This window comes from Streptomonospora wellingtoniae, assembly GCF_031845375.1.
Taxonomy (GTDB): Bacteria; Actinomycetota; Actinomycetes; order Streptosporangiales; family Streptosporangiaceae; genus Streptomonospora; species Streptomonospora wellingtoniae.
This window is the reverse complement of record NZ_JAVREK010000020.1, coordinates 1-56,973: the sequence shown is the minus strand read 5'-3', so window position 1 is coordinate 56,973 and position 56,973 is coordinate 1. Positions and strand designations below refer to the sequence as shown.

Genomic DNA, 56,973 nt, shown 5'->3' with positions numbered 1-56,973 from the left:
GTCCGGTGCTGGAGGCGTTCAGGCTGCGCAAGGTGACCTCGAACGTCGCCGCCAGAAGGCACACGCGCATCAGCTCGTGCAGCGCGTCGACCATGAAGTTGACGGGCGTGAGCCACGGCCACCACCAGCCGAGGAAGTCGTGCGGCCCGACCGCGACGAAGACGCCGCGCTCCAGCCAGGCGAAGGCGACCTCCATCAGCACGTAGTAGAGGCAGAAGCCCAGGTAGAACACCGGGCTCGCGCGCAGGATGAAGCGGAAGGCGTTGATGAAGGGCGTCCACCGGTCCTGCGCGCTGCGCCGCATGAGCCGGCCCACCTGGCGCAGGACGCTGTTGCTCGGCGAGGTCAGCGCGTCCTCGATCTTGGCTGCGCGGGTGCCCTTGCGGAACAGCGCATCGTGGCGGTCCATCTCGGCGCCGAAGATCACCGCTGCGATGGTCAGCCACAGCAGCGGCTCGAACAGGCCGTCGCGCAGGTGCAGCAGCAGCTGCCCGACCAGGTCCAACGCGGCCAGGTAACCCTGCTCGATCGGCAGCGACGTGGCGCCGCCGAGGCTGCGCATGAACTCCAGGATGCCGTTCTCGAACGCGTGCCAGGCCTGGCGCTGGGCGGCCCAGGTCTTGATGTTGTTGTAGACCTGCATGATCGAGAACAGGCCGAAGAACATCCAGTTGGCCTCGAACACCGCCGTGAACATGCCCAGGATCTTGCTGTCGGTGCGGGCGTAGAGCCGGTCGCACAGCACCCGCAGCAGGAAGGATGCCAGCGCGACGGCCAGCGGAAGGCCGAGCGCGTTGACGTCGTTGATCTCGACGAACCCGGTAAGGCCGCGCTGGTTGATCAGTTCCACGTTGTACTGGCGGAACTCCTCGGCGAAGCGGCCCCAAGCGTTGTAGAAGATGAGGAACGGCAGGATCGACCCCGCCACCGCGTCGACCCAGCGCCGCTCGCCTTCGGAGACCCCGCCGGAGCGGGGGGAGGTCCGGGTGAACAGCTCGCGGTCGACGGTGGGCAGGCCCGGCCGCAGCATGTGGAACATGACGATGGTGACGGTCAACTGCGTCAGCACGACGAGGGTCATGCCGATGAGGCCCACGTTCTGGTCGAAGGCCGACAGCCGGACGACGCCGCGCATCATCATGTCGTGCAGAAACGTGCCGATGACATAGACGCACAGCAGCGGCGCCCAGTACCGCCTCGCCAGGTCGAGGGTGTACAGGGGAAGCCGGGAAACCGAGGCCGTCGCCTTTGCCGTACTGCTCATCGCGCGCAAATCCTAGCGGGCAGGGGGTGCGCGGTGGGTATCCGCACTGGCCGGAGTCGGCCGCAGTGGGCAAGGTGGAGGGGTCGAGACCGCCCCGTCGATCGGGGCAGGAGAAGGAGGTGGGATGAGCGACGGCGACGGCTGGGTGACTCTTCCCGACGGTTCGCGCCGCTGGGGGCGCTTCGGCAGCGCAGGCCTGCTGCTCCGCGCGCCCGGGCAGCGCAGCGGCCCCTCCGGCCGGGTGCTGATGCAGCACCGCGCGGTGGGCAGCCACCAGGGCGGCACCTGGGGTGTGCCCGGAGGGGCGCGCAACAGCGACGAGAGCCCTCTGCAGGCCGCGCTCCGGGAGTTCGCCGAAGAGGTGTCCGGCGACCCCGGCGCGTTCGAGCTGATCGGACTGCACCGCCAGGAGCACGCGGTCTGGCGCTACGACACGGTGCTGGCGCGCACCGCGTCGGGCGGGCGACTCGAAGCAGCCAACTGGGAGAGCGACGAGGTGCGGTGGGTCGGAGTCGGCGAGGTGGCCGGGCTGCGGCTGCTGCCGGCCTTCGGCCGCACCTGGCCGCTCCTGCGCGAGGCGCTGGGCCGACGGCTCGCCCTGGACGTCGACGCCGCGACGGTGCTGCCCGATGAGAGCCCGGCGGCGCTGGAGCGGCTGCGCGACGACCTGTCGGAGCTGGCCGCCTCGGGCGTGGCCGCCGAGGCGCTGCCCGACGGGTTCGCCGAAGCCGGCCTGCACCTGTGGTTCCCGCGGATCAGTCTGCTGGTCGGGGCGGCGGCCCCGGTTCCCGCCCCCGCGCCCGGCGTCGAGGTGGTGCGTGCGCGCCCCGGCGCGGCGGTCGGCGCCCCAGGGCAGGACGCCGCGGACGGCGTGCGCACCGACACCCTCCTCGTCACCGGCGGCGACGGCACCGAGCGCGGCGGCGCCGCCACGGTTCCTCCGGCGTGGCTGGCGGAGGCGGGTGTGCTGTCGAACGCGGTCGAGGGGGTGCGCGGCGCGGCGGAGGGCTGAGGCTCGACGGTCTACTGGTGGTGAGCGGGCGGGGCACTTCCGCCGCGCGCCGCTCGTTCATCCGGCAGAAGCCGCCCACAGGGCTGTGGAAAAAGTCCGCGGCCTAGGGTCGACAGGTGCCAGAGTGCTCCGTCAGGGGTAAGTCAGGGATGTGCCCTGATGCACCTCCGCCGCCGGGCGGGCATCCTGGGTGGACAGGCTGGGCACAGGCTTCCAACCAGCCGGAACAAAGGAGCTGACATGACGCTGGAGCGCGGAAACTCGCTTATGCCCGTGCACGCGGCGACACTTATGTGGCCCACCGGTATCGCGACGGGTGCGGGCGTGGTGGCCGGAGGCCTGTCCTTCCTCACGGCTCTGCCCGCCATCACCATCGCCGGCCCGATCGGGACCGCGATCTTCTTCTTCGCGCTCGTCGGCGGGGGCGTCGCACTCCTCGGCAGCAAGGGCGACCGCCGGGCGCGCCGGTGGGCGGGCCAGTACCCCTGGCGGTTCGCCGCCGGACCGGCCGCGCTGGCCGGGTTGGGCGTCGCCGCAACCTCGCTGCTGAGCGCGGGCTTCTTCGGCGCGATCTTCGCAGGCCTTGGAGCGGCAGCGGTGATCTGGGTCATCCTCGGTATCGTCGGCATGGTGGCGGGGAACAAGTCGACCTGATCCACTTGTTGCACCGGTCTATGGCAGAACAACCCACGGGGAACGACCAAGCGCTCTATGTCGACTGAAGCTCGTCAGAAGATGATCGAGCGGGTCCGCGGGCTCCTCCGGATGGCGGAGGACCCTGCGGTCACCGATTCCGAGAGCCAGGCGTTCACCGCCAAAGCGGCCGAACTGATGACTCGGCACGCCATCGCGGAGGCCGAGGCGCGCGCCGAGCGGGGCGAGTCGCCGGAGTCCGTCACCCGGTTCGACTTCCCGGTCTCCGGCGTGGGAGGGCACGGCAAGGCGCGTGTCAAAGCGCTGGCCGGGATCGCCGCCGCCTACGGCTGCCAGTCGGCTGTGCGCGGCAACACCTCGGCCAACACCGAGCGCACGCTGATCATCGTCGGCACCGCGAGCGCCCTCGACGCGCTCCGGGTCCTGCTGCCCTCCATCACCATGCAGATGGAGGCCTCGGCCCGCTTCACGGCGCGCGAGCACATCGCCAACCTGCGCGAGCTGCGCAACTACGACCGCTCCACCCTCTCAACCGAGCGCAGCCGCTTCTACCGGTCGTTCGTGCGCGCCTACGGCTACGCAGTTGCCGAGCGGATCAAGGAGTTCCGCGCCCGGCTGCGCGAGGAGCGCGAGGAGGACGGCGCCGCCGCGTCGGGGTCGGGCGAGGCAGGCGAGCAGGAGGCCTCCTCCCGCGGGGCCGAAGTCGTGCTGCGCACGGACATCGACCGGGTGCGCGAGGATTTCCAGCGCCGCTTCCCGCAGCTCAAGCCCACTCGACCAGAGCGCACCCACCACCGGGCCGGCTACCGCGCCGGGTACGTGCGCGGACGCCGCGCCGAACTCGGCATCGGCTCTTCGGTTGGCCAAGGCGGAACCTCGGCTCTGTCCGAAAGGGAGTAAGCGGACGCCTGCGCCCTATCCACATGTCTTCCCCCATTGGCGGAGCCTTGTGGATAACCCTGTGGGTAACTCGTGGAAATCCGACGGGAGTCGCCGAGCGGTCAAAAATGCCTGTGGATAAACCACGGGAACCCACCTTCTTCGTTCTCCTCGGCGGTTGACCGGGAGATGACCCGCCTTGGCTTTCCGTTCACTTCCGGCCCACCTTCCTGTTCGCCGCCTTCTCTGCGCGGGTCCGTAATCGGCGTCCCGGTCGCGTCCCATTCGTCCAAGACCGGGCGCCCGTTGCGGGGCTAGCGTGGAAAGCATCCGTTCGGACCGACCCACTTCGGTGGGACGAAGGATGTGAGTGGCCATGACCGCAGAAGCGAACCCACTCGTCTGCTACCTGTGTGTGGACGGCGCCGATGCCGCGATCGACTTCTACCGCCGCGCGTTCGGCGCAGTCGAGGACCAGCGCTGGACGGGCGAGGACGGCCGCATCGGCCACGCCGAGCTCACCGTGGAAGGCGCGCCGGTCTATCTCGCCGACGAGCACCCGGAGCTCGGCCTTCGCGGACCGCTGGCCGCCGGCGACACTCCGGTGAGCCTGATGCTCACGGTCGCCGACGCCGACGCCGTGTTCGAAGCGGCGCTCGCCGCCGGGGCGACCGCCGAGAGCCCGGTGGAGGACCAGCCCTACGGCATGCGTATGGGGTGGCTGCGCGACCCGTTCGGCCACCGGTGGGGGATCGGCTCCTACGTGGCCGAGGTGTCCGCAGAGGAGCTGCGCGAGCGCGTCGGCGACTCCTACACCATCACCTGACCTCCCCGCTACCGGCTCCGCGGCGCCACGCACGGGCGCCGTGGAATTCGGCGTGACCGCCTCGGCTGCGGGGGTGACGTAGACCACGTTTTTGGGGAAGAGTGAAGTAGCACACGCCAGTGTCCGACGAGGGAGTTCACCGGGATGACCGCAGCCACGCTCCTGAGGCCGTTCCAGCGCTACAAGACGGCCCTGCTGCTCACCTACCACGACGACGGCGTCAGGCCGCAGAGCCAACAGGTCAGCGTCGCGGTCGAGGACGGCCGGGTCCTCTTCCGCACGTGGGAGGAGTCGGGTGGGGCGCAGCGGCTCGCCCGCAACGCCGGCGCCGACCTGCAGCCGGCGGCGTTCAACGGCAAGCCGCGCGGAGGCGCCGTGCGCGGCGAGGTACGCCCCCTGGACGGCGACGAGGCCAAGCGCGCCTCCCTGCTGCTGGCGCGCCGCCACCCGATGCTGCACGGCTGGGGGGTGCCGATGACCCGCAAGCTGCTGAAGTACCGCACCCGGCACTACGAGTTCGTGCCGCTGGACCTCAACCACGACATCGAGAACATGGAGGGCTGCCCCGACTGAGCCGTCGCTGCCGAGCTCCCGGGGCGCGGCCGGGCCAGGGGACCGGCCGGGCCAGGGCGAGGGCAGGGCCAGGGCGAGGGCAGGGCCCCTATGCCGCGTGCGCCGTCACGCCACCCGAAGCGGCATGACCAGGTAGCGGAACTCGGGGGGCCGAGCGTCGTCGGCGGGGACGTCGGAGAGGACGACGGGCTTGGTCGGCTGGGTGAAGTCGATGTGGACGGACTCGGAGTGCACCGCGCCCAAGCCGTCGAGGAGGTAGTCGGGCGTGAACGCCACGCGGATGGGATCGCCCCTCAGCTCGGCGTCGAGCCTTTCGGCGGCTTGGGCGTCGTCGCCCGATCCGGCCTCCAGCACGACCTCGCCCGCGCTGAAGGAGAGGCGCAGCGGGGTGTTGCGGTCGGCGACCAGGGCGACGCGCTTGACCGCCTCGATCAACGGCGCGGTGGCGAGCTTCGCGCGGGCGCCGGACTCCTGCGGGAACCGGGATTCGTACTTGACGAAGTCGCTGTCGATCAGGCGCGTGGTGGTGCGCCGTCCGTTGTTCTCGAAGCCGATCATCCCCTCGCCTGCGGCCCCGCCGGCGGCCGCCGACAGCGCGAGGTCGATGTTGGTGCCGCCGACCAGCGAGCGGGCGATCTCGTGCAGCGTTCGAGCGGGAACCAGAGCGGAGGTCTCCAACTCGGCGGCCTGCGGCTTCCACCACAGCTCGCGTACGGCGATGCGGTATCGGTCCGTTGCGACCAGGGTCAGCGATTCGCCGGAGAAGGCGATGTTCACGCCGGTGAGCATCGGCAGCGTGTCGTCGCGGCTGGCGGCCGGGCCGACCTGGCGGACAGCGGCGGCGAAGGAGTCGGCGCTGAGGGAACCGCTGACCTCAGGCATCGCCGGCAGCGCCGGATAGTCCTCGATCGGCAGCGTGAGCAGGGTGAAGCGCGCACTGCCGCAGGTGACGAGCACGCGAGCGCCGTCGGCGTGGAGCTCCACCGGGGCGTCGGGGAGGTTTCGGGCGATCTCGCCGAGCAGCCGGCCGGAGACGAGGACGGCGCCGGGGTCCTCGACGGAGACCTCGACCTCGGCCCGCGCGGAGACTTCGTAGTCGAAACTGGACAGCCGCAGCGCTGAGGAGCCGGCCGCGGTCTCCAGACGCATCCCCGCCAACACCGGCATGGACGGTCGTGTGGGCAGGGCGCGGGCGGTCCACGCCACCGCGTCGGCGAACGAGTCTCGGTCGGCTCGGAATCTCACACTGCCCCACCTCCGTGTAGACGGTCCGGAGGCGCCGAGACCGCTCCCGGACGGCGCCCGGACGTCGCCGACCTGGTGCCGGCTCGGCCACCGTATCCGTCGGCTGCGACATTCCCGGAGCACCAACGGTGCGAACACCCGGCCGTGCCGGCGCGGGCCGCACCGGGAGCGGGGTCAGCGCCGGATCGGCTTGAGAGTCCAGGTGACGGTCATGGCGCCGGTGGCCGTTCCGTCCGCGGTGCCCAGCCCGACCTCGACGGCGAACTCCGGCCGCCCGCCCGATTCGAGCTCCGCCTCGATCTCCTCGCGGGGCCGGTTCAGCCGCGCCTCAGCGATCACGTCGCCCATCGCGAGCTTGCGGTAGTGGATCTCCGCCTTGACCGCCAGCGGCACGGCGCGGTCGAGCAGGTGGCCGAACGCGCCGGTGATGATCGCCCCGGACGCCGACTCGCCCAGCGTGAACATCGCCCCGGCATGCGGCCCGCCGACATGGTTGTGGTGGATCTCGGTGTCGGGCAGCCGCATGGCGATGCGGTCGTAGTCGACCTCGAGGAACTCCACGCCCAGCGTGCGGGCGAAGGGCACCGCCGCCAGAAAGCCGGACTTCACGACCTCGGCGGCCTCTTCGTTCATGGTTGCCATGACCTACATATTACTCGCCGGTAACCCGAATGGGTGCGGAGAGACCGGGGTCTCCTTGCCCGTGCTCGCTCCGCGCCGGTCGGCCGCCTATTCTGGCCACGCCGGACCAGCCCCGTGAACAGCGCAGAATCGAGGTCCCGCATGCTCCTGGCCGCCGAGGAGACTCCGGAGTTCCTCTCGCCTGTGGTGCTGCTGGTGTGTGCGGCCGCCGTGATCGGCTACCTCAGCCTGCGCGTGCGCGTCGTCCCCATCGTCGGATTCCTGCTGGCCGGCGTGGCGATCGGCCCGCACCAGCTGGGGCTCGTACCCACCACGGAGACCGTCGAGGCCGCGGCCGAGATCGGTGTCATCCTGCTGCTGTTCACCATCGGCATCGAGTTCTCCCTCGCCCGGCTCGCCTCGATCAAGCGCCACGTGCTGGTGGGCGGCGGGTTGCAGGCCCTGCTGACGATCGCGGTGGTCGCGGGACTGGTCATCGCGTTCGGGGCCGGCTGGAGGGCCGGCGTGTTCACCGGCTTCCTCGTCGCACTCTCCTCCACCGCCATCGTGCTCAAGGTGCTGTCCGCGGCAGGGCGGACCACGGCGCCGCTCGGGCAGGCCTCGATCGCCACGCTGATCTTCCAGGACCTGGCCGTGGTGCTGATGGTGCTGCTCATCCCGCTGCTGAGCGGATCGGGCGAGAGCCCGCTGGAGATCGCCCGCGCCCTGGCCACCGCCGCGGCCGTGCTGGTCGTGGTGCTGGTCGTCGCCCGCAAGGTCATGCCGCCGGTGCTGGAACGCGTGGCGCGCGCCTGCTCGCCCGAGGTCTTCCTGCTCACCGTGGTCGCCATCGGCCTGGGCACCGCCTACCTGACCTCGCTGGCCGGGGTCAGCGTCGCGCTCGGCGCGTTCCTGGCCGGGCTGGTGGTCAGCGAGTCGCGGCACAGCGCGCACGCCCTGGGCGAGGTGCTGCCGCTGCAGATCCTCTTCAGCGCCACGTTCTTCGTCTCCATCGGCATGCTGCTGGATCTGAGCGTGCTGCTGGAGCTGTGGTGGATGGTGCTGCTGCTGGCGGTCGCCGTCGTCGCGATCAAGGCGGCCACCGGCGCGCTGGCGCTGTCGGTGCTGGGCGTTGGCGCTTCCACGGCCGTGGCGGGCGCACTGCTCCTCGCCCAGATCGGCGAGTTCTCCTTCGTCCTCCAGCGCTCGGGAGCGGAGGCGGGCCTGACACCGGCCGGGCTGGGCTCGGACGGCGAGCAGGTGCTCATCGCGGTCACGGTGCTGCTGATGACTTTGACACCGGCGCTGGCCGCGCTCGGCGACCGCCTCGGGCGCTGGGCGGGCGGACGCCTCCGGCCGCGTACCGCGGCGTCCGCCTCGCGTGCCGGCCGCGACGGGGACGACGGCGGCGGAACAGACGCGTCGCCCGAGGCGCCGGTGCTGGTCTCGGGCTGGGGCCCGGTGGCCGCCGAGCTCGCCGCCGCCGTGCGCGCCCGCGGCATCCCCGTGGCCGTCACGACACTGAGCCCCGACCTCGCGGCGGCAGCCGAGGCGGAGGAGTACACCGTGGTCCGCGGCGACCCGTTGCGCCAGAACGTCCTCGAAGCGGCGGGACTGCTCTCGGCCCGCGCTGTCGTCATCGCGGAGAACACCGCCGAGGAGAGCGCCCGGATCGCCGCCGTCGTCGGCCGGCTCGCACCGGACGCGCCGATCGTGGTGCGGCCGGTCGACGCCCCCGAGCCCGGCGTCCTCGCCCCCTCGGGGGCGCGCCGAATCGTCGACACCTCGCGCTCCGTCGGCGCCGACCTGGCCGGCACCCTGCTGGACGAGCTGGGCATCCCCACACCGCCTCCCGGCGACTACCCCGATCCCAGCATCCCGGTCGACTTCGCGGCCGATCCCCAGGCCTGCCCGCACACTTCGCGGATCAGCCCCGTGCTGCCCGGCACGGCCGGGTGCGTCGACTGCCTGCTCACGGGCGAGAACGACTGGGTGCACCTGCGCATCTGCCTCGGCTGCGGCCACGTGGGCTGCTGCGACTCCTCCCCCAACCGCCACGCGTCGGCGCACGCGACCGAGGCCGAGCACCCCCTCGCCGCCGCGGCCGAGGAGGGGGAGGACTGGGCGTGGTGCTACCTGGACAGCACCCTGATCCTCCGCACGGTGTAGTCCGGCCGCACGGCGGGGCAGCCGGTGGGCGGCGGGCACCTCCCCGAACCCCGCCGATCTTGTAGCTATCGTGATGTAAAACGATTTCCAGTGACGATAGCTACAAGATCAACGGTGGTTGGCGCGTGGCCGCTCGGTCGCCAGCGCCCAGATCGCGAGGAGGACGAGCACGCAGCCGCCGAGCTGCGTCGCGCTCGGCCGCTCGCCGAGGAAGACCGTCCCCAGCGCGACCGCCAGGACGGGCTGGATCACCAGCAGGGCCGCACCGGTTCCCGGTGCGAGCCTGGGCAGGGCGGAACCGATCAGCAGCCATGACAGCACCTGCCCGACCAGGGCGAGGGCCGCCAACCAGCCCCACGAGGCGAGCGGCAGTGCCAGATCGACGCCGGTCCATGCGCCGCCGAGGACGGCCGCCGCAGCGGCGGCGGACAGCGTCGAGACGAATACGGGCGCGGCGCTGTGGCCGGTCCCGCCCGCCGACCTGGTGAGGAACAGGTACCCGGCGTAGGCGACACCGGCGGCGGCGCCGCAGATCGCACCGGAGACGGGAGAGGCGCCCGGCGCGGCGTCGCCGACCGCCCCACTCGCGAAGGCCACTCCGGCGAGCATGACCGGCGCGGCCAGGGCGAAGCGGCCTGACGGACGCACCCCGCTGAAAGCCCACGCCAGCGCGGGGAAGACGACCACCTGCACGTTGATCAGCACGGTCGCGATGGAGGCGCCGACGTCGTCGATGCTGCGCGCCCAGAACACGTAGTCCACGCCGAGCAGGAGACCGGCCGCGGCGTCGGCGGCGACGAGCCGTGCCGGGCGGGACCCGCGCGTGCGGTGCTCCGCCGCCGCGAGCGCAGCAGGACGACCAGCGCCAGCGCGCAGCGCAGGAACGCCGTCGTGCCGGGTCCCGCACCCGCGAGCTTCGCGAACGCCGCCGAGGTCGAGTTTGCTGCCGCGCCGGACATCGCCGCGACCACCGGGTGGAGGCGGTCGAGCGGTCCGGCGGTCCGGCCAGCTCCCGGCGCGGCGGCGGACCCGGTTCCGGCGGTCCGGCCGGTCCGCGGAGGCGCCACCGCGGCCGCCTCCGGACGCGGACCCCGGGCCGTCGGATCGCCGTACCTGTCCATGCCGACCACTGTGCCGGGGGCGAGCGCGAAGCAAAAGCGATCATTTCTACCATAAACCCGGTAACATTACTTATGTGTTCAATCTGGAGCGGTTGCGGATCCTGAACGCGGTCGCCGTCCACGGCTCGGTCGCGCAGGGAGCCCAGGCCCTGCACATCACCCCGTCCGGCGTCTCGCAGCATCTCAACAAGCTGGAGCGCGAGACCGGGCACCGGCTGCTGGAGCCCGACGGGCGGGGCGTCCGCCTCACCCACGCGGGCCGCGTGCTGGCCGAGCACGCCGCCGGGGTGGTGGCCCAGACCGGTGCGGCGGAGAACGACCTCGCCGACCTTCGTGAAGAGACGCTCGGTCCGCTGCGCATCGGCAGCGTCGGCAGCGCCGTGCGTACCCTGCTTCCGCGCACGCTGGCCGAGCTGGCCCGCGCGCATCCGCGGCTCATCCCCTCGGTGCGCGACGGCGAGGTCATCGACATGATGCCGCTGCTGCTGCGCGGCGAGCTGGACCTGCTGCTGGTGGAGAGCTGGGCCAACCGCCCGGTCTTCCTCCCGCCCGGCCTGTCCGTGCGTCCCCTCGTCGACGAGGAGGTCAGCGCGGCCCTGTCGGACCGCCACCCGCTGGCCGGGCGCGAGCGGGTCGGCCTGGCCGAGCTGGAGGGCACCCCGTTCGCGAGCTGCTCGCCGGGCACCGAGCAGCACGAGGCGCTGGTGCAGGCGCTGAGAGGGCGGGGCGTGGAGCCGGATGTCCGCTACCTGCTCGACGAGGTGCCGACCCAGTTGGCGCTGGTGGCCGCGGACCTGGCCGCGGCGCTCGTCCCGGAGATGGCGCAGTGGCCGGCTCCCCCCGGCGTTCGCTTCGTGCCGCTGGACGCGCCGCTGCGGCGCGAGATCGCGGCGGTGTGGCGGGCCGAGTACGAGAGCCCGCCGATCCGCGCCTGCCTGGCCGCCCTGAGCGGCGGCTCGGAGGGCGGCGGGGAGCACGGCGGCGCCGGCTGACGCGCGAGCCTCCGCGGCACGGCGCGGCGCAGCAGGCCGCGGAGCTGCGGACCTCCGAACCGACTCGAGTATCTGCGCTATGCTGTGGGCGGCCTGCGTGGCCGCCGCTCATGGAGGGTTCGCATAGTGGCCGAGTGCAGTGCTCTTGAAAAGCACAAGATCCTTAGCGGGATCTCGTGGGTTCAAATCCCACACCCTCCGCGCCTCTGAAGCCCTCTCCCCGTCCGCCGCCCGCGGACCGGGGAGAGGGCTTCGCCCGTTCGCGCCCCGCCCGGCTCACGGCTGCTCTGTACCGGGACGCTACGGCCCGCGCCGGGCGATCCCGCGGGAGGCTCCGGAGCGCACCGGGTGCCGTGCGGGGCCGCTCCGGCGCGGCCCCGCACAGCGGTGTCACCGCGGCCAGGCGAAGGACTCGCCCACGGTGGCGGCCAACTGCAGGTAGGCGTCGCGCGTACTGGGCGCCAGGCGCTCCAGGTCGACCTCGGCGCCCTCCTCCAGGTGGGCGTCCCACGGCACGCGCGCCACAGCGCGGCACCGGCTCGCGAAGTGCTGCTCCAGCCGGTCCAGGTCCACGCTGCTCTTGCCGGTGCGCACCATCGACAGCACCACCACCGCGCCGCGCACCAGCGAGCCGTACTGGTGCGCCTCCAGCCAGTCCAGGGTCGCGCTTGCACTGCGCGCCCCGTCGACCGAGGCCGAACTGACCAGCACGATCTGGTCCGCCAGGCCGAGCACGCCGCGCATGGCCGAATGCAGCAGGCCGGTACCGCAGTCGGTCAGGCAGATCGAGTAGTAGTGCTCCAGCAGCCAGGAGACCTCGCGGTAGTCGTCCTCGCTGAAGGCCTCCGAGACCGCGGGGTCGCGGTCGGACGCGAGGATCTCCAGCCGGCTGTTGGCCTGGGAGGTGAAGGCGCGGATGTCGGCGTAACGGGAGATGGACTCGCGCTCGTTGAGCAGGTCGCGGATGGTGGCCGCGGTCTCCAGCCGCACCTTGTCCGACAGGGTGCCGCGGTCGGGGTTGGCGTCGACGGCCAGCACCCGGTCGCCGCGCAGCGACGCGAGCATCGAGCCCAGTGCCACAGTGGTGGTTGTCTTGCCGACTCCGCCCTTCAGGCTCAGCACCGCCACCCGGTGGTGGCCGCCGCCGACTTGCGTGCGCGCCCGCTCGGTGAGCTCGCGGCGGCGCTGCTCGGCCGCCGACTCCCCCACGTCGACCAGCCCGAAGGTGGCCGAGTGGAGCATCTTGCGCCACCCCTTGCTGGGCCCCGGCCGCTTGTCGCTGACCAGGTTCTCCGCGCGCAGGTCCTCGGCCGTCTCGGGGTGCCCGCTGTAGCCGGGGAACTGCTGGGCCTGCACGCCGTCCGCGAAGTGGGCGGAGTACTGGAAGCCCGTCTGCGGACCGGACGGCGGCCCGCCCGGAGCCCGGCCCTGCGCGGGCCGGTAGCCCTCCGGCGCCCCCGGCGGCGGAGGCGCGCCGTAGGGGTCGTAGCCGGGGTGGGCGTGCGGATTGCCGGGCTGCCGGAGGGGCCGGCTGTAGGCGTCGTAGGGCTGGTTGTAGTCGTCGGGGTGACCGCCGTCCGGCGTGCCGGGCGCGTACGGCGGCTGCGCCTGTCCCGGACCGGGAGGAGGCGGCGCGTTCCACGCCTGCGGACCCGACGGCGCCGGATCCGGCCGCCAGTCGCCGGGCGGGGGAGCAGGACGGCCGCCGGTGTCGGCGCCGCCTCCCGGCCCTCCGGGGTACTGCGACGGCTCCGGGGGAGGCGCGGGAGGCAGGCCGGCCCCCGGGCCGGTGCCCGGTCCGCCGTACGGGGGCCCCGCGTTCGGCGGTAGCGGCGGAAGCTGTTCTGGAGAGGGGACGTCCCCGCCCGGTGCGGCGCGCTCGTCGGCGGGCGCCGACCCGTCCGGCGGGCGCACTCGCGGCGGGGCGGCCGGACCGTCGCCGGCGAGCGGCGGCTCGCCGGGCGCGCCGTACGGTTCCTGTGCGTCTTCGACGGGGCGGACGGGCTCGGCCGAGGTCCACTGCGGTCCGTCGTCGGAGGGCGCCCACCCCCGGCCGGTGGGGCGCGGAGGCGTGGCGGGAGACTCGCCCCAGGCGGCGGGGTCGTAGGACCACGAGCCCGCCGCCGGCTCGCCCTCGTCGCGGAAGGGCGGGAAGACCTCGGTCGCCTCACCGGGGCGCGGACCGGCGCCGTTGGGGCGGGCCGGACCGCCGTCGGGCCGGGAGTCCGGCGCAGGGCTCGGCGCGCGCTCCGGGGGCGCCCACTGGGAGAAGCCGCTATGGCCGCCCGTCCACGGCGCGCCGCCCGCCCCGTTGCTCCACGGCGGCGGGGCCGGCGGTTCGGCGGGTGGCGGCGCCGCCTCCTCTGGACCGGGGGGGTCGAGCGCGGCGCCCCCGTCCTGCTGGGCGTCCCGGTCCGCGGTCCGCCCCTGCGACTCGGCGGCGCGACCGGGGACGCCGGCGCCGTCGGAGGCGCCGCCGTCGCGGTGTCCGGGCATGCGCGCCGCGTCGGGAGCGTCCGGCGCCGGGCGGTCGGACCCGGGCGCCGCGGGAATCGGCTGCCCGTTGTAAGCGGTCCGCGGCTGGTTCGGGTCCTGCGCCGGGCGGCCGGGAGCCGGGGGCTGCTGCGCGGGACCGGGCGGCGGTGCCGGGTACTGGCCCGACGGGTGCGCCTCGCCCGGCCGCGCGCCGGGAAACCCCGGCGGCTCGGCGGGTGGGGGCCCGGCCGGATCGCGGCGTGCGGGATCACCGTCCCAGGCGGCCGGGGGAGGCGGGACCGGGTTCGGCGCCTCCTGCCCGCCGCCGGGGAAGAGGCCCGGGTCGGAAGCGTCCCGGGGTACTCCGCGGGGGTCCTGCGGGGCGGGTGCGTGGTGGGGCCCGGCCCGGTACGGGCCGGAGGGGTAGGCGTCCGGCGCGGGCGCCTGGTTCCAGCCGTCGCCGTACTGCGGCTGCGGCCCGCCCGGCGCACCGGGAACCTGGTAGGGACCCGGCGCCAAAGGCTGCTGCGGAGCGGGCGGCGGTCCGTGGGAAGCGGCGGAGCCGGACGGGCCGTCCTGAATCGGCGCACCGCCGGGTCCGCCGGGTCCGGCGGGTCCGGCGGGTCCGGCGGGTCCGGGGGGTCCGGCGGGTCCGGGGGGTCCGGCCGGATCTTCCCGACCCCGCCGATCCGCCGGCGCCTGCGGGGCGGGCCGGTCCGGCTCGAACCCGGCCATTCCGCCCACGGCGTAGGGAGGCGGCGGGACGGCGCCCTCGTCGACGGCGTAGGGCGGGGGCGGCGGTGACGCGTCGCCGAACCACTGATCGGCCGGGGAGGGGGCCTGCCCGCGGTCGCCCGGAGCAGCCTCGTGCGCCGCGGCGTCCTGGTCGTACCCCCTGTCCCACGCACGCATACCGGCATGTTCGGAACCGTCGTGCTCTCGGTGTGCCAACGCGGTTCTCCTCAAGACGCTTGCTCGGGTGCGCGATGTCCGATCGCTGCCGCCTGGCCGCGCCATGGGGAACGTGGCAGACCAGACCCGGACTCACGGATATTCTCTCCTCCGCCAACAAAGATACGAACCGCAGCCAAAAGCGGACACCCCGCGCCCGCCCGTCCGCCCGCCGTCCACAAGCGGCCGAGCCGGTACGCACGGCCCGCACCGGCCTGGGTAGCGTTGCGGCATGCACGCGATCCTCATCACAGAACCCGGCCCGGCCGACGTCCTGGCCTGGACCGAGGTCCCCGACCCTGTCCCCGGCGAGGGCGAGGTCCTCGTCGACGTCGCCGCCACAGCCGCCAACCGGGCGGACGTCAACCAGCGCCAGGGCAACTACCCTCCGCCCCCGGGCGCCTCCGAGTATCCCGGCCTGGAGTGCTCCGGCCACGTCGCCGCCCTGGGTCCGGGCACCGAGGACTCCGGCTGGTCGGTGGGCGACCCCGTCTGCGCGCTGCTCAGCGGCGGCGGCTACGCCGAGCGCGTCGCCGTGCCCGTCGGCCAGTTGCTGCCGGTCCCCCGCGGCGTCGACCTCGTCACCGCGGCCGCCCTGCCCGAGGCCGCCTGCACGGTGTGGTCCAACGTGTTCATGACCGCCGGCCTGCGCGCCGGCGAGACCCTGCTCGTGCACGGCGGCGGCAGCGGCATCGGCACCCTCGCCATCCAGCTCGCGCACGCGCGCGGCGCGCGGGTCGTGGCCACCGCCGGCAGCGCCGAGAAGCTGGACAGGTGCCGCGAGCTCGGCGCCGACGCGGGCATCGACTACCACCGCGAGCGCTTCCCCGACCGGGTAAAGGAGGTGACCGGGGGCGCGGGCGCCGACGTGGTCCTCGACATCATGGGCGCCTCCTACCTGGCCGACAACGTGCGCTCGCTCAACGTGGGCGGCCGCCTGGTGATCATCGGACTGATGGGCGGGCGCTCCGCCGAGCTCGACCTCGGGCGAATGCTGGTCAAGCGCCTGTCTGTGCACGCCACGACGCTGCGTTCGCGGCCACTGGACGAGAAGGCCGCCATCGTGGCCGGGGTTGCCGAGCACGTCTGGCCACTGGTCGCCGACGGCTCGGTGCGGCCCATCGTGGATCGCACACTGCCGCTGGAGCGCGCCGCAGAAGCACACGGCATCATGGAGTCGAGCGCGCACGTCGGCAAGATCGTGCTCACCCGATGACGACGCGACACCGTTAGGTGAGGGAATCATGAGCGAGCGATTCGACGATGAAGAGCAGCCGCACGTGCTGGTCATGGGCTCCGGCGCGGAAACCGGCTCCGGTTCCGGCAGCGAGGGCGACGAGCAGGCCGGCCAGCGTCCCCTGAGCGAGATGGTCGAGCAGCCGGCCAAGGTGATGCGCATCGGCAGCATGATCCGCCAGCTGCTGGAGGAGGTGAAGGCCGCCCCGCTGGACGAGGCCAGCCGCGAGCGGCTGCGCGAGATCCACACCAACTCCATCAAGGAGCTGGAGGACGGCCTGGCTCCGGAGCTGATCGAGGAGCTGGAGCGCCTCACCCTGCCCTTCGCCGGAGACAGCACCCCCAGCGAAGCCGAGCTGCGGATCGCTCAGGCCCAGCTCGTCGGCTGGTTGGAGGGCCTGTTCCACGGGATCCAGACCACCCTGTTCGCCCAGCAGATGGCGGCCCGCGCGCAGCTGGAGAACATGCGCAAGGCGCTGCCCGCCGGCATGGCGCCGCCAGGCGAGCCCGAGCGGGGGGGATCCGGCCCCTACCTGTGACGGGGCGCCGCCCGCCCGGCACGGGCTCCGGGAACCGTCCGCGACGCCACCGCGAAGGGTGCCGCACCGGGCGGTTCCCGCGGGGCGGCCGCCGCCGGTCCTAGCGCTTGACCGGTTCGAGCACCTCACGGCCGCCGACGAAGGGCCGCAGCGCCTCGGGGACCGCCACCGAGCCGTCGGCCCGCTGATGGTTCTCCAGAATCGCCACGATCCAGCGGGTGGTGGCCAGCGTGCCGTTCAGCGTGGCGGCGTGGCGCGGCTTGTCGGAGCCGTCGCGGAAGCGGATGTTCAACCGCCGCGCCTGGAAGTCGGTGCAGTTGGAGGTCGAGGTCAGCTCCCGGTAGCGCCCCTGCGTGGGAAGCCACGCCTCGCAGTCGAACTTGCGGGCCGCGCTGGTGCCGAGGTCGCCTCCCGCGATGTCGACGACGCGGTAGGGCAGCTCCAGCTTGTCGAGCATCTCGCGCTCCCAGGCCAGCAGCCGCTCGTGCTCGGCGCCGGCGTCGTCGGGATGGGCGTAGACGAACATCTCGACCTTGTTGAACTGGTGCACCCGGATGATGCCGCGGGTGTCCTTGCCGTAGGAACCGGCTTCTCGTCGGAAGCACGACGACCAGCCGACGTAGCGGTTGGGCAGCGCGTCGGCGGCGAGGATCTCGTCGGCGTGGTAGCCCGCGAGCGGGACCTCCGAGGTGCCGACCAGGTAGAGGTCGTCGGCCTCCAGCCGGTAGATCTCGTCCGCGTGGGCGCCGAGGAACCCGGTGCCTTCCATGGTCTCGGGGCGCACCAGCACCGGCGGGATCATCGGGGTGAAGCCGTTGGCCACCGCCTGCTGCATGGCCATGTTCAGCAGGCCCAGCTCCAGCATCGCGCCGACGCCGGTGAGGAAGTAGAACCGCGCTCCCGAGACTTTGGCGCCCCTGTCGGTGTCGATGGCGCCGAGCAGCTCGCCCAGCTCCAGATGGTCGCGCGGGGTGAAGTCGAGCTCGGCGGGGGTGCCGACGTGCTCCAGCACCCGGAAGTCGTCGACGCCCCCTTCGGGGGTGGCCTCGTCGACGATGTTGGGGATGTCGTGCAGCATCGCGTCGACCTCGGCGCCGAGGTCGTTCGCCTCGGCTTCGGCCCGCTTGACGTCGGCCGCCAGCTCCTTGGCCTTCGCCAGCAGAGACTCCCGCTCCTCGGGGGCGGCGGAGGAGACCGCCTTGCCCGCGCTCTTCTGCTCGGCGCGCAGGCCTTCGAAGCGCGTCTGCGCGGCTCGGCGCCGGGAGTCCAGGTCCAGCAGGCGGTCGACGACGGTCTCGTCCTCGCCGCGGACCCGCTGCGAGGCGCGCAGGCGGTCGGGGGACTCTCTGAGGGCACGGAGGTCGATCACGACTGCAGGCTACCGGTGATCGGAGCGGGCGACACATCGCTCCCGCCCGTCACCACCCGCTCGCCACTCACAACCCCGCCGTGCGGACCGCGGTGGAGAACGGCCCCCGCGAAAGCGCGTCATAACCGTCCCCCGGCACCGTGTACCGGGTGCGGGCGCGCTGGAGGGGGCGCGCCGGCGTAGACGGAAGGAGCACGCAGCGATGGCACAGCCGTGGGCGATGAAGGCGCTGAGCGCCATGACGGCGGACGAAGTGCGGGCTGCGCTGGGCCAGCTGCCCTACCTCCGCCCGGAGGACGCGGCCCTGGAGAAGGCGCTTCGGGACCGGCTCACCCTGGCCCTGGAGGCGGAACTCCCGGCCGAGGCGGCGCTGTCGGCGGGGTGAGCCGCTTCGGGTGCGCCCGAAGCGGCCGGGTTCAGCCGACCTCACCCGCCCTGATGCGGGCCAGCCACTCCTGGGCCTCGTAGAAGTCGGCGCTGGTGGTGCCGCGCGAGGGCATGAAGGGGGTGAGTTCGGTGTCGGCGTCGGCCCGCGGGTAGCTGCCGAGGAACCGGACCTCCTTGCACAGCCTCCGCAGCCCCATCAGCGCCTCGCCTACGGCGGGATCGGCCACGTGCCCGTCGGCGTCCAGGCAGAAGCAGTACCGGCCGAGGCCGTCGCCGGTGGGCCGCGACTCCAGCCGGGTGAGGTTCACCCCCCGGACCGCGAACTGGTTGAGCAGTTCGACCAGCGCCCCGGGGTGGTCGTCGGACAGGAACGCGACGAGCGATGTGCGGTCCGACCCGGTCGGTTCGGGCAGCGCCTGCGGCCGCATGAGGTGGATGAAGCGGGTCGCCGCGTCGTCGCGGTCGCCGACGCCCTCGGCCAGCGCGTGCAACCCGTTGCGCTCGCCCGCGATACGCGCGCAGATGGCGGCGTCGTAAGGGCTGCCCGGCTCGGCGACGCTCTGGGCCGCCGCGGCGGTGGACGAGACGGTGAACACCTCCGCGTCGGGGAGGCGGCGGGCGAGCCACCCGCGGCACTGCGCCAGTGCGTGCGGGTGGGTGGCGATGCGCTTGACGTCGGCGACCGTCGCGCCGCCACGCGCGAACAGGGTGAACTCGACGGGTAGGGCGACCTCGGCCGCGATGAGCAGCGGCTCGCCGTTGATCAGCTCGGCGATGGTGGCGGTGACGCCGCCCTCGACGGAGTTCTCCAGCGGCACCGTGCCGCCGTCGGCGTCGCCGCGGCGGATCGCGGCGAACACCGCGTCGACGCCGGCGTAGGGGATGCGGGCCGACTCCGGCGCCTCGGGCTGGAGGGTCCGGAGTGCGGCCTCGGTGAACGTCCCCTCGGGGCCGAGATAGGCGTAACGCATATTCCGCAGGTTATACCCGTGCGGCGTGCGCTGCGCAGGTCCGGGCGGCGGCCGCCGCCCCCTCCGACCTGCGATCGCCCGTGCGGCGGGCGTCACCGGCCCGCGAATCGGCGGTCCGCGCGTGGGCTTCTTCCGCCCGCTCGGACGGAAGACGCCGGGAAGGGCGCCGCCCGCTGCGCCGCCGCGGTGAGCGGCCTGCGGACCCGGCCCGGGTCAGTCGGCCGGGGCGCCCCCCGTGCCGCTGGCCGGCGCCCCGGTCGGCGCGGTTCCCAGCGTGCGCACCGCCGACGCGTCGCTGCCGGCGGGCGCACCGTTGCCGTCCCCGTGGCCCGCCTGCGGGCGGTCCCCGGCGGCACCCTGCCCGCCGGCCGAGGCGCCGTCGCCGGCGGCCTGCTTGCGCTTGCTGCCGGACCCGCCCTTCCCGGAGTGCACAGCCGTGTCGTCGCCCTCGGGGACGCCCGGCCGGTGCCCGAGCCGGGCCGCGCGGATGGCGCGGTACTCCTCGGGCGACAGCGCTTCCTCGGCGCGGCCCTGCCCGATGGACTTGGCGTAGGTCCGCGACTCGGTCCGCCCGTTGATCGAGGTCATCACGACGCCGTCGCCGACGGCGTTGAGCAGCGCTAGTGAGAACGAGCGCGCCCCCGACATCTCCTCCAGGGCGTCGTAGCGAACCATCGCGACGTCGCGCACCGCCCGCATGTCCAGTCCGTTCCCGTCGGGCTGGAGCCGTTGGATCATCGTGCGGCAGTCACGCGCCGTCCTGCGGACGCGGATGAGCGCGTAGGCCCCGAGGGCCAGTCCGCCGACGCCCGCGATCGCCGCCAGAGCGGCCAGATAGGTAGTCAAGGTAGTCACCACAGTGCGAGAGTATCCGCCACTCTCTGTAATGCGAACGACACTCCGCGCGTTTCGCGTAGCCGGTCGCCGCTCATCGGCGGCGGCGTGCCGCCCGCCCGCGCCGCGTGGCGGCCCTGCGCGCCGCCACAACCGCGGCGCCGCGCAGGTCGTCCCGCAGCCGCCGCCCGCGGCGCGCCAGGGCCGGGCCCAGGTCCCGCTCGGCCAGCGCCCGCGCCACATCCGCCAACTGGCGGGCGCGGTGCAGCTGCGCGCCCACACCGGCGCCGATGGGCCGGTGCTCCAGCAAGACCTCGACCTCCACCACCGCGAGTCCCGCGCGCAGCAGGTCGACCGTCATCCCTGCCTCCGCACCGAAGCCCGCGGCGAGCGGCCGCGCGGCCTCGAACGCCGCCCGGGTCAGGCACCGCTGGCCGCTGAGGGGCTGCTCGGGCTCCCACCCGGTCGCGCGCCGGATTCCCTCGCGCGCCAGCGATACGACGGCGCCGCGTCCGCCGAGGCGCTGCCGTGTCGCCGGGAGCAGCGCGATCGTCATGTCGGCCGCCCCCGAGCGCACCGGCTCCGCCAGCGGCGCGGCCCGTGCAGCGCTGGAGCCGAGGTCGGCGTCGAGGAAGAGCAGGTGGCGCGGCGCCGCGCGGCGGTCGGCGCTCTCGGCGCGCCGAACCCCCTCGGCGCCGGTCTCCATGGCCGCGCCCTTGCCGCGGTTGGCGCCGTGGCGCAGCACTCGCGCCCCTGCGGCCTCGGCGACGGCGGCGGTGCGGTCGCGGGAACCGTCGTCGACCACCACGACCAGGTCGGCTCCGGGCAGGCCGGCGGCCGCGCGCACCGTGGCGCCGATCAGTGCCTCCTCGTCACGCGCGGCGATGACGACGGCGGTCGCAGGGCCCGCCCTGCCGGCTTGCGCGGGTTCGTTCACGGGCCCTCACCGAAGGGAGCGGGCCGCGCGCCGACGCGTCCGGCCGGCGGCGCGCCCGTGCAGGGCGCCGCCGCCGGGTCCGAGAGCGGACGGCGGGGCCTGCGGCGCCCGGGTCCGATGTGTGCGAGGCGCGCGCGCCCACGCAGCGAGCGATGGGCGGCCCGGCCGAGCTGCACGGAGCGCCGCCGCCGGCGCACTCGGCGGCCTCCGCCGCGGCCGGCGACCGGACTCGTCTCAGCGCCCCGCGGAGCGCGGCGACAGGCGGCGGGCCGTGCTTCGCCGACCGCCAGCAGGAGCCGCGCCGTTGGACAGCGGTCCACCGGGCACGGCCTACGCCGTGGGGCTGGACTCGGCCGTCAGGGGAAGGGCGTCGGTGGAGTCCTCGATGGCGAAGACGGCGTTCAGCCCGGTGACCTCCAGGATCTTGCGGACTGCGGGCTTGGGCGCGACGAGGACGAGGTCGCCCTCCTTCGCGCGTGCGCGCTTCATTCCCGACAGCAGGACGCTCATCCCGGTCGAGTCGCAGAACTCCACCCGCGACATGTCGACCAGGAGTCGCCGCGCACCGTCCTCCAGTGCGTTGACGAGCCCGCTCTGCAGCTGCGGTGCCGTATAGAGGTCAATCTCGCCACGCACGGTGACAACGGCGCTATCGCCTTGAGACTGACTCGAGATCTTCAACTCCACAGTCGAGACTGTAGCGCCCACGGGGAGTACAGGCCACATCGGCGACGGCGTTTCGGACATCGGGAACGTTCCGCGGGAAGTACGGCAGCCCCCGCGCGCGAGCCGGTCACGCTGCGAGAACGCCCGCCGGCGCGTCTAACCGGCCTGTTCGGCCCCGCGCGCCGTGCGCTGCTCAGGCACGGGCCGCCTGCTGCGGAGGCACCGCCGATATCCGCTCGCCCGCCCGGCCGGCGCTACGCGGAACCGTCGCGGTTCCGGGGGTTCCCGAAGCGCGCTCGTGCGGTGCGTCGGCGGCCGGTTCCGGCTGCTCCGGCGCCGCTTCGAGCACAGCCCAGACGGTGGTGATCCGGTCGTCGACCTCGGTGCCCCACTTGGCGGCGATGTGCTCCACGATGCCGAGGCCGCGCCCGCCGAGGCCCGACAGCGAAGGGCGGGCCAGCCGCGGAAGGGTCTGGGCGCCGCCGTCGCGCACCGAGACCTCCAGCCAGCCGCTGCGCGCGCCTCCGGTTGAGGCGTCGCCGAGCTCCCAGCTCACCTCCACGCATCCCGGAGGAAAAGGGTCGGGCAAGCAGCAGGCGTGGCGCAGGGCGTTGCTCAGCAGTTCGCTCAGGACGATGGCCGCGTCGTCGACCTTGGTGTTGTCGAGCCCGCAGTCGCGCAGATCAGAGCAGAGCCGCCGGCGCGCGCTCGTCACACTCGACGCCGCGTGCGGCAGCAGTACAACTCGTGACACGTCCTTCTCCCCGTTCCTCGACGCGCACACTCCCGCGCGTCCGGCGTAGCCCGGCAAGCGGCGGGAGCACGAGCCTGCCGCCCACGTCCCGACCTGGATCCAGCCCTTATTAACTTGGTCGGTTCGCGGCAAAGTCCCGGCCATGCGACTCTGCCAGGGCCGAAATGCCCCGTTCGCCCACATCGGAAACACGTCGTCGCCGCTCGTCTGCCGGGCGGCTCCTAGCGGCGGACGAACGGTCGCGGCCACCGGGCGCGCGAACCGGTCACGGATCCGGGATTCCGGACTCGCCGAGCCCGGCGACCTGCGCGGAACGTAATGTGAATCTCATCCGCGTCCCATGGCCGTCCAGGGCCTGAGCGGTGACTTCGCCACCCTGGGCACGGGCCAGCCGGCGGGCGATGTAGAGGCCCAGCCCGATCCCGCCGAACCTCCGGCGGTCGCCCGCCTCGCCCTGCACGAACCGCCCGAAGATGCGCTCCTCGTCGCCCGGTCGGACCCCGACTCCCTGGTCCTCGACGCACACTGCCACGGACGGGCCCTCCACGGCCGCGCGCAGCACGATGCGCCCGCCCTCCGGCGAGTACTTGAACGCGTTCTCCAGCAGTTGGCCGATGACGACGTCGGTGGCCGCGGCGTCGCCGAGGGCGAACGGCAGCAGATCGGGCAGCTCCAGATCCAGCGTGTGCCGGGCGGAGAAGGGCTGAAACGCGGTCGCGCAGTCGCGCAGCAGCCGCTCCAGGTCGAAGGGGTCGTTGCCGGTCTTCAGCTCGGCCTCGCGGGCGTCGGATCCCAGCAGCAGGTTCTCGACCAGCTGCGCGAGCGTGCCGGAGCGCTCCGCGATGGTGTCGACTGCGCTGCGGCGCGACTCGTCGTCGAGCTGGTCCCAGCGCCGCACCAGAGTGCTGGCGAACCCCTGCACCACGGTGATGGGCGTACGCAGCTCGTGCCCGGCGGTGGCCAGGAAGAGGTCCTTCTCCTCTTCCAGCGCCTTGGCCTCGGTGATGTCGCGGAAGTCGACCACGCGCTCGCCGGTCTCGGGGATGTCGGTGATGAGGATCTCCAGCCACCGGCCGTTGTCCAGGCGGTGCCGGATGTTCTCGCCTTGGCGGGCCGGCAGCGGGAACGGGGGGTGGCGGCCGACCGCGTCGGCCATGGCGTAGCCGGTCAGCTCCGCGGCCGAGCGGTTCCACTTGCGCACCAGGCCGCCGGCGCCCAGGACCGCGATGCCGTCGGCGCTGGAGTCGACGACGGCGTGCTCGTGGGCGCGCTGGCGCACGATCTCGCGGTAGGCCATGGCGTTTCCCAGCGCGACCCCGGCGTGCGCTGCGAGCAGCTCCAGCAGCTCCAGCTCGACGTGTCCCACCTTGCGCCTGCTGTAGAGCGCGTACAGCGCCCCGTAGGGCCTGCCCTGCACGTTGGAGACGCCGAGCGCGATCGTGTGCAGGCCGTCGAGGTCGGCCCAGATGAGGTCGTCCAGGCTGCGGGTGTCGTCGGTGGCGAGCAGGACGGTCTTGCCGCTGCGCAGCAGCTCGCCGAACAGGCTGGACTCCAGGGGAGCCTGGTATCCGCGCAGGTGGTCGGAGAGCTGGGTCAGGCTGACCAGCCGAAGCTGATCGTCCTCGATCAGCGCGAACCCGCCGGCGTCGGCGCCCGTGAGCTCGGTCAGGCTGTGGGCGATGCGGTCCAGCACCGCGTCCAGGTCGAGGTCGGCGTTGATGTCGGCGACCACGTCGGTCAGCCGCCGCACCAGGCGGGCCCGCTCGGTCATGTGGCTCTGGACCGCGCCGATCTCTTCGTAGGTGTGGAAGACGCTGATCCAGCCGGCGGGCGTGCCCTGGTCGTCCAGCAGGGAGCTGCTGTCGATGCGCACGTCGACGACGCTGCCGTCGCGGCGCAGGCGGCGGCTGACGATGGAGACGGGACCTCCGGCCCGCACCCGCTCCAGGATCGCGTGGTGCTCGGCGGTCAGCTCGTCGGGCACGATCGGCAGGGGGCGCCCGGCCACCTCGGCCGAGGTCCAGCCGAACATGCGCTCGGCGGCGGGGTTCCACAGCACGACCCGCAGCTCGGTGTCCACGGCCACGATCGCGTCGGCGGCGCACGCCAAGACGGCGTCGGCGCCGGGGGCGAAGTGATCGGGAGCCACCTCGACATAGTGCCACCCGAGGCCGCCCGCGCGGTTCGCCATTCCCCAAAAACCGGGGGGAGCGGGCGCCCATGCGCGGCGCGGTTGGCGCTCAGGCCCCGCACGTCCGGATCAGGCCACTCGCGGGGCCTCCCCGGTCTCGCTGACCATCGCCCGCCCGGACAGCGCCCAGGCCTGCATACCGCCGGCGACGTTGGCCGCCTGCCAGCCGGCCCGGTTCAGCGCCTCGACGGCCTGCGCCGAGCGCCCGCCGACCCGGCAGACCACATAGACCTGCCGGTCCTGCGGTACCTCGCCGGCCAGCTCGGCCAGCCTGCTCAGGGGGACGTGCACGGCGTCGGGCGCGTGGCCCGCCGCCCACTCGTCGTCCTCGCGGACGTCGAGCAGATAGCCGTCGGGCGGCACCGAACCGACCTCGACCACGGGGACACTCTCAGCGAACACCGGATACTCCTCGACTTTCCTCATGCGGCTGCGCGGGCGCGGTCCTCCTCCGGGCCCCGAACGGCCCCGGGGACTCCGGGGCGGGTGTGCGGGGGCTCCCATCGGAGACCGGAAAACAGCAAGGGCCCCGCGTCCGCGGCGCGGCGACAGTGCGTGGCGCGGGCGTGACCGAGGGAACCCGGCGGGGCCCCGCCACGTCGAACAGGGTATGCGCCCACCTGTTACAGCGGCCGCGCCGGCATCGGCCGCCCTGCTCGCCCTCGTCTTCGCGGCGGGCTGCGGTGCGTCCGAGGTCCGCACGCCCCCGGAGGCGACTCCGAGCGGCGCGGCGACCTCTCCGTCCGGCGAACAAGGCCCCGCGCCTGAGACCGAACTCACCATCGACATCTCCTCCGGCACGAGCGCCGAGCCCAGCGGCGCGGCCGGTCCCTCCCCTGTACCCAGCCCGTCGCCGGCGGAGCCGCGCGAGTGGCGGCTCGCCTGCGGTCCGGCCGGCGGAGACCACCCGGCCCCCGAGGAGGCCTGCGCCGATCTCGCCGAAGCGGGCGGCGCCGAGGCGTTCGAGGAGGTCCCCGAGAACACCCCGTGCACCTTCATCCACGGCGGGCCGCAGGTCGCCCGGATCACCGGTCACGTCGGCGACACCCGGATCGACACGGAGGTCACCCGGACCGACGGCTGCGAGATGGATCGCTACGACAACCTGGGCGCGGTACTCGCGCCCTGACCGGGCACCGGGCGCACCGGCGGCGTCCGGTGCGGCACGGCGGTCTGCCGCCGCGGTCCGTCAGTGCGCGCACCGGTGCCGGTGCACTCCTGTGGGCTCGCTCACGCACTCGCCGAACGCGGCGAGCGGGCGCGGGGCGGCGCCCCGATGGACAGAAAAAGCAACGGGCCCCGCCGCGTAGTGCGGCAGGGCCCGTCTGCTGGTGGGCGAGGAGGGATTTGAACCCTCACATCCTTTCGGACACACGGACCTGAACCGTGCGCGTCTACCGTTCCGCCACCCGCCCGAGTGACACATATATGATTGCACACATATACAGTGGGTTCGCCGGGGCCGATTCCGACCTGAGGGTCCGGATTCGCCTCCGCTCGGCGACGGACACAAGATTAGCACGGACGCCGGATGTTCGGTGCACGCTTTCCCTCCTCCCTCGCGGCACTCCACCCCGCGAAACGGCGGGACCTATGACCTACCGGATCGCCCTCCGGATGGCGCGCGTGAGTCCAAGGGTGCTGTTACCCGGTTACGATCGTCAGTACATCCGGAGTGGAGTAAGGGAGGTACCTCGTGGGAGTGCTCCAACGCTTCGAGCGCAGGCTTGGAGGCATGATCGAAGGCACCTTCGCTCGGGCCTTCAAGTCGAAGCTCGAACCGGTCGAGATCGCCAGCGCCGTTCAGCGCGAGATGGACGAGCGCGCCGCAATCGTCGCGCAGGGACGGACCCTGGTGCCGAACGACTTCGTCGTGGAGCTCTCCGGCGAGGACGCCGAGCAGATGGACGCCCTGGCCGACACCATCGGGCAGGAGCTGGCGAAACTCGCACGCGACTACGCGACCGAGCAGGGGTACTCTTTCGTCGGCCCCGTGCGTGTGCACTTCAAGGCCGAGGCGGACCTGCAGATCGGCCGCTTCCGCATCCGCTCCGGGGTGATCCGCGGCTCCACCGTCGAGAGCGGCGAGATCCGCCAGCCGGTCAGCGACCAGCCGCGCAGCTCCGCCGACGTCCAGGGCCATCCGCGCCTGCTGATCTCGCCGGGCGGCGCGACGGCCGAGGGCTCGGTGGAAAGCCACGGCATGCAGCAGTCCTTCGTGCTGAACACGCAGGTGACCCTGCTGGGCCGGGGTACCGACTGCCACCTGCGGCTGGTGGACAACGGGGTATCCCGCCACCACGCCGAGATCAGGGTGGAGGGCGACGAAGCGGTGCTCGTCGACCTCGGCTCGACCAACGGCACCTTCGTCAACGGCGAGCAGGTCAAGCGCGCCCGACTGGTCGACGGCAGCCGCGTCAGCCTGGGCCGCACCACCATGACCTTCCGCCGCGACTGACACACGACCGCCACTCCGACCTCCGTTCGGGGCCTGCCGGCCCGAACGCCCGCAACCAAACGGACTCTCACCGCGTCTCAGACGGTAGAGAGGCCTCCACCCGAACAGACGCCACCCGCTGGCGAGGCGGGGGGCGGCCGAACCACCGGCGACGGCCCCTAGGATCCCCTTCCATTGAGTTCGTTCGGCTTTTCCGCCACGATCTCCTAGGGTCCGACGCCGACTAGACGCGGTGGCGGCTCCGATGATCGCCACCTCGCCGGAGCACGACAGGGGCTGAAGAGCAGTTCAATGTCCGACTTGACCCTCATGCTGATCAGGATCACGTTCCTCTGCGTGCTGTGGCTGTTCGTGATCATGGCGGTCGGCGTCATCCGCACCGACCTCCTCGGCCCCGCCAAGAGCAAGTCCAAGCGCAGCAAACGCAGCGAGGAGGGCCGGTCGTCCGGTCCCGCTCGGCCGGCCCGCGCACCCAAGGGCCGCCGCAACGAGCCGCGCGCCCTGGTCGTGACCAAGGGACCGCTCGCCGGCACCTCGCTCAACCTCACGTCACAGCCGATCGTCATCGGCAGGGCCAACGACGCCACACTCGTCATCAACGACGACTACGCGTCCGGTCGCCACGCCCGCATCTTCTCCGACCAGGGCCGCTGGATCGTCGAGGACCTCGGGTCGACGAACGGCACCTACCTCGGTCAGCAGCGGCTGACCCGCCCTCAGCCCATTACGGTCGGACAACCCATCCGCATCGGCAAAACCGTCCTGGAACTGCGCAAATGACAATCGCTCTCCGATACGCGGCGTACTCCGACGTAGGATGCCTCCGCGAAGGCAACGAAGACTCCGCCTACGCCGGCCCGTACCTCCTCGCGGTCGCCGACGGAATGGGCGGTCATGCCGGCGGTGAGATCGCCAGCGCCATCGCCGTCTCGACTCTGCGGGCGCTGGACGAGGACGTGCCCACCACCGACGAGATGGTCGGCTCGCTCCAGCAGGCCGTCGAAAACGCCAACTCCACGCTCGCCCAGCGGGTGAAGGACGAACCCCGCCTGGAGAACATGGGCACAACCCTAACGGCCATGCTCTGGTCGGGGGCGCGTGTCGCCATGATCCACGTCGGCGACTCCCGCGCCTACCTGCTGCGCGGCGAGGAGTTCGGGCAGATCACGCACGACCACACCCTGGTGCAGACCCTCGTCGACGAAGGCAAGATCACCGAGGACGAGGTCGCCACCCACCCCCAGCGGTCTCTGCTGCTGCGCGCCCTCGACGGCCGCAGCCAGGTCGACCCCGACGTCTCCGTCAGCGAGGCCCGGGTCGGCGACCGCTACCTGCTGTGCTCCGACGGCCTCTCCGGTGTCGTCAGCACCGACACCATCCGCCAGACGCTGGAGTCGGAGCCGAACCCCGACGCCGTCGCGCGTCGGCTGATCGACCTGGCCAACCGGGGCGGAGGGCCCGACAACATCACCGCCGTGGTCGCCGACGTGATCGACACCGCCACCGACCCCGGCGGTCCCACGCAGGAGCCCTCGGTGGTCGGCGCCGCCGACCAGCGCCGCGAGCCGGTGATGACGCCCGACACCCCGGCCGGGCGCGCCCAGGGGCTGAACCGCTCCGCCGGCGACACCGCCGAGATGGACCGCATCCCGCCGGCCGAGGACGCGCGCGAGGCCCCCGCGCCAGAGCCCGACCGGCGCACACGCCGGTGGTGGCCGATGGTCGTCACCTTTCTGGTGATCGTCGTCGCGATCGCCGCGGCCGGCTTCTACTTCGGCTCGCAGTACCTGAGCAACCAGTACTTCATCGGCCCCTCGCAGGACGGGTCCAGCGTCGCCGTCTACCGGGGCCTCAACACCGACATCGCCGGCTACGAGCTGGCCGAGCAGATCCAGAAGACCGACATCCCCCTCGACGGGCTGCCCGAGAACCAGCGCAGCTCCGTCGACGCCACCATCCCCCTCGACCGCGGCGACGTCGACGGCCGCATCAGCGAACTGCGCGACCAGGCGGACGCCTGCTCCTCCGACCCCGAGTCCTGCGGACTCGAGTCCGGCGGCTCCGGACAGCAGGGCCAGGACGGCCAGAAGTCCCAGGAGTCCCAGGAGAACCGCGCCACCGCGCAGAACTCGCTGAGCGGCGAGGCCGTCGAGAACTCAACGGGAGGGGAGTGAGGTGGCGACCGAGGCCCCTACGCAGCTGCCACCGGTCAAGCGGCGCAACGCCGAACTGGTGATGACGCTGATCGCGGTCGGCACGATGCTGTTCGCGATGATCGAGGCCGGCCTCACCCGCAACGGGGAGATGCCGGCCAGCCTGTTCGTCTTCGGCGTGCTCTTCGGCGGCCTGGCGGTCCTCGCGCACTTCTTCATCCGCTTCTTCGCGCCGTGGTCGGACCCGCTGCTGCTGCCGCTGGCGACCCTGCTCAACGGCCTGGGCATCGCCATGCTCTGGCGCCTGTTCGAGGCCACGGGCGACACGAGCCAGGGCAGCGCGCGGGACCAGCTGATCCTCACAGCGGTCGGCATGGCCGTCTTCGCGGCGATCGTCTTCTTCCTCAAGGAACCCCGCACCCTGCAGCGCTATCCCTACATCATGGCGCTGGGCGCGGTGATCCTGCTTCTCATGCCGCTCATCCCGGGTATCGGCCAGACGGTCAACGGCGCCCGCCAGTGGGTCAACCTCGGGGTCACCACGCTGCAGCCCTCGGAGTTCGCCAAGATCGCCCTGGTCGTGTTCCTGTCCGGCTATATGGTCACCAAGCGCGACGTGCTCGCCCTGGCCTCGCGCCAGGTCAAGGTCGGCCCGCTGAAGGTGCTGGACCTCCCCCGCGCCCGCGACCTCGCGCCCATGGCGGTCATGTGGGGCTTCTGCATCATCGTCCTGGTCATCCTGATGAACGACCTGGGCACCTCGCTGATGCTGTTCGGCACGTTCCTGGCGATGATCTACGTCGCCACCCACCGCGGCAACTGGCTGGTGATCGGGCTCACCGCTTTCTTCGGCGCCTGCGCCCTGATCTACCCGTTCGTGTCGCACTTCCGGGTGCGCATGGTCACCTGGCTCGACGCGTTCCACCCCGACGTGTACTGCACCGACGAGGCGATGGCCAACCCCGACGCCTTCTGCAACGTCTCCGGCAACAGCCAGCAGCTCGTGCAGGGCCTGTTCGCGCTGGCTGAAGGCGGCATGACGGGGACCGGCCTGGGCGGCGGCAAGCCCGGCTACGTGTTCGAGGTGCAGAACGACTTCATCTTCGCGGCATTCGGCGAGGAGCTGGGACTGGCCGGCGTCATGGTGATGCTGCTGGCCCTCGCCCTGCTGGTCGAGCGCGGTATGCGCATCGCGCTCGCCTCCAAGGAGCTCTTCATCAAGATGTTCGCCTCGGGCATCTCGTTCCTGATCGCCTTCCAGACGTTCGTCGTCATCGGCGGCGTCACCCGGGTGATCCCGATGACGGGTGCGACCATTCCCTTCGTCGCCAAGGGCGGTTCCGCCCTACTGTCGAGCTGGATCATGCTGGCGCTGCTGATGCGGATGAGCAACAACGCACGCAAGCCGGCCCCGCAGGCCATCCAGGACGAAGGCGCGACACAGGTGATCTCACGATGAACAAGCCAATCCGCCGCCTCGCGATCTTCACCATGGCGCTCTTCGGCGTGCTGCTGCTCAACGTGTCCTGGATCCAGACGTTCCAGGCCGAGACCCTGCGCGAGCACCCCTACAACCGGCGCCAGTTCATCGAGAGCCTCACCCAGCACCGGGGCTCCATCCTCGTCGGCAGCCAGGAGGTCGCCTACTCCAAGCCGGTGGGCGGCGACAGCGAGCAGTACCAGCGCCACTACGAGAGCGGTGAGAAGTACGCACCCGTGGTGGGTGCGTTCCGCGCGGGCTCGGCCACCGGAATCGAGCGGGCCGAGAACTCGTTCCTGGACGGCTCGAACGAACTGCTGGCGGTGAACAACTTCCGCGACATGCTGACCGGCGAGGAGCCCGAGGGCGCCGACGTCTACCTCACCGTCGACGCAAAGGTGCAGCAGGCCGCCATGGACGGGCTGCAGTCGCTGGGCAAGAACGGGGCGGCGGTCGCGCTCGATCCCAAGACCGGGGCGGTGCTGGCCTCCTACTCCACGCCCACCTTCGACCCCAACAGCGTCGCCAGCGTCACCGAGACCGACCAGGCGGCCGAGAACTGGACCGACCTCGAGGCCAACGAGCAGCAGCCGCTGCTCAACCGCGCCTTCAACCAGGTCTATCCGCCCGGGTCGACCTTCAAGGTCGTCACGGCGGCCACCGCGCTGGAGAACGGCGCGACCCCGGAGTCGACCCAGGAGGCGCCGGCCAGCCTGGACCTGGGTGCTCCGCTGCCGAACGCCTGGGGCGGGCCGTGCAACGACGGCGCCCCCGACTCCCTGGCGCACTCGATCGAGATCTCCTGCAACACGTCGATGGCCAACTGGGCGATCGACCTCGGCGGGCAGAAGCTGAACGAGCAGGCGTCCGCGTTCGGCTTCAACCAGGGTCCGATGGAGATCCCGCTGGAAGTGACCGAGAGTGCGGCACCTGTGGAGACCGATCCCAATATCCTGGGGCGTGCCGGCATCGGCCAGGCCAACATCCAGACCACGCCGCTGCAGATGGCCATGGTCGCCGCCGGCGTCGCCAACGGGGGCGACGTCATGAAGCCCTACCTGGTCGAGTCCGTGCAGAACTCCAATCTGGAGGAGGTCAAGGCCGCCCAGCCCGAGGTCGCCTTCCCCGACGCCATCAGCTCCGGCACCGCCGATGATCTGACGGAGATGATGATCGGCGTCACCGAGGGCGACGAGGCCTCGGGGCCCGCCGGAGCGATCTCCGGAATCCACGTCGCCGGCAAGACCGGTACCGCCGAGACCGCAAGCGGTCCCACACACAACTGGTTCATCTCCTTCGCACCGGCCGAGGACCCCCAGGTCGCCATCGCGGTGGTCGTCGAGCACGGAGGAGCGAGCGGCGGAACGCTGGCCGCTCCGATCGCGCAGGACATGATGGAGGCTGTGATCAACGAGTGAGCGAGAACGACGCCGGCTCCCCCGGTCCGGGCTCCCTGGCGGGCACCGTGCTAAGCGGCCGCTACCGGCTCCAGGAGCAGATCGGCTCCGGCGGCATGGGCGCCGTCTGGCGCGCCGAGGACTCCCTGCTCAACCGCGAGGTCGCGGTGAAGCTGCTGCACCCCGCGCAGATGGCGGAGCCCACCTCGCGCGAGCGGTTCCGCACCGAGGGCCGCATCACCGCGGGCCTGTCGCACCCCGGCATCGCCCAGGTCTACGACTACGGCGAGCAGGACGGCCACGCCTACCTGATCATGGAACTCGTCCCGGGCGAGCCGCTGGCGTCGATCCTGCGCCGCAACGACGGCCTGGAGCCCAGCGTCACGCTGGACATCATCGGCCAGGCGGCGGCCGCGCTGGCGGCTGCGCACGCCCGCGGAGTGGTCCACCGCGACATCAAGCCCGGCAACCTGCTGGTCACCGAGAACGGCACCGTCAAGCTGACCGACTTCGGCATCGCCCGCGGCAACGAGTCGGTCACCCTCACCCAGACCGGCATGGTGATGGGCACCGCCCAGTACATCTCGCCGGAGCAGGCGTCCGGCCGCCCGGCCACCCACGCCTCCGACATCTACGCCCTCGGCGTGGTCGCCTACGAGTGCCTGGCCGGTCAGCCGCCGTTCACCGCCGACACGCCGCTGGCCCTGGCGCTGGCCCACACCCGCGAACCGCCGCCTCCGCTGCCGGCCGACGTGCCGCCCCAGGCCGCCGCGCTCGTCGAGCGCCTGCTGGAGAAGCCGCCGGAGGCCCGGCCCTCGTCGGCCGGCGATGTGGCCGCCGCGGCCCAGCGCCTGCGCAACGGCATGGACGCCGCCCTCGGCGGGTCCACCACGGCCATGGACCTGCCCGATCCCGCGCACACGATGGTCGCCGGCGTTTCCCCGACGACCTCGCCGGACGGGATCACCACCGCGGCCGGGGGTGCGCAGGGTGGCGGAACGGGGCCCGCGGCCGACCGGTACGGAGACGATAGTCTTGACCGGGCCTCTTCTCCGAGGCGCCGGGCGAGCCTTCCGCTGGTGCTGGCCGCCGTGGCGGCCGCGGCAGTCCTGGTGCTCGGCGTGGTCTGGGCAGGCCGCTACTTCGGAACGCCTGAGGCCGAGGGCAACAGCGTGGGCAACCAGCAGCCGAATGCGTCCGAGAGCGCTTCGGAGCCGCAGCCGTCGAACACGCAGGAGGAGACCTCGGACGGGGACTCCGGCGTTCAGGACTACCCCGCGCCCGACGACAACCAGACAGATGACGGGTCGGAGCCCACTCAAGCGCCCTCGACGGAGCCGGCGAGCCCGCCTACCGGCGGGGACGGGACGACCGACGAGCCCGCCGAGCCCACCGGCGACGACGACCCGCCCTCGACCGGCGACCCCGGGGAAGGCGACACCCCGCCCGGGAACGGCGGGTCCACACCTGACACTGGGGACGACGGAGACACCGGCGACTCCTCAGGGGGCGGCTCGGAGACAGATTGACCTGCAGGCACGCGACCGACACTCGCCAGGCGACGCAGGGCTGACGCCCGAAGCGCAGATTACGAGGAACAGTTCACGACATGTCACAGCCACGGCTACTCGGCGGCCGCTACGAGCTCGACCAAGTCATCGGTCGCGGCGGCATGGCCGAGGTCTACCGCGCCCGTGATCTGCGGCTGGACCGCATGGTGGCCGTCAAGACACTGCGCCACGATCTCGCTCGCGACCACACGTTCCAGACCCGGTTCCGGCGTGAGGCGCAGTCGGCTGCGTCCCTGAACCACCCCTCGATCATCGCCGTCTACGACACCGGCGAGGACATGGTCGACGGGCTGGCGATCCCGTTCATCATCATGGAGTACGTCGAGGGCCGCACGCTCAAGGAGCTGCTCGACGACGACCGCCGACTGCTGCCCGAGCGCTGCGCCGAGGTGACCGACGGCATTCTGCGCGCTCTGGAGTACAGCCACCAGAACGGCATCGTGCACCGCGACATCAAGCCGGCCAACGTCATGCTGACGCGCCAGGCCGAAGCCAAGGTCATGGACTTCGGCATCGCCCGTGCGATGAACGACAACCAGGCCACGATGACCCAGACGTCGCAGGTCATCGGCACCGCGCAGTACCTCTCGCCGGAGCAGGCGCGGGGCGAGCGTGTCGACCCTCGCAGCGACATCTACTCCACCGGCTGCGTCCTCTACGAGCTGCTCACCGGCCAGCCGCCCTTCACCGGCGACTCCCCCGTATCCATCGCCTACCAGCACGTACGCGAGGATCCGGTTCCGCCGTCACAGGTCGACCCGGAGATCCCGGCCTGGCTCGAAGAGGTCACGCTGCGCGCGATGACCAAGGACCGCGACCAGCGGTACCAGACCGCCGAAGAGATGCGCCAGGACATCCAGCGCGGACTGCAGGGGATGCCCACCGAGGCGAGCACCATGGCGATGGCCCCTGCGGGCGCCACGTCCGCGCTGCCTCCCGTGGACGACCGCAACCGGCGCGACGACTACGACGATGACGACTACTACGACCGCGACGAGGGCCGCGGGGGGCGCACCGCCCTGTGGATCCTGCTCGCCGTCGCCGTCGTGGCCGCCTTGGGATTCGCCGTCTGGCTATTCAGCCAGGCTCCCGCGGATCGCATGGAGATCCCCGATGTCTCGGGGATGTCGGAGTCGGCTGCGCAGCAGGAGCTGGAGCAGGCCGGCTTCACCAACGTCACCGTCGAAGAGCAGAACAGCGGGGACGTCGAGGAAGGCAACGCGATCGGCACCGATCCGCCCGCCCATGAGCAGAGCACCGCCGACAACGAGATCGAGCTGCAGATCTCCACCGGGCCGGGCTCCAAGGAGATTCCCGACGTGGTCGGGCAGGACCAGGCGTCGGCTGAGCAGACGCTCACGGACGCCGGGTTCGAGATCGGCGACACCAGCGAGGAGGCTTCGGCGTCCTACGCCGAGGGGCAGGTGGTCCGGACCAGTCCCCCCGGCGGCCAGTCCGCCGACCCCGGCAGCGCAATCGACCTCGTCATCTCCACAGGGCCGGAGCAGGTCGCCGTACCCGACGTTGCCAACATGACCCAGGAAGAGGCGCAGAGCGCCCTAGGGGACGCGGGGCTGACCCCCAGTTTCCAGGAGGAGGCGAGCGACTCCGTCGAGCCGGGTCGGGTGACCCGCCAGGACCCCGAGGCCGGCACCGAGGTCGACCCGGGCTCCTCGGTCACCGTGTGGCTGGCCACCGAGCCCGAGGCGCCGGAGCCTTCACCGACCGGCACGACCACACCGACCGGCGGGGGCACCGAGACGCCGGAGGGGTGGCCCAGCGGTCTTCCGTGGCCGCCCAACGGGGGCTGATTCGCCCGCGGGTGCGCGCGCCGCGCACGCGCCGGGTCGGGGCGCTTTGATGGGTTCCCGGCCCGGCTGGAAAGGTTCCCCGCAGGCCGCAGGCGTTGTGGCCGGTAGCGCGGCCGCTGCGGACGTCCCGTGAAGCCTCTGTTGGGCGTAGACTGGTATGAACCGAGATCCGTAGTTCCCGGCCGATTCGTATTTGGAGCAGCGACCGTGCCCAAGTCCCGCAGCGATCGCAAGAAGAAGGCCGTTTACACGCCGCCGCCGTCGGCCGCCAAGCCGAAGGTCAGTCCCCGCTGGGTGCTGCCGACGCTGGTCACGCTGATGGTGCTCGGCGTTCTGTGGATCGCGGTGTACTACATCGCCGGCTCGATGATTCCCTACATGAGCGACCTGGGGAACTGGAACCTGGCCATCGGCTTCGGCGGGATCATCCTCGCCCTCATCCTCGGCACCCGCTGGCACTGACCGGTACAGACGCACTGAGCGCCCGGGTGGCCGGTGTTCCTCGGGGCCCGCTGCCCGCCGCCGCCCACTCGTAGCGGCATTCCCGCGCAGAGCGCACCCTGTCCCGCGGCGCCAGCTGCGAGGACGGCGCGCCGTGCGCCGGACGTGTCCGCTCGCCGATCCCGGCGAAGAACGCATCACCGCGAGCCGTCCCTTGGCTCCGCATCCGGGGAGGGGTCACGCCGCGTATTCGGCGACAACCGGACAGTCAGCCGTCCACAGAGTTATCCACAAGCTGTGGGTAGCTGGGTTACGCATGCCCGTGTGTCTCCGGGCGCCCCGCCCGGAGACACACGGCGAAGCCGTCCTCGTCAGGCGGGAAGCAGGATGATCCCCGCGTTGAGCAGCGCCGCTCCGGCGCCCCCCGCCGCCGCCAGCAGCACCGCGACTCCCGCGGTGGCGATCCAGTGCGCGAGCGACTGCCGGCGATGCCGGTCGGCACCGGTGCTCTCGGGGCCCAGCGGCAGGTAGGCGTAGGCGGCGCCCAGCAGCAGGCCGATCGCCAGCCCGCCGATGTGCCCGGCCCAGGCGATGTTGGGCACGAGGAACGTGATGAGCAGGTTCACCACGAGCAGGCCGACGATGAACCGGATGTCCAGCCGCAGTCGGCGGCCGATCACGAACACGGCGCCGAACAGCCCGAAGATCGCGCCTGAGGCGCCGACCGACCAGGACTCCGGCACGAGCAGCAGGCTCAGTACCGAACCGCCCACGGCGCTGAGCACCCACAGAGCCGTGTAGCGTGCGTGGCCCAGCGCGGTCTCGACCTGCTGGCCCACGATGTACAGGGCCAGCCCGTTGAACAGCAGGTGCATCAGCCCGCCGTGCAGGAACGCCGATGTGACCAGCCGGTACCACTGCCCCCCGAACACGACGGCCTGGCCGTTCATGCCGAACTCGGCGACCAGCCACTGGCCGGGCGCGGCGAACTGGGCCAGGAACCCCGCCCCGATCAGGGCCAGCAGCACCCAGGTGACGACCGGCCGGGCGGCCACGCGGCCGCCGAAGACGGTGCGCGAGCTCCGGAGGCTCCGGTTTCCCTCGGAGACACACTGGGGGCAGTGCTGGCCGACCGGCGCTTCGCGGATGCAGTCGGGGCAGATCGGCCGGTCGCAGCGGGAGCACCGCAGATAGGTCTCGCGATCGCGGTGCCGGTAGCAGGTGGGAACTTCCGCAGCGCCCGGCCCCGGGCCGTCAGCGGGGGAGGTGTCCATGGGTGCAGCCGCCGCCTAGGACCGCTCGATCTCGACGGACTCGACGGTGACGTCCTCGAGCGGACGGTCCTGCGCGTTCGTGGCGACCTTGGAGATCTTGTCGATGATCTCGGTGCCCGAGACGACCTCGCCGAAGATGGTGTGCTTGCGGTTCAGCCAGTCGGGGGTGCCCACCGTGACGAAGAACTGCGAGCCGTTGGTGTTGGGGCCGGCGTTGGCCATCGCCAGCAGGTAGGGGCGGTCGAACTTCACCGACGGGTCGAACTCGTCCTTGAACTTGTAGCCGGGGCCGCCGCGGCCGTTGCCCAGCGGGTCGCCGCCCTGGATCATGAAGCCGTCGATGACCCGGTGGAAGATCGTGCCGTTGTACAGCGGCGCAGTGCTGGGCTTTCCGGTGGTGGGATCGATCCACTGCTTCGTCCCCTCCGCCAGTCCGACGAAGTTCTCGACCGTCTCGGGGGCCTGCTCCGCGAAGAGCTTGGCGACGATCGTCCCCTGGTTGGTGTTCAGCCGCGCTTTGACCTCGGACACCTGGGTACGCCTTTCCGTAGTTGTCGCTTGCCCGATCCACGTTACCCGCAGTGGCCCGACCGCGTTCCGGCCGCTGCGAACAGTGCCGCGACCACGCCGCCGCCCGGCACGGCGCCGCCGCACCGCCGCTCGCAGCGGGCGCCTGCTGCCAATTGCGGCCAGCTGCGCCAGCTCGCCGGGTAAGCGTGTCGAATACAGGGCCATCCGAGCGATCCGCAGTATGTTGGGATAACACGGGGATAACGCCGGAACCGGAACGCCGAGCACAGCGTCTTCCCTGGATACGGAGGCGATACCACGGCGGGCGGTCCGGACGGTGACCCACGTCGCCGACACCGCGCGCATAGGTCCCCTGCCATTGGGCAGGAGCACCCGGAGACGAACGGAAAGGGAGGTCACCGTGCCCAGAACGCTGAAGCGCCAGAAGGGCGGCTTCGAGACTGAGGCGGCAATGGCCCGGCTGCAGCAGCTCGCACGCGAACAGTCCGACCGGTTCGGCCCCTACGCCGACCAGGCCAGGCAGAACGCCGCCGAGCGCCTTTACCAGGCCCGCGGATGGACGGCACCCCGCTTGGAGACCGCGGCTCTCCGTGTCGAGGACACCGTCGCCCCTCGCGTGGCCGACCTCCTCAGCTACACGGCGGGCCGGGTCGAGCCCCGCAAGGCCAAGCGCGGCGGCATCCTGGCGCGCCGGGGCGGCCGCCGCATGCCGCGCCCCCTTGTCATCGCCGGCGCGGCCGTCGCCGGTGCAGCCGCCGTCTACGGCGTGGTTCGACTGCGCCAGGCTGCCCAGGACGCCCGCTGGCAGGAGAACCTCGACCAGGCGCGCGACCAGGTCCGCGAGACCCGCGACCAGCTCACCGCCAAGGCCAAGAGCGCCAAGGAGAAGGTGGCCGGCACCGGAGCCGAGCCCAAGGACGACGCCCAGGAGGCGAAGGACGCCACGGCGTCCGGAGCCAAGCAGGCCGCGAGCGACCTCAACGGACGCGTAACCCCGTGACTTCAGGGGTGACGCCCGAGTCGCATGGAAAGGGCCCCGCCGCGACCGCGGCGGGGCCTTCGTGTGTTCGGGAGGCCACAGCGGCGCTCGGCGCGTAGCCCCGCTGCTTCCTGCCCGCTACCGTCCGGTAGCGGCGGGCGCCCTGCGGTCCGGTGGCGGCGGGCGCGCCGCGCCCGCACGGGGCCGGCGCGGAGTCGCGGAGCGGCCATGGCGCGGTCCGGGAGTGTCAGGTGCCCTGTTCGGACCCGTCGCGCACCGGGCGCCAGGTGAAGAGGTAGCGCATCTCGCCGCCCATCAGCGCGGTGATGCCGGCGACGGCCGGCATGAACATCCAGCCCAGCATCATGAAGCCCCACAGCACCAGCGGCAGGATGAGGAATCCCAGCGCCATCGCCGCGATCGAGGCCACCGCGACGGTGATCTGGTAGTTGAGCGCCTCGGTGAGGTGCCTGCGGACGAACGGTGAGATGTCCCGACTGGTCGCCAGCAGCAGCAGGGGGCCGACGAAAGTGAAGTAACCGGAGAAGTGGCCCAGGGTGGCGTACATCCGGTCGGAGGCGGACCGCGGCCCCTCCTTCTCCTTGCCCGAAACGCTCGAGGCGACCTGGCCGGCCTTCTGCTGCTGCGACGGCACGAGGTCCGTGAGCAGGGGCTCCAGCTCGGAGGGGAACTTGGCGTTGATGGCGAGCCCGAGGCGCTCCTCGAACTCCTCCTCGTCCAACTGGCCGGCGGCGTAGCACTCCCGCAAGGTCTCGACCGCGGTGTCGCGGTCGGCGTGGGTCAGCCGCAGCTCCTGGCTCCCGCTGCGGCGGCGCTGCGGGACGGGGTCCCGGCTGCCGCCCGCGGGCGGTGGAGACGGAGGTTCGTACACAGCCACCCTCACTCCTCAACGCTCAGCCGCCGCCGGCGGCACCGCGGATACCTTTCCGTCTCCATCATGCGCCGCCGACCGCGCGCGGTGTATGGGGGAAGCCCCTGACCGTTCCCTGGTTCACCGGCTTCGGGGGCCCTTCGGGTTTCCAGACTATGCGGTGAACGGCGCATCCGACCGGGTGCGGGGCAGCCGTTGGACGACCGCGTCCGGCCGGACTGCGGGAGTGCGACCCGGCTGTGGGCGCCGGAACCCGCGAGCCGGGGTCGGGGAGCCGCTCGGTGCAGGCGCGGATGCCGCGCCAAACGGGCGAATCCGGCGCCGGCGCCTCGGCACCGGGTCTGTGACCAGGACCGCCGCCGCAGCACCGCCTAAGCATTCTCGGCGCACTCTGCCGTGTGCCTACGGGCGATCGGCCGCCTGAACAGGGAGAGTTTGTACGTAGTCCTGCGCAGATGCAGTCGCGGAGCCGCCGCGGCCGCAGGGCGCCGAGCGGTGGCGGTGGCGGTGAGCGGAACCGGGGGGAACCGATGACCGATGTACCAAGACACGAGGTACTTACCGAGCAACCCTACGTGGCGATACCGGCCAAGGTGACGACGCGCGAGTGGGGCAAGGCCGCCGCGCTCGTCACCGAGGTCCGGGACTGGCTGCGGGGCAGTGGGATACCTGCCGCGGGGCCGCCGTTCTTCCGCTACTGGGTGGTCGGCGGCGGCGAGCGCGAGCACATCCTGGAAGTGGGAACGCCGATCGGCGAGCCGGTCGCCGGGGACGGACGCGTGGTGCCGGGGGTGATCCCGGGGGGCGAGTACGCGCTGCTTTCCCACATAGGCGACCCCGAGCGCCTCGACGCCGCCCACGCCCGGCTGCGGGCATGGGCGGATGAGCACGGCCTGGCGTGGATGAAGCGCGGAGAGGGCGGCAGCGAGGTCTGGGGCGGCCGGTTCGAGTTCTACCTGACCAGCCCGGTGCGCAACCTGGGTGCGGCCTGCTCCGTCGAGATCGCCTACCTGGTCCACGACGCCGAAGGCTGAGCGGTCGCGGACGCCGCAGGACGGGTGCATGTGTTTTCCCCGTCCGGCGGCCTTCCGCTGCCCCGCCGGCCAGGCGGACGTCAGTACGCGAGCGTGGGGTGCCCGCCCGTGTGGGCGCCCTCCTCGATCTCCACCACCAGGAAATCGGCCAGGTCCGCGCGGGAGACCCGCGATCCGCCGTCGGGGAGGCGCCCCGATCCGAGCCGATAGCGCCCGGTGGCCGGGCGGTCGGTCAGGCCGGACGCTCGCACCAGAGTCCAGTCGAGGCCGCTCTCCTCGATCTCCCTCTCCATGATCCGCATGTCCCGGTACAGTGCCCGGTCGAACAGCACCGGCTTGAGGACGTGCCGGTAGAGCGCTGGGTGGGAGGGGTCTTCGTGGAGCACGCCTGCCGAGGAGACCGTGATGAGGCGGCGCACCCCGCGCGCCCGGAGCGCGTCCACCAGACGGCGGGCGCTTCGGGAGTAGAGGGTCGTGGAGCGGAGGATGTGCTTGTGCAGCGGCGGGGCGACGGTGGACAGTACGACGTCGGCCCCGTCCACGGCGGCCTCCAGCGCGGCCGGGTCGTCGACATCGCCGGGGCGCACGGTCAGCCGTCCGCGGCGGGATTGGGGAGTGTCGGAGCGCAGCCGGTCGAGGGCGGAGATGTCGCGTCCGGCGGCGACCACCTCGTGCCCGCGCTCCAGCGCCCGGGCGACCACCAGCCGGCCGGTGCGTCCGCCCGCTCCCAGAACCGCCGCCTTCACAGCACAGCCTCCTCGTGCTGCGCGCCGTCGGCGGCCACGGCCGGCGGGAGGTCCAGGAGCCGCTTCAGGACCGAGACCAGCTCCTCCTCCGGATCGCCCACGGCCTCGGTGCTGCGCCAGGCGATGAATCCGTCCGGACGCACCAGCGCGGCGCCGACCGGCCCGACGCGGTAGGTGGCGCTCCAGCGGCCGTCGACGTCGACGAGGTCGGCGAAGGGATGTCCGGACGGGGTGAGCCGCCGGCAGGTGAGCGCTACGCGCGTTCGCTCGGCGGCAGCGGTCGCCGCGCGCTGCCAGGCGGCCCCCTCGGCACCGGCCAGCAGCACGAAACCGCGGTCGAAAAGGTCGAGCGTGGACACGCGCTCGCCGTTGTCCTCGACCACCAGGTGGGGGGCTCGGGTCCCTGGGCGGCCGGAAGGGTCGAGCGCGTCCTCGACCGGCTCGCCGTCGTCGGTTGCGGGTTCTGCCGCTACCGCGCCGGAACGGTAGCGGTACCCGAGCATGATGTTGGCTTTCGGAGGCCGGTCGGGCGGCTGGCCGGAACCGCCTTCGGCGTCGCCGGCGAGGAACAGCCCGGCGCGGGCCGCCGACTCCTCCAGTAGGACCTGTGCGACCGGCCGCCGTTCGGCCTCGTAGCTGTCGAGCAGTCCGGGCCCGGCCCTGCCACTGAGCACCTCGGCCAGCTTCCACGCCAGGTTGTGCGCGTCGTGGATGCAGGAGTTTCCGCCGAACCCCCCGGTGGGCGGAAGGCAGTGGGCGGCGTCGCCGACGACGAACACCCGTCCGGAGGCGAAGCTGTCGGCCATGCGCACCTGCATCGGCCACGTGTCGACGTCGAGGACCTGCACGTCGATGTCCTGGCGGCCGACAGCGGCGTGGATCAGCTCCGTACAGCGCTCCCGGGTGAAGTCCTCCGGTGATTCGCCCTTGTCGGGGTAGTAGGGGACGCTCAGCGTCCACCGGCTGCGGTTGCGGCGGAGCAGGACGTGCAGATGGTCGTCTCCGCGCCCGCCGGCGATGTCGTCGAGCAGGCAGAGCAGGAAGTTGCGGTCGCGGACGGCCGCGCTGAGGTCGGCTCGGAAGAGGATTCCGGCCTGATGGGCGAGGATGCCGGGACCGCTGCGGCCGATACCCAGGCGCTCGCGGACGGGGCTGTGGATTCCGTCGCAGGCGAGGAGGTACGAGGCGTGAACGGTCTCCTCGGCTCCGCTGGCCCGGTCACGGATGACGGCGCGCACCCCGTCGGCGTGCTGCTCGAACTCGGCGAGCTCGGTGCCGAACCGGATGTCGGCGCCCGTTCCGGCCGCCGTCTCGCGCAGCACGGGCTCGAGCTGGTCCTGGTCGAACCAGATCTGCTCGGTGGGACTGATGCCTTCGACCTCCTCCGCGCCGCCCATCGAATAGCGCTCGATCTCGCGTCCGGACAGGGTGGCGGCGCGCATGATCACGCTCGCCGCTCCCTCGTCGAGGGAACGGATGCGGGGTTCCAGCCCGATGCCGCGGAACAGTTCCATGGATCGCGGCCCGGCCCCACTCATGCGGGGGTGTGTCGGGTGGTCGTGGTGCCGTTCGACGAGCAGGCTCGCCACTCCCTGGTGGCCCAGGAACGCGGCCGCGGAGAGTCCGCTGACCCCGCCGCCGACGATCAGCACCGGAATGGAGCGCATCACCGGTTCCTCCATCATTAAGAGACTCTATCGTCTCTTAAAGCTAACGTCGGCCAATAAGATACGCAATAGTCTCTTCACTCCGAACCGCTTATCCTGGACGGGAGGGGCCCGCGAGCGCCCGGAACCGGGCGCGGAGCGGCGGAAAGGAGGCCGGATGGCCGAGTCCACGACGGACGCGCGCCGTCGGCGGCGGGGCGACGAACTGGTCCGGGCCATCCACGACGCCGTTCTGGTCGAGCTCTCCGAGGTCGGCTACGGGCGCGCGACGATGGAACGCATCGCGGAGCGCGCCGGATGCGGCAAGATGCCGCTGTACCGCCGCTGGCGGTCCCGAGACGACCTGGTGCTGGACGCGGTTGAGCGCAACCTGCCGGTTCTGGCGCCCCCCGCCGACACAGGCGGTGTCCGCACCGACCTGCTCTCGGTCCTGGAGCACCTGTCCGAGCGCGTTCTGGCCGCCCCGGTGGGGGCGGCCATCACCAGTCTGGTCGGCGAAGGCCGCCGCCATCCGGCCATCACCGCCGCCATTCGCGAGCGGATCCTGGAACCCACGTCCCCTGTTCCCGCGGTGCTGCGCCGCGCCGCCGAACGCGGCGAGATCGCCGCGGAGGCGATCACCCCGCAGGTGTGCACGGTGGGACCGTCGATGCTGATGACGCACACTCTCCTGGAAGGCGCCCCTCCCGGCGCCGCCGAGCGCATCGCGATCGTCGACCGCGTACTAATGCCGGCGCTGACAGCGGGGGCGGCCACGGCACGCGCGACCGGCGGCTGAGCGAACGCGGGAACAGCCGCTGCCGCGCCCCCCGCCGCGAACGGGCGGGGCGCGGCAGCGGCGCCTCAGGCGCAGACCCCCATCAGCCCGCGTTCGGCTTCGGCTCCCCCGGGGCGGGCTCGGTGGACTCCGCGGGCTCGGCCGCCGGCGGACCGGCGCCCAGTCGGGTGCTCATCGCGCTAAGCGCGATCAGTGCGGCGACGGCCAGGATGCCCGCTCCCCACAGCGTCGCCGCGTTGTAGCCGGCGACCTGGCTCTGCAGCTCGGCCGCCCCGCTCGATCCGTTGGCCGCGATATAGGCGGTGGCGGTCCCGGCGGCGACGGTGCTGAGCAGCGCCGTACCCAGCGACGCCCCGACCTGCTGGGAGACCTGGAAGGTCGCGCTGGCCGCGCCGACGTCACGAGGCGCGACCTCCGAGGTCGCGGCGTTGAGCGCCGGCGGCACGGTCATGCCCATGCCCAGTCCGACCATGACGATGGGCGACAGGACCGCGAGCGCGTACGAGCTGTCGATCTCCAGTCGGGTGAGAAGCAGCATGCCGGCAGCGCCCATCAGCAGCCCGAACCCCATCACGAAGCGCGGGGCCACGTGCTTGATCACCTTGCCGACCAGGTTCGAGGCGAGGATGACACCGGCGGTCATGGGCAGGAACGCCAGCCCGGTGGCCAGGGCGGAGTAGCCCTGGACACTCTGCAAGAAGAAACTGACGAAGAGGTAGACGCCGAAGGGCCCGGTCATCATCAGAAGCACGACCATGTATGCCCCGCCGCGGTTGCGGTCGAACAGCACCGGCAGCGGCAGCAGCGGGTTGGCGGCCTTCGACTCCGCGAAGAGGAACGCCGCCACCAGCCCTGCTCCGGCCACAAGCAGCGCGAGCGTGGTGGGCGCCGCCCAACCGTCGTGCGTCGCGCGGTTCAACCCGTAGACGAGCGTGGCCAGTGCCGCGGTGGCGAGCACCGCGCCCGCGACATCGTAGCCCGCGCCGCCCTCGACCCGGGAGTCCTTCAGAAAGAGCAGCGCGCCGACGAATCCGGCCAGCGCGATCGGCGCGTTGACGTAGAAGACCCACTCCCAGCTGAGCGTGGTGGTCAGCGCGCCGCCCAGCATGAGCCCCAGTGGCGAGCCGGCGGCGACGGCCGAGCCGAACACGCCGAACGCGCGGCCGCGCTCCGCCGGGTCGGTGAAGCTGGTCGCCAGCAGTGCCAGGGCAGCGGGGGCCAGGAGCGCGCCGAAGGCCCCCTGGGCGGCCCGCGCTGCGAGCAGCATGGTCAGATCGCCGGCGGCCCCGGCCAGCGCCGAGGCCGCTGCGAATCCGACGAGTCCGATCAGCAGAGCCCGCCTGCGTCCGGTGAAGTCGGCGATGCGTCCGCCCAGAAGTAGCAGGCCCCCGAAGGACAGCGTGTAGGCGGTGATGACCCACTGCCTGTCGGCGGCGGCGATCCCGAGGTCGTCGTTGATCGAAGGCAGGGCCACGTTGACGATGGTCATGTCGACCACGATGAGCAACTGGGCGAGCGCGACCACCGCCAGCCCGTACCAGCGCCGACGGTCGCCCGCGGGCGGGCTCGCACCCTGTTCGGTGCTCTGCGACATCCGAATCGGTCCCTTCGTCACGGAGATGACGCGCCTGCCGTACCGGTCCCGGGGCGGGACCGCGAGCGTAGGTGTGAGCGAAGGCCGCACCGCGGCCACCCGCCCTGGGCGCACCGGCACCGACATTATAACAGTATTACTGATTATCAGCAGTAGGTTGAATAGGGGTGGAGGTCGGGGCCGCGCTCTCCGGGCCGGCCCTCAGTCCGCGGCCCTGCGCGCGAAGGTCGTGCTGATCAGGCCGTTGCTCTGCCCGTACACCCGGTCCGCGCCGAGCCGGTCGAACATCTCCGCGACCTCGCCGGGCCGGAACATTCGCCCCCCGGCGACCCCGCCGACAGCCGCGCCGATCCGTCCGACCGGCCCCGTTCCCCTGCACGGCACGACGACGGCCAGCCAGCCGCCGGGCCGCACAACGCGGAGCATCTCCGAAAGCGCGTGCATCGGGTCGGGTACAAGCATCACTACAGCCGTGGAGCACGCCGCATCGAAGACCGCGGAGCCGAACGGCAACCGCGACGCGTCCCCGCGAATCAGCCCCATGTTCACCGGCGCCTGCTGCAGCGCCCTGTCCAGCATGGGCTCCGACAGGTCGAGTCCCACGGCGATGCCGTCGCGTCCCACACTTCCGGCGAGACCGGCGGTGATGATGCCGGGACCGCAGCCCACGTCCAGCACTTTCGCGCCCGCACCCAAGCGCAGGGCGGGAGCCAAGGCCGCCGCGTCCGGAGGCGCGCCCAGGGTCCGCACGACCGGCTGGATCAGCTTCAGGTACACCTTGGGTCCGCGCCGGCTCATCCACAGCGACTGCGACCTGGTGTCGGCGGTCTCCACCGTTTCGGGGAGGACGTCCAGATACCCCTCCGGGCGCAACCGCGCCGTCACCTCCGGGTGCAGCAGTGCCCGGAGGGCTCCGGGGGAGGCGCCGCGCTCCGGAGGCGGTACCTCCCCGGCCGTCGGCGGAATGGCGCCGCCATCCCCGCACGCCGCGGCGGCGTCTGCGGCTTCGTCGCTCCTCTGATTCTCGGTCACGGTACTGAGCCCTTCCGTTCGGCGGTGATGGGGTCGGCGGGCGGGCGGGAGGCGAGGGCGGCGCCGTTCTCGCGGGCGCGGAAGACGTCGTCGACGACGGCCGTGCTGTAGCGGCCCGCCCGGAAGGCGGGGTGGCCGATCACCTCGCGTAGGAACGCCGAGTTGGTGCGCACCCCCGGTCCGCTGATGCGGAAGTCGGCCAGGCAGCGGTCCATGCGCCGCAGTGCGTCCTCGCGCGAGCACCCCCAGACCACGAGCTTGGCGAGAAGGGGATCGTAGGAGGAGGGCACCCGGTAGCCCGGGTAGCCGTGCGTGTCCACGCGGACGAACGGACCGCCGGGCACGTCGAACTCCGCCAGGGTCCCCGGCGTCGGCACGAACCCCCGCTCCGGATCCTCGGCGTTGATTCGGCATTCCACAGAGCAGCCCCGGGCCGCGAGGTCCTCTTGGTGCAGGCTCAGCGGCTGCCCGTCCGCGATCAGAAGCTGCTCGCGGACCAGGTCCACTCCGGTCGCCATTTCGGTGACGGGGTGCTCGACCTGCAGGCGGCAGTTCACCTCCAAGAAGGCGAACGTGCCGTCAGGAGCCAGGAGGAACTCGAAGGTGGCTGCGCCCCTGTAGCCGGCCGCGGTCGCGCCCAGCACCGCAGCCTCCTGCATGCCCGCCCGCACCTGCTCGGGGATCCCGGGAGCGGGGGTCTCCTCGATGAGCTTCTGGTGCCTGCGCTGAGTGGAGCAGTCCCGCTCGCCCAGGTGGAGGGCGTTTCCGAACCCGTCGACCAGAACCTGGACCTCGACGTGGCGCCCCTCGGGCAGGTACCGCTCGACGAAGACCCGCGCGTCGCCGAACAGCTCTTGGGCCCGCGACTGGGTGCGCGAGAACACCGCCGCGAGGTCGGCGCGGTCGCCCACCACGCCCATGCCGCGGCCTCCGCCACCGGCCGCCGCCTTGACGACCAGTGGAAATCCGATGCTGTCGGCTATCTCGCAGGCGTCCTCGACGGAGTCGACGGGCGAGCGGCTGCCGGGCAGCATGGGAATCGCGTTCTCGGCCATGAGCGCGCGCGCCGCGATCTTGTCGCCCAGGCGGGCGATGACCTCCGCGGCGGGACCGACGAACGTGAGGCCGGCGTCCCGGCACACCCGGGCGAAGTCGGGGTCCTCGGACAGGAAGCCGTAACCAGGGTGGACGGCCCGGACGCCGGTACGCAGCGCCGCCTCGACGATCGCGGGAATGTTCAGGTAGCTGTGCTTGGCCGATGCGGGGCCGATCCGCACCGCCTCGTCGGCGTAAGACACCACCGCAGAATCGCGGTCTTCGGTGGAGTACACCGCTACCGTGCGGATCCCCAGCTCCTTGCAGGTCCGCGCGATGCGCAGCGCGATCTCGCCGCGGTTGGCGATTAGCACGCCGCTAATCATCACCGGCCCCCGGCTCCAGGACGAACAGCTGCTCGCCGTACTCGACGGAGTCGCCGTTCTTCTTCAGCACCTCGGCGATGCGCCCCTCCCTTTCGGCCACCACCGGAACCATCAGCTTCATCACCTCGACGATGGCCACCTGGGCGCCCGCGCGCACGAGATCGCCCTCGCGCACGAAGGGGTCGGCCGCCGGCTCGGGCGCCTCGTAGTAGACACCCACCGACGGCGAGACGACGACCGCCTCGGGAGCGGCGACCGAACCCGCCTCGGGGGCGCCCCGCTGCGTCGCCGCGCCGTTCACCGGCGGCGGGCTCGCGCTCGCTGCCGCGTCGGGCCCGTCCGAATCGGCCCACTCCGCGTCGAAGGAGACCTCGCCCACACGGATGCGGATCGCGCGCGGGGCGCGTGACGCCTCCGTGAGGAACCGGGCGGCCTGCCGACACGCCTCTTCGAGCAGGCCGCCCAGCGCGAGCGCGTCGGGCGCGGGGCGCGGCTGGGCCGACTCCTCCGCTGGAACCGGTTCGTCGGCCGACTGGTGGGTCATTGCTGCACCTCCACTGGCGTCGTGCCGGCACCGGCGGCGTGTGCGGCACCGAAACCCCGGTACCGCGCCCGCCGCGACGCCTTGAGACCGGCTGTACTCCGGCCGGCCAGCCGGGTCAGGGACGCGGACACCGCGCCCCGGATGCTCTCGGCGGCGGCTTCGGGATCGGCCTGAGAGCCTCCCGCGGGCTCGGGGACCACGCCGTCGACCACGCCGAGCCTGAGCAGTTCGCGCGGGGTGATCCCCAGCGCGGCGGCCGCCGCGGGCGCCATGGTCCGGTCGCTCCACAGGATGGAGGCGCACCCTTCGGGGCTGATGACAGAGTAGGTGGCGTTGGCGCAGATCAGCACCTCGTCGCCGACGCCGAGCGCCAGCGCCCCGCCGCTGCCGCCTTCGCCGGTGACCAGCGCGACCACCGGTACGGGCAGGCCCGCCATCGTCTGGATGCTCTCGGCGATCGCGACGGCCTGCCCCCGGCTCTCAGCCTCGACGCCGGGGTAGGCGCCGGGCGTGTCGATCAGGGTGACGACGGGCAGCCCGAGCTTGCCCGCAAGGCGCATGAGACGCGCGGCCTTGCGGTAGCCGTCCGGTGCCGCCATCCCGTAATTGCGTGCGGCGAGCTCCGCGACGGTGTGCCCCTTCTGGTGCCCGATGACGACGAGGGGGGCGCCGTCCAACCGGGCGAGGCCGCCGACGACCGCTCCGCAGTCGTGGCCGATCCGGTCGCCCCGCAGCTCCGCGAAGTCGTCGAAGACCATGTCCGCGTAGTCGAGCGTGGTGGGACGTTCGAGGCTGCGGGCGCGCTGGACCACGTCCCACGCGTCGGCCCGGGACAGCGCCTCCGGCTCGCGTATCGCGGGGTCGGTGCGGGCTGTGGCGCGGCGGGGAGCGGAGCCGGAGGCGCCCGCGTCCAGCAGCCGGGCGAGCGTGCCGCGCAGCGCCGCACGCGGGCGGATCATGTCGATCAGGCCGTGCTCCAGCAGAAACTCGGCGGTCTGGAACCCCTCGGGCAGCGTCTCCCGAATCGTCTGTTCGATCACCCGCGGCCCGGCGAACCCGAGTCGCGCGCCGGGTTCGCAGACGACGACGTCGCCCAGGGTGGCGAAGGAAGCCGCCACACCGCCGTAGGTGGGGTCGGTGATCAGGCAGACCGTCAGCAGACCCGCCTCGTCCAGGTCGGCCATGGCCTGGGTGGTGCGGGCCATCTGCATCAGCGCCAGCACGCCTTCCTGCATCCGGGCCCCGCCTGATGTGCAGACGAGCACCAGTGGCAGGCGCCTCTGCAGGCACACGTCGGCGGCTCGGGAGACCACTCCGCCGATCGCCGCTCCCAGGCTTCCGCCCATGAACGCGAAGTCCATGACCGCGGCGACCGCAGGGCGGCCCAGGACCGCACCGGCCGCCGCGACGGCCCCCTCGTCGAGTCCGGTGCGTCGGCGGGCCTTCGCCAGCCGCTCGGGATAGGTCTCGGTGTCGGCGAATCCCAGTACATCGGTGCTGTGTTCGGTTATGCCGATCTCCTCAGCAGCCCCGCCGTCGAACAGCTGGGCGATGCGGGCACGCGCGCTCAGCCGGTGGTGGCTGCCGCACCAGTGGCACACGTGTAGTTCGCGCTCCAGGCGCCGGGTGTAGAGAATGTTCCGGCAGTTCGGGCAGAGCACCCACTCGGCCGCCGCCCTTTGTGCACTCGCTGTCATGGTCATCGAATCACCTCTCCTCGCTGGACCCGGCGGTGCGGCGCCGACCGGCTAACCGTCGTTGACCAGGGAGTGCAGGTTGCGAGGGGTGGCGCCGGAGTCGATGCTCTCGTCGTCGAGCCGGACGTCGAAGTCGCGCTCGATGCGGGACGTGATCTCCAGAAGGGCGATGGAGTCGTAGCCCAGGCCGTCGAAGTCGGTGTCGAGGATGCTCTCGTCGATGGTGACGCCCTCTTCGGCCCCGGCGCATTCGCGCAGGATCCGCAGCAGGTCTTCGATGCTCATGGTGTGCTGTCTCCTTGCCTCTGTCGGGTGGTTCGAAATCGCGTTCAGCGGTGTTCGCGGACGACGACGGCGGAGTTGAACCCTCCGTGGCCGCGCGCGAGCACGAGCGCGGTCCGCACTCGGGCGGCGCGCGGGCCGGGGCCCACCAGGTCGAGCGCGTAGCCGGGATCAGGCGAGACGTTGACCGTGGGCGGGATGACCCCGTCGCGTACGGCGAGCAGAGCGGCGGCGACGTCGAGAGGACCGCCGCCGGAGTGGAGCCGTCCGGTCATGGTCTTGGGCGCGGTCACCGGGACCGCCGCCGGGCCGAACACGGCGCTGATCGCGTCGGCCTCGCTCCGGTCGAGGGAGGGGGTCGCCGCGGCGTCGGCGAACACGGCGTCGACGTCGCCGGGACCGCATCCGGCATCGGCCAATGCCGTCTCGACGGTCCGGCGCAGCCCCGGCTCGCGCCCGCTTCCCGGGGGCGGATCGATGGTGGCGGCGTAGCCGGCGATCTCGCCATAGGCGCCGGCGACTCCGCGCCGGGCCGCCGACTCGGCGTCCTCCACGATGAGGATGGCGCCGCCCTCGCCGGGGACGTGCCCGGCTGCGCGCGCGTCGAAGGGCAGGAACCCGCGGTCGGGAGAGTTTTCGGTGCTGAGGCGGCCCTGGGCCGTCTGCGCCACCCAGCCCCACGGGCAGATCGAGCCGTCCACCCCGCCCGTTACGATCAGGCCGGTGCCCTTGCTCACCTGGCGCCGCGCCTGGCCCAGGGCGTCCAGTCCGCCGGCCTGGTCGGCGACCAGCACTCCGCTGGGACCGCGCATCTCGTTGCGGATCGAGATCTGCCCGGTGTTGACTGCGTAGAACCAGGCGAAGGACTGGTAGGCGCTGACGTGGCGGCTGCCCTTGCGCCACAGCTTCTGCAGTTCGTTCTGCCCGAACTCGAATCCGCCGGAGGAGGCGGCGGTGATCACGCCCGTGCCGAACTCGGGAAGCTCGGCAGTGTCCGCACCGGCGTCGGCCAGCGCCCAGTCGGTCGCGACGAGGGAGAGGCGGGTCATTCTGTCCGTCTGGGGAAGCAGCCGATTGGGCAGGTTGTCCTCGACCGCCACGTCGGTGACCTCGCCGGCCAGCCGACTGGGGTAGGAGGCGGGGTCGAAGCGGGTCACGGTGGCGATCCCGCTGTCTCCGGCCAGGGTCCGCGCCCAGAACTCCTCGATTCCGGCACCGTTGGGGGAGACGATCCCCAGCCCCGTGACCAGAGTCGGCGCGCTCACCACCGCCCCCCTTCAGCGCCGGTCAGCACCATCGCACTCTGGAAGCCGCCGAATCCGCTGCCCACGGCCAGCACGCAGTCGGTCGCCCACTCCCGAGCCGTGACCGGGACGTAGTCGAGGTCGCATTCGGGGTCGGGCTCATGCAGGTTCGCGGTCGGGGGCACGACGTCGTGCTCGATGGCCAGAGCCGAGGCGGCGATCTCCAGGGAGCCGATGGCGCCCAATGAGTGGCCGATCATCGACTTGATCGAGCTGACGGGCACCCGGTAGGCGTGCTCGCCCAGGCTCCGCTTGAACGCGGCGGTCTCGTGCCGGTCGTTCTGCTTGGTTCCCGAGCCGTGCGCATTGATGTAGTCGATGTCCGCGGGGTCGGTTCGCGCCTCGGCGAGTGCGACGCGTATGGCCTCGGCCATCTCGCGCCCGTCCGGCCTCAGCCCTGTCATGTGGAAGGCGTTGCAGCGGGAGGCGAACCCGCGGACCTCGGCGTAGACGTGCGCGCCGCGGCGCAGGGCGCTGTCGCGCTCCTCCAGTACGAACACGGCGGCGCCCTCGCCCAGCACGAACCCGTTGCGGGTGGCGTCGAACGGCCGAGACGCGTGCTCGGCGTCGTCGTTGCGCGGAGTCGTGGCTTTGATGGCGTCGAAGCACGCCGAGGTGATCGGGGATATCGGGGCGTCGGTGGCCCCGGCGACCATCACGTCGGCCGATCCCTCCGCCAGGACCGCGGCCGCGTGCCCCACTGCGTCCAGACCGGAGGTGCAGCCCGTGGAGACGACCGCGGCGGGTCCTTCCGCACCCACAGCCCAGGCGACCTCGGCGGCGAAGGAACTCGGTACGAAGCGGTCGTACAGGTGGGGAACCGCGTACTCGTGGTCGACCAGCCAGGCGCGGCCGTCGTCGCTGACGACGCGGTACTCCTCCTCCAACCCCATGGTGGCGCCCACGGCGCTGCCGACCGTGACGCCGGTGCGGTACGGGTCGAGCTCGCCGATTCCGCTGTCCTCGACAGCCGACGACGCGGCCACGACAGCCAGCTGAGCGGCACGATCCATCCGGCGGACCTGCTGGGCGCCCAGGCCGTGCAGCTCCGGCGCGAAGTCGATCTCGGCCGCCACCTGCGAACGGAATGGCGCGGGATCGAAGAAGGTGATCCTGCGTGTAGCCGTGCGGCCGTCTGTCAGCAGCTTCCAGAACTCCTTGGTCCCGACACCGCCCGGTGCCAGGACGCCCATTCCAGTGATCACGACGCGACGGTTCATCGCGTACTACCTCCGTGGCGTGAGAGTCGCACTGCGCACCGTTGCCCGCGCGCGTGCCGGTCGCGGTGCACGGGAGCGGCCCCCGCTCCCGTGCACGCTCCATATGAGTTCGGCGCTGGGTCAGCGGCAGGTCAGACCGCCGTCGAGGACGAGGCCGTGGCCGGTCACGTAGGACGACTCAGCGGCCATCAGCCACACGACCGCCCGCGCGACCTCCGCGGGGTCGGCCATGCGCCCCATCGGAATGATCTCGGTGTAGCGCGCCTCCGCCTCCGGGGAGTTCTGCGTGAAGCGGTCGATGAAGGGGGTGCGCACGACTCCCGGGCAGACGGCGTTGACACGCACGTTGCGGTCGGCGTACTCCAGAGCCGCCGTCTTGGTCAGCCCCATGACCGCGTGCTTGCTCGCCACATAGGAGGCGTTCTTGTCGAACCCGACCATGGCCGCGACCGAGGCGCCGTTGACGATGCTTCCGCCGCCCTGTTCGATCATCGCGGGGACCTGGTGCTTCATGGACAGCCACATGCCCTTGAGGTTGATCTCCAGGGCGCGGTCCCAGGCCTCCTCGTCGGCCTCGTGGATCTCGAACTCGGCCTTGCCCTCGACACCCGCGTTGTTGAAGGCGCAGTCGAGCCTGCCGTAGGCCTCGACGGTCTGCTCCACCAGAGAGCGCACCTCCTCCGTTCGGGACACGTCGGTCTTGACGGTGATCGCCTCACCGCCGAGGTCGGCGATCGCCTGGGCCGTGTCCTCGCAGGGGCCGATGTCGGCGAGGACCAGGCGGGCGCCGGCGCCGGCCGCGGCGATCGCCGCGGCCGCACCGATCCCCGATCCGGCGCCGGTCACGATCGCCACTCTGCCGTCGAGTCGTACTGCCATGTCGGGCTCCTCCAGTCGCATCGGTGCCGGGGCGCGCATGCGCGCGGGCGCCCGCATCGGCGGACGGGTCCCGGCGGAGCAGAAATCAGTGGTGGGGCGGGCGCCCGCGCAGAGGCGGCGCACTGCGCTACTCGGTGACGGTGCCTTCGGCCATGGCCAGGAAGGTGCCGGTGGGGCGCACCGAGTCGAAGCGGATGCCGGACCGTGTGAACAGCTCCTCGACGTGCTGCGAGGAGTGCTTGCGGCCGCCGACGTTGACCAGCAGAAGCAAGTCGAGGGAGGTGGTGACCATCGGTTCGGGCGTGCGATCGGTCAGGGTCTCGACGACCACGACGCGAGCGCCGGGGCGCGCGTTGCGCCGCACGTTCTGCAGCGTCTTGAGCGTGCTGGCGTCGTCCCACTCCAGGATGTTCTTCAGCAGGTAGACGTCCGCCTCGACGGGGACGTCGTCGCGGCAGTCCATGCCGATCACGGCGGCCCGGTCGGCCAGTTCGCCGCCGGAGCGCAGGGCCGGCAGCGCTTCGGCGACAACGCCCTCCAGGTCGAGCAGGGTGCCGCGCAGGTGCGGGTTGGCGCGGAGCACCGTGCTGATCAGATGCCCCTGCCCGCCGCCGATGTCGGCGACCGTGGCCGACCGGGAAAGGTCCAGGGACTTCGCGACCTGCTCGGAGGTGTGGTTGCTGGCCCCGGTCATGGCGTTGCTCAGCGCCTGGGCGGCTTGCGGCTCGTCCTCGTGGATGTAGCGGAAGAAGTCCTTGCCGTAGACCTCGACGGACTGCGGCTTGCCCTCGCGCACGGCGTCGGTCAGCCGGGGCCACAGCCGCCACAGCTCCGGGTAGCCGATCCACTTCACGATGCCGGCGACGCTGTTGGCGTCGTCTTGCCGCAGCAGGCGCGACAGACCGTTGTGCTCGTAGGTCCCGTCGTCGCGGCGCTCGAAGACATCGCGCGAGACCAGGGCGTCCATCAGCTGCTGCAGTGTGGTCGGGTCGGCCTCCACCTGCTGGGCGAGATCCGCGCACTGGCGCGGCCCCGCGTCCAGGGCCTCGGCCACCCGCAGGTCGATCGCGGCGACCAGGGCGGCGGTAGAGGTGAGTCCCCAGGCGAGCTCCTTCATCCGGGAGATGTCGGCCTGCGTCTGCTGTTCGGCGGTCTGCTCCGTCATCGGCATGTGTCCATTCCACGATCGACTGACCGGTTGGCCGGGGTTTGCGGGGCGCGCAACCCCGTTCGGCGACGGTCCGCTCCGGCCTGCCGGCAGCGGCTCCCGTCCGGACCGATGCGAGTCAACGTAGTGACGCGCCCTCATGCCGCCCTCAGGGACCGATCAGCACACATGCCGAAACCGCGAAAATGCACACAGACCAGGCACAACGTCCCAATAAGTCGATTTGCGTGCAGTTTGGATACCCGTCCCGCCGAGACCGCCCCCCGCGCGCCGCGCACCGCATCCGCCCCGGCCGGAGGGTGTGCGCGGCGCCGGACGCCGCCGCCAGCAGGGCGCCCCGCCGCCGCCACCGCGACAGGCGCCGATCCCCTGACCGTCCGCTGAGACGACCCTGACGCCCGATGTGCAGCATGGCCGCCGTGCAGGTCCGCCGCGCCGCACCGGCACCGGTGCAGCCGGCCGCCGCGGCCCGCGGCCATGCGGCCGCGAGGAGCTCAGGACATTTGGAGGTAAGGGTGACAGGCATTCGCAGCCTGGCGAGGATGATCGGCTCCTGCAGCATCGTCGACCTGTCGAGCGATGTCGGCAACCATGCCGAAGGCCCGTTCACCACCGAGGTCAAGCCGCTGGAGCCCGAGCCGGGCGCGCAGTTCTTCTGCGACAACGTCCTGCCCGCGCTCGCCCCGCACGCCGTAGGCAGGTTCACCGCCGAGGACTTCCCCGACAAGGCGTTCCTGCGCCACGAAATGGTGACCGCGTCGGTGCACGCGGGTTCGCACGTCGACGCGCCGGGCCACTACGGTCCGCTCGCCGACGGCGGCACCGGGCACATCAACGAGGCCCCGCTGCGATCGTTCATCGGCACCGGGTTGATGTGCGACGTCAGCGGGATCACGGGACGCGTGGTCGGGCTCGAGCACATCGACGTCGCCGCGCGTGTCAAGGAACTGGAGTCCGACGGCGGCGTCGCCCTGATCCACACGGGCGGGCGGAAGGCGATCAGCGCGGAGGTGGTCGAGGCGTTCCTCGACGCCGGCGTCGACGTGCTCGGCACCGACGCCGACAGCTTCGACGGGCCGTTCCAGCCGATGATCGATTCCTATCTGGAATCAGGCGACAAGAGCGTGCTGTGGCCGGCGCACATGCTCGGCCGCCGCCGCCCCTACTACCAGCTTGAGCGATTGCACGACCTGGACAAGCTGCCTCCGTCCGGGTTCCTCGTCATCGCTCTGCCCGTTCTCATCGAGGGCGCCACCGCCGCCTGGACGCGCGCGGTCGCGCTCATCCCCGACAACGGCCGGGAGCAGGCCCCCGGTCGGCGACAGGAAGAGAGGTAGCCGCCATGCCGGTGATCACCAAGTCGGTCATCGTCGACGCCCCCGTAGCCCTCACGTTCGAGGTGTCCAACCGCATCGACCGTTGGCCGGACATGATCCCCGAGTACCTGAGGGCGGAGATCCTCGGGTATGAGGGCCGCAAGATCTGGTTCCGGCTGACCAACCAGGACCAGGCGTCGTGGACGTCCTGGCGGATGCTGTTCCCGCCGTACGTGGCCTACGCCGAACGATACGAACCGATTGCGCCCTTCGTCTTCAACCACTTGACCTGGGTCTACAGCGCGCTTCCGGGCAACCGGTCGCAGATGACCTGGGACATGTACTTCGAGCTGCCCGAGGAGCGCAAGCACGAAGAGGAGACCTGGCGCGACCGGATGGCCGAGCACACCGAAGCCAATCAGAAGGCGATGCGCACCTACATCGAATCCCTGGAGCACTAGGCCACTAGGGCGCGTTCGATCCACCGCTGTCCTCCAGCGCGGCGTCCCGCGCCTTAGGCCGCGTTGCGCTCCACGAGCGCGGGGCGCGCATCCGTCCGCCGTTCGCGGCGGACCCGTTGACGCGCCCGGGACCGCGGGCCGGTCGACCGCGGCACGCAAGCGGGGCGGGGGGGGGGG

General features: G+C 72.1%; 52 protein-coding genes and 2 tRNA genes (1 of these 54 only partly in view). 25 read left to right on the top strand and 29 right to left on the bottom strand.

The genetic code is table 11. The features are described 5' to 3' along the window. Positions 1–1,264, bottom strand: partial view of a hypothetical protein gene (locus tag RM446_RS17805; protein ID WP_311546469.1) — the 5' portion only. 35 nt of this gene lie to the left of the window's left edge; the window shows 1,264 of its 1,299 coding nt (coding positions 1–1,264); it begins with the start codon at positions 1,262–1,264; its stop codon lies beyond the left edge, outside the window. Positions 1,265–1,388: 124 nt separating this feature from the next. Here RM446_RS17805 and RM446_RS17800 point away from each other — a divergent pair, with 124 nt between their 5' ends. The 5 genes from RM446_RS17800 to RM446_RS17780 all read left to right on the top strand — a co-directional run bounded on the left by RM446_RS17800 (position 1,389) and on the right by RM446_RS17780 (position 5,208). Beyond that, positions 1,389–2,276, top strand: coding sequence for an NUDIX hydrolase (locus tag RM446_RS17800; protein WP_311546468.1), 888 nt, complete (start codon positions 1,389–1,391; stop codon positions 2,274–2,276). A gap of 240 nt (positions 2,277–2,516) precedes the next feature. Next, positions 2,517–2,930 carry a hypothetical protein gene (locus tag RM446_RS17795; protein ID WP_311546466.1) on the top strand — a complete coding sequence of 138 codons (414 nt, stop codon included), beginning with the start codon at positions 2,517–2,519 and terminating at the stop codon, positions 2,928–2,930. Between the two features lie 57 nt (positions 2,931–2,987). Beyond that, positions 2,988–3,830 (top strand): DUF2786 domain-containing protein, encoded by an 843-nt coding sequence (locus RM446_RS17790; RefSeq protein WP_311546465.1) that lies wholly within the window; start codon positions 2,988–2,990, stop codon positions 3,828–3,830. 355 nt (positions 3,831–4,185) lie between these two features. Further along, a complete protein-coding gene (locus RM446_RS17785) occupies positions 4,186–4,635 on the top strand; it encodes a VOC family protein (protein ID WP_311546464.1) in 450 nt (149 codons plus the stop codon). Between the two features lie 144 nt (positions 4,636–4,779). Continuing rightward, complete coding sequence (locus RM446_RS17780; protein WP_311546463.1) at positions 4,780–5,208, top strand: PPOX class F420-dependent oxidoreductase; 429 nt, start codon at positions 4,780–4,782, stop codon at positions 5,206–5,208. A 105-nt stretch (positions 5,209–5,313) separates the two neighbouring features. Here the strand turns inward: RM446_RS17780 and dnaN are convergent, their stop codons facing one another. Next, positions 5,314–6,453, bottom strand: coding sequence for a DNA polymerase III subunit beta (gene dnaN / locus RM446_RS17775; RefSeq protein ID WP_311546462.1), 1,140 nt, complete (start codon positions 6,451–6,453; stop codon positions 5,314–5,316). A gap of 174 nt (positions 6,454–6,627) precedes the next feature. Next, the gene (locus RM446_RS17770) at positions 6,628–7,095 is read right to left on the bottom strand and encodes a DUF4442 domain-containing protein (RefSeq protein WP_311546461.1); all 468 of its coding nucleotides are present in this window, start codon (positions 7,093–7,095) and stop codon (positions 6,628–6,630) included. A 141-nt stretch (positions 7,096–7,236) separates the two neighbouring features. Here RM446_RS17770 and RM446_RS17765 point away from each other — a divergent pair, with 141 nt between their 5' ends. Next, on the top strand, positions 7,237–9,243 hold the full coding sequence (locus RM446_RS17765; RefSeq protein ID WP_311546460.1) for a cation:proton antiporter domain-containing protein: 2,007 nt from the start codon (positions 7,237–7,239) through the stop codon (positions 9,241–9,243). Positions 9,244–9,351: 108 nt separating this feature from the next. Here the strand turns inward: RM446_RS17765 and RM446_RS17760 are convergent, their stop codons facing one another. Then, a complete protein-coding gene (locus tag RM446_RS17760; protein ID WP_311546459.1) occupies positions 9,352–10,005 on the bottom strand; it encodes a DMT family transporter in 654 nt (217 codons plus the stop codon). A 433-nt stretch (positions 10,006–10,438) separates the two neighbouring features. Here RM446_RS17760 and RM446_RS17755 point away from each other — a divergent pair, with 433 nt between their 5' ends. Both RM446_RS17755 and RM446_RS17750 read left to right on the top strand, forming a co-directional pair. Next, positions 10,439–11,356 (top strand): LysR family transcriptional regulator, encoded by a 918-nt coding sequence (locus tag RM446_RS17755; RefSeq protein WP_311546458.1) that lies wholly within the window; start codon positions 10,439–10,441, stop codon positions 11,354–11,356. Positions 11,357–11,468: 112 nt separating this feature from the next. Then, a tRNA-Ser gene (locus RM446_RS17750) sits at positions 11,469–11,557 on the top strand. Between the two features lie 189 nt (positions 11,558–11,746). Here the strand turns inward: RM446_RS17750 and RM446_RS17745 are convergent. Beyond that, a complete protein-coding gene (locus tag RM446_RS17745) occupies positions 11,747–13,852 on the bottom strand; it encodes a nucleotide-binding protein (protein WP_311546457.1) in 2,106 nt (701 codons plus the stop codon). 1,162 nt (positions 13,853–15,014) lie between these two features. Here RM446_RS17745 and RM446_RS17740 point away from each other — a divergent pair. Together RM446_RS17740 and RM446_RS17735 are read left to right on the top strand one after the other, a co-directional pair. Next, entirely contained in the window at positions 15,015–15,998 is a 984-nt protein-coding gene (locus tag RM446_RS17740) for an NAD(P)H-quinone oxidoreductase (RefSeq protein WP_311546456.1), read from the top strand. Between the two features lie 28 nt (positions 15,999–16,026). After that, entirely contained in the window at positions 16,027–16,557 is a 531-nt protein-coding gene (locus tag RM446_RS17735) for a bacterial proteasome activator family protein (protein WP_311546455.1), read from the top strand. Positions 16,558–16,657: 100 nt separating this feature from the next. Here RM446_RS17735 and serS read toward each other — a convergent pair whose 3' ends face one another. Beyond that, complete coding sequence (gene serS, locus RM446_RS17730; RefSeq protein ID WP_311546454.1) at positions 16,658–17,926, bottom strand: serine--tRNA ligase; 1,269 nt, start codon at positions 17,924–17,926, stop codon at positions 16,658–16,660. Positions 17,927–18,128: 202 nt separating this feature from the next. On the opposite strand from serS, the gene RM446_RS17725 reads away from it, so the two are divergent. Continuing rightward, positions 18,129–18,311 (top strand): hypothetical protein, encoded by a 183-nt coding sequence (locus RM446_RS17725; protein ID WP_311546453.1) that lies wholly within the window; start codon positions 18,129–18,131, stop codon positions 18,309–18,311. A 31-nt stretch (positions 18,312–18,342) separates the two neighbouring features. Here RM446_RS17725 and pheA read toward each other — a convergent pair whose 3' ends face one another. From pheA to RM446_RS17690, 7 genes are all read right to left on the bottom strand, one after another. After that, positions 18,343–19,284, bottom strand: a complete 942-nt coding sequence (pheA, locus tag RM446_RS17720; protein ID WP_311546452.1) for a prephenate dehydratase — start codon at positions 19,282–19,284, stop codon at positions 18,343–18,345. A 213-nt stretch (positions 19,285–19,497) separates the two neighbouring features. Continuing rightward, positions 19,498–20,139, bottom strand: coding sequence for a DUF4446 family protein (locus tag RM446_RS17715; RefSeq protein WP_311546451.1), 642 nt, complete (start codon positions 20,137–20,139; stop codon positions 19,498–19,500). 73 nt (positions 20,140–20,212) lie between these two features. Next, positions 20,213–21,055: a glycosyltransferase family 2 protein gene (locus RM446_RS17710; RefSeq protein ID WP_311546450.1), complete on the bottom strand. Its 843-nt coding sequence runs from the start codon at positions 21,053–21,055 to the stop codon at positions 20,213–20,215. A gap of 330 nt (positions 21,056–21,385) precedes the next feature. Continuing rightward, the gene (locus RM446_RS17705; RefSeq protein WP_311546449.1) at positions 21,386–21,742 is read right to left on the bottom strand and encodes an STAS domain-containing protein; all 357 of its coding nucleotides are present in this window, start codon (positions 21,740–21,742) and stop codon (positions 21,386–21,388) included. 172 nt (positions 21,743–21,914) lie between these two features. After that, positions 21,915–22,475 carry an ATP-binding protein gene (locus tag RM446_RS17700; protein ID WP_311546448.1) on the bottom strand — a complete coding sequence of 187 codons (561 nt, stop codon included), beginning with the start codon at positions 22,473–22,475 and terminating at the stop codon, positions 21,915–21,917. Positions 22,476–22,740: 265 nt separating this feature from the next. Beyond that, complete coding sequence (locus RM446_RS17695; RefSeq protein ID WP_311546447.1) at positions 22,741–24,624, bottom strand: PAS domain S-box protein; 1,884 nt, start codon at positions 24,622–24,624, stop codon at positions 22,741–22,743. A 111-nt stretch (positions 24,625–24,735) separates the two neighbouring features. Then, positions 24,736–25,068: a rhodanese-like domain-containing protein gene (locus RM446_RS17690; protein WP_311546446.1), complete on the bottom strand. Its 333-nt coding sequence runs from the start codon at positions 25,066–25,068 to the stop codon at positions 24,736–24,738. Positions 25,069–25,276: 208 nt separating this feature from the next. On the opposite strand from RM446_RS17690, the gene RM446_RS17685 reads away from it, so the two are divergent. Next, on the top strand, positions 25,277–25,795 hold the full coding sequence (locus RM446_RS17685; protein ID WP_311546445.1) for an SSI family serine proteinase inhibitor: 519 nt from the start codon (positions 25,277–25,279) through the stop codon (positions 25,793–25,795). Positions 25,796–25,995: 200 nt separating this feature from the next. Here the strand turns inward: RM446_RS17685 and RM446_RS17680 are convergent. Then, positions 25,996–26,081: transfer RNA gene (locus tag RM446_RS17680), tRNA-Leu, on the bottom strand. 281 nt (positions 26,082–26,362) lie between these two features. On the opposite strand from RM446_RS17680, the gene RM446_RS17675 reads away from it, so the two are divergent. From RM446_RS17675 to RM446_RS17640, 8 genes are all read left to right on the top strand, one after another. After that, positions 26,363–27,124, top strand: a complete 762-nt coding sequence (locus RM446_RS17675) for a DUF3662 and FHA domain-containing protein (RefSeq protein ID WP_311546444.1) — start codon at positions 26,363–26,365, stop codon at positions 27,122–27,124. 291 nt (positions 27,125–27,415) lie between these two features. Beyond that, entirely contained in the window at positions 27,416–27,904 is a 489-nt protein-coding gene (locus RM446_RS17670; protein ID WP_311546443.1) for an FHA domain-containing protein FhaB/FipA, read from the top strand. Next, entirely contained in the window at positions 27,901–29,298 is a 1,398-nt protein-coding gene (locus RM446_RS17665) for a Stp1/IreP family PP2C-type Ser/Thr phosphatase (RefSeq protein WP_311546442.1), read from the top strand. Before RM446_RS17670 ends, RM446_RS17665 begins: the two co-directional genes overlap by 4 nt. A 61-nt stretch (positions 29,299–29,359) precedes the next feature. After that, positions 29,360–30,736, top strand: coding sequence for an FtsW/RodA/SpoVE family cell cycle protein (locus RM446_RS17660; protein WP_311546530.1), 1,377 nt, complete (start codon positions 29,360–29,362; stop codon positions 30,734–30,736). Then, positions 30,733–32,175, top strand: a complete 1,443-nt coding sequence (locus RM446_RS17655) for a peptidoglycan D,D-transpeptidase FtsI family protein (protein ID WP_311546441.1) — start codon at positions 30,733–30,735, stop codon at positions 32,173–32,175. The genes RM446_RS17660 and RM446_RS17655 overlap by 4 nt, the downstream gene beginning before the upstream one ends. After that, the gene (locus RM446_RS17650) at positions 32,172–33,683 is read left to right on the top strand and encodes a serine/threonine-protein kinase (RefSeq protein WP_311546440.1); all 1,512 of its coding nucleotides are present in this window, start codon (positions 32,172–32,174) and stop codon (positions 33,681–33,683) included. Before RM446_RS17655 ends, RM446_RS17650 begins: the two co-directional genes overlap by 4 nt. Positions 33,684–33,763: 80 nt before the next feature. Next, positions 33,764–35,536: a Stk1 family PASTA domain-containing Ser/Thr kinase gene (gene pknB / locus RM446_RS17645; RefSeq protein ID WP_311546439.1), complete on the top strand. Its 1,773-nt coding sequence runs from the start codon at positions 33,764–33,766 to the stop codon at positions 35,534–35,536. Between the two features lie 207 nt (positions 35,537–35,743). Continuing rightward, a complete protein-coding gene (locus RM446_RS17640) occupies positions 35,744–35,998 on the top strand; it encodes a cell division protein CrgA (protein WP_311546438.1) in 255 nt (84 codons plus the stop codon). 350 nt (positions 35,999–36,348) lie between these two features. Here the strand turns inward: RM446_RS17640 and RM446_RS17635 are convergent, their stop codons facing one another. Next, a complete protein-coding gene (locus RM446_RS17635; protein ID WP_311546437.1) occupies positions 36,349–37,251 on the bottom strand; it encodes a rhomboid family intramembrane serine protease in 903 nt (300 codons plus the stop codon). Positions 37,252–37,266: 15 nt separating this feature from the next. After that, entirely contained in the window at positions 37,267–37,782 is a 516-nt protein-coding gene (locus RM446_RS17630; RefSeq protein WP_311546436.1) for a peptidylprolyl isomerase, read from the bottom strand. A gap of 400 nt (positions 37,783–38,182) precedes the next feature. Between RM446_RS17630 and RM446_RS17625 the strand changes: the two genes are divergently transcribed. Next, positions 38,183–38,782 carry a hypothetical protein gene (locus RM446_RS17625; RefSeq protein WP_311546435.1) on the top strand — a complete coding sequence of 200 codons (600 nt, stop codon included), beginning with the start codon at positions 38,183–38,185 and terminating at the stop codon, positions 38,780–38,782. Between the two features lie 226 nt (positions 38,783–39,008). Here RM446_RS17625 and RM446_RS17620 read toward each other — a convergent pair whose 3' ends face one another. Continuing rightward, entirely contained in the window at positions 39,009–39,659 is a 651-nt protein-coding gene (locus RM446_RS17620; RefSeq protein ID WP_311546434.1) for a DUF1707 and DUF4870 domain-containing protein, read from the bottom strand. Between the two features lie 524 nt (positions 39,660–40,183). Between RM446_RS17620 and RM446_RS17615 the strand changes: the two genes are divergently transcribed. Further along, positions 40,184–40,687: a GyrI-like domain-containing protein gene (locus RM446_RS17615; protein ID WP_311546433.1), complete on the top strand. Its 504-nt coding sequence runs from the start codon at positions 40,184–40,186 to the stop codon at positions 40,685–40,687. 80 nt (positions 40,688–40,767) lie between these two features. Here the strand turns inward: RM446_RS17615 and RM446_RS17610 are convergent, their stop codons facing one another. Beyond that, positions 40,768–41,433: an NAD(P)-dependent oxidoreductase gene (locus RM446_RS17610; RefSeq protein WP_311546432.1), complete on the bottom strand. Its 666-nt coding sequence runs from the start codon at positions 41,431–41,433 to the stop codon at positions 40,768–40,770. After that, positions 41,430–43,118 (bottom strand): FAD-dependent monooxygenase, encoded by a 1,689-nt coding sequence (locus RM446_RS17605; protein ID WP_311546431.1) that lies wholly within the window; start codon positions 43,116–43,118, stop codon positions 41,430–41,432. Before RM446_RS17605 ends, RM446_RS17610 begins: the two co-directional genes overlap by 4 nt. A gap of 139 nt (positions 43,119–43,257) precedes the next feature. Here RM446_RS17605 and RM446_RS17600 point away from each other — a divergent pair, with 139 nt between their 5' ends. Then, on the top strand, positions 43,258–43,878 hold the full coding sequence (locus RM446_RS17600) for a TetR/AcrR family transcriptional regulator (protein WP_311546430.1): 621 nt from the start codon (positions 43,258–43,260) through the stop codon (positions 43,876–43,878). An 82-nt stretch (positions 43,879–43,960) separates the two neighbouring features. Here RM446_RS17600 and RM446_RS17595 read toward each other — a convergent pair whose 3' ends face one another. The 10 genes from RM446_RS17595 to RM446_RS17550 all read right to left on the bottom strand — a co-directional run bounded on the left by RM446_RS17595 (position 43,961) and on the right by RM446_RS17550 (position 55,016). After that, positions 43,961–45,472, bottom strand: a complete 1,512-nt coding sequence (locus tag RM446_RS17595) for an MFS transporter (protein ID WP_311546429.1) — start codon at positions 45,470–45,472, stop codon at positions 43,961–43,963. 201 nt (positions 45,473–45,673) lie between these two features. Beyond that, positions 45,674–46,504, bottom strand: coding sequence for a class I SAM-dependent methyltransferase (locus RM446_RS17590; protein ID WP_311546428.1), 831 nt, complete (start codon positions 46,502–46,504; stop codon positions 45,674–45,676). Beyond that, positions 46,501–47,913: an acetyl-CoA carboxylase biotin carboxylase subunit gene (locus RM446_RS17585; protein ID WP_311546427.1), complete on the bottom strand. Its 1,413-nt coding sequence runs from the start codon at positions 47,911–47,913 to the stop codon at positions 46,501–46,503. Before RM446_RS17585 ends, RM446_RS17590 begins: the two co-directional genes overlap by 4 nt. 4 nt (positions 47,914–47,917) lie before the next feature. Continuing rightward, entirely contained in the window at positions 47,918–48,469 is a 552-nt protein-coding gene (locus RM446_RS17580) for an acetyl-CoA carboxylase biotin carboxyl carrier protein (protein ID WP_311546426.1), read from the bottom strand. Beyond that, positions 48,466–50,172 carry an acetyl-CoA carboxylase carboxyl transferase subunit alpha gene (accA, locus tag RM446_RS17575; RefSeq protein WP_311546425.1) on the bottom strand — a complete coding sequence of 569 codons (1,707 nt, stop codon included), beginning with the start codon at positions 50,170–50,172 and terminating at the stop codon, positions 48,466–48,468. The genes RM446_RS17580 and accA overlap by 4 nt, the downstream gene beginning before the upstream one ends. A 45-nt stretch (positions 50,173–50,217) precedes the next feature. Further along, on the bottom strand, positions 50,218–50,451 hold the full coding sequence (locus RM446_RS17570) for an acyl carrier protein (protein ID WP_311546424.1): 234 nt from the start codon (positions 50,449–50,451) through the stop codon (positions 50,218–50,220). A 44-nt stretch (positions 50,452–50,495) separates the two neighbouring features. Continuing rightward, positions 50,496–51,713: a ketosynthase chain-length factor gene (locus RM446_RS17565; RefSeq protein ID WP_311546423.1), complete on the bottom strand. Its 1,218-nt coding sequence runs from the start codon at positions 51,711–51,713 to the stop codon at positions 50,496–50,498. Then, a complete protein-coding gene (locus RM446_RS17560; protein WP_311546422.1) occupies positions 51,710–52,972 on the bottom strand; it encodes a beta-ketoacyl-[acyl-carrier-protein] synthase family protein in 1,263 nt (420 codons plus the stop codon). Before RM446_RS17560 ends, RM446_RS17565 begins: the two co-directional genes overlap by 4 nt. 120 nt (positions 52,973–53,092) lie before the next feature. Continuing rightward, the gene (locus tag RM446_RS17555) at positions 53,093–53,851 is read right to left on the bottom strand and encodes a glucose 1-dehydrogenase (RefSeq protein ID WP_311546421.1); all 759 of its coding nucleotides are present in this window, start codon (positions 53,849–53,851) and stop codon (positions 53,093–53,095) included. A gap of 127 nt (positions 53,852–53,978) precedes the next feature. After that, on the bottom strand, positions 53,979–55,016 hold the full coding sequence (locus tag RM446_RS17550; protein WP_311546420.1) for a methyltransferase: 1,038 nt from the start codon (positions 55,014–55,016) through the stop codon (positions 53,979–53,981). Between the two features lie 518 nt (positions 55,017–55,534). Between RM446_RS17550 and RM446_RS17545 the strand changes: the two genes are divergently transcribed. Next, complete coding sequence (locus tag RM446_RS17545) at positions 55,535–56,356, top strand: cyclase family protein (RefSeq protein ID WP_311546419.1); 822 nt, start codon at positions 55,535–55,537, stop codon at positions 56,354–56,356. Positions 56,357–56,361: 5 nt separating this feature from the next. Next, positions 56,362–56,796 carry an SRPBCC family protein gene (locus tag RM446_RS17540; RefSeq protein WP_311546418.1) on the top strand — a complete coding sequence of 145 codons (435 nt, stop codon included), beginning with the start codon at positions 56,362–56,364 and terminating at the stop codon, positions 56,794–56,796. Positions 56,797–56,973 lie beyond the last annotated feature (177 nt).

Coding starts and splice junctions, on each gene's coding strand:
- RM446_RS17600 (WP_311546430.1), top strand. CDS start 43,258: ATGGCCGAGTCCACGACGGACGCGCGCCGTCGGCGGCGGGGCGACGAA.
- RM446_RS17670 (WP_311546443.1), top strand. CDS start 27,416: ATGTCCGACTTGACCCTCATGCTGATCAGGATCACGTTCCTCTGCGTG.
- RM446_RS17800 (WP_311546468.1), top strand. CDS start 1,389: ATGAGCGACGGCGACGGCTGGGTGACTCTTCCCGACGGTTCGCGCCGC.
- RM446_RS17595 (WP_311546429.1), bottom strand. CDS start 45,472: ATGTCGCAGAGCACCGAACAGGGTGCGAGCCCGCCCGCGGGCGACCGT.
- RM446_RS17540 (WP_311546418.1), top strand. CDS start 56,362: ATGCCGGTGATCACCAAGTCGGTCATCGTCGACGCCCCCGTAGCCCTC.
- RM446_RS17660 (WP_311546530.1), top strand. CDS start 29,360: ATGACGCTGATCGCGGTCGGCACGATGCTGTTCGCGATGATCGAGGCC.
- RM446_RS17605 (WP_311546431.1), bottom strand. CDS start 43,118: ATGATGGAGGAACCGGTGATGCGCTCCATTCCGGTGCTGATCGTCGGC.
- RM446_RS17550 (WP_311546420.1), bottom strand. CDS start 55,016: ATGACGGAGCAGACCGCCGAACAGCAGACGCAGGCCGACATCTCCCGG.
- RM446_RS17780 (WP_311546463.1), top strand. CDS start 4,780: ATGACCGCAGCCACGCTCCTGAGGCCGTTCCAGCGCTACAAGACGGCC.
- RM446_RS17635 (WP_311546437.1), bottom strand. CDS start 37,251: ATGGACACCTCCCCCGCTGACGGCCCGGGGCCGGGCGCTGCGGAAGTT.
- pknB (WP_311546439.1), top strand. CDS start 33,764: ATGTCACAGCCACGGCTACTCGGCGGCCGCTACGAGCTCGACCAAGTC.
- RM446_RS17570 (WP_311546424.1), bottom strand. CDS start 50,451: ATGAGCATCGAAGACCTGCTGCGGATCCTGCGCGAATGCGCCGGGGCC.
- RM446_RS17685 (WP_311546445.1), top strand. CDS start 25,277: ATGCGCCCACCTGTTACAGCGGCCGCGCCGGCATCGGCCGCCCTGCTC.
- RM446_RS17770 (WP_311546461.1), bottom strand. CDS start 7,095: ATGGCAACCATGAACGAAGAGGCCGCCGAGGTCGTGAAGTCCGGCTTT.
- RM446_RS17655 (WP_311546441.1), top strand. CDS start 30,733: ATGAACAAGCCAATCCGCCGCCTCGCGATCTTCACCATGGCGCTCTTC.
- RM446_RS17735 (WP_311546455.1), top strand. CDS start 16,027: ATGAGCGAGCGATTCGACGATGAAGAGCAGCCGCACGTGCTGGTCATG.
- accA (WP_311546425.1), bottom strand. CDS start 50,172: ATGACCATGACAGCGAGTGCACAAAGGGCGGCGGCCGAGTGGGTGCTC.
- RM446_RS17725 (WP_311546453.1), top strand. CDS start 18,129: ATGGCACAGCCGTGGGCGATGAAGGCGCTGAGCGCCATGACGGCGGAC.
- RM446_RS17560 (WP_311546422.1), bottom strand. CDS start 52,972: ATGAACCGTCGCGTCGTGATCACTGGAATGGGCGTCCTGGCACCGGGC.
- RM446_RS17745 (WP_311546457.1), bottom strand. CDS start 13,852: ATGCCCGGACACCGCGACGGCGGCGCCTCCGACGGCGCCGGCGTCCCC.
- RM446_RS17765 (WP_311546460.1), top strand. CDS start 7,237: ATGCTCCTGGCCGCCGAGGAGACTCCGGAGTTCCTCTCGCCTGTGGTG.
- RM446_RS17790 (WP_311546465.1), top strand. CDS start 2,988: ATGTCGACTGAAGCTCGTCAGAAGATGATCGAGCGGGTCCGCGGGCTC.
- RM446_RS17580 (WP_311546426.1), bottom strand. CDS start 48,469: ATGACCCACCAGTCGGCCGACGAACCGGTTCCAGCGGAGGAGTCGGCC.
- RM446_RS17665 (WP_311546442.1), top strand. CDS start 27,901: ATGACAATCGCTCTCCGATACGCGGCGTACTCCGACGTAGGATGCCTC.
- RM446_RS17615 (WP_311546433.1), top strand. CDS start 40,184: ATGACCGATGTACCAAGACACGAGGTACTTACCGAGCAACCCTACGTG.
- RM446_RS17785 (WP_311546464.1), top strand. CDS start 4,186: ATGACCGCAGAAGCGAACCCACTCGTCTGCTACCTGTGTGTGGACGGC.
- pheA (WP_311546452.1), bottom strand. CDS start 19,284: ATGCGTTACGCCTATCTCGGCCCCGAGGGGACGTTCACCGAGGCCGCA.
- RM446_RS17740 (WP_311546456.1), top strand. CDS start 15,015: ATGCACGCGATCCTCATCACAGAACCCGGCCCGGCCGACGTCCTGGCC.
- RM446_RS17795 (WP_311546466.1), top strand. CDS start 2,517: ATGACGCTGGAGCGCGGAAACTCGCTTATGCCCGTGCACGCGGCGACA.
- RM446_RS17555 (WP_311546421.1), bottom strand. CDS start 53,851: ATGGCAGTACGACTCGACGGCAGAGTGGCGATCGTGACCGGCGCCGGA.